Source organism: Flavobacterium sp. W21_SRS_FM3 (assembly GCF_052113625.1).
Taxonomy (GTDB): Bacteria; Bacteroidota; Bacteroidia; order Flavobacteriales; family Flavobacteriaceae; genus Flavobacterium.
In genome coordinates this window covers 1-48,612 of sequence record NZ_JBGQOD010000014.1, presented here as the reverse complement: position 1 = coordinate 48,612, position 48,612 = coordinate 1, and the positions used below count along the sequence as shown (strand labels likewise).

Below are 48,612 nucleotides of genomic sequence, written 5' to 3'. Positions count from 1 at the left end.
GTTATTTCGGAATTTGGTTTTACAATGGCGTCTTTTTAAAAGATGACTCTAAAGAATTGGTGAACGCGCAAGAAGGAGTCACGAAGTCCTTACGACAATGGCGTTTCAATACTATTGAAGAGGTGAATGAAAAAAAAGTGTTAGCGTATATTGTAGAAGCCATTGAAAATGAGAAAGCAGGTAAAATCAGTAAACCGACTACTAAAAAGACTGTAATCTCAGTAGAACTGCAAGAAGAATTAAATAACAATGACACTTTGGCGAAAGCCATGACACAATTCTCATTAGCCAAACAACGTGAGTTTCACGAATACATTGAAGAAGCAAAAAGAGAGGCCACCAAGTTGACACGAATTGAAAAAATTAAACCGATGATTCTTGACGGCATCGGTTTGAATGATAGGTACAAATAAAAAAATCCCAATCAGAAAGTAATCTGATTGGGATTTTTTATAACAGCTTACTGTTATTATTTTTTAGCTAAAGCAGCACTCATTTCCATTGAAATTGCAGAACGCTCCATTTTTAATTTTCCAGCCATTGTTTCAAGAACTACAGTAGTATCAGCAAGTTCAGAAACTTTACCATGCAAACCACTTTTTGTAATAACCTTGTCGCCTACTTTTAGACTGCTTTCAAATTCTTTTTCGTTTTTAGCTCTTTTTTGTTGTGGTCTAATCATAAAGAAATAGATTACTACAAACATTAATAAAAACGGTGCAAATTGAGTTAATTGTTCCATAATTTTGAATTCTTTTTTTATTTATTATTATTACATTAAACCGCGACCGGCTTTAACCATTTTCTTGTTGGCTTCCAGTTCTTTAACTAAATTATCTAAAATACCGTTGATAAAAATACTACTTTTTGGAGTAGAATACTCTTTGGCAAGCTCTAAATATTCGTTTAAAGTAACTTTAACTGGAATCGAAGGGAATTTTAAAAATTCGCAAATTGCCATTTTTAAAATAATAGTATCTACTTCTGCTATTCTTTCACTATCCCAATTTGGTGTTTTATCCACAAATTCTTTAGCTAGTTCAGATTCATTTAGAATTGTTTTTCTAAACAAGTCTTTTACAAAAGCTTTATCATCACTGTCCTTGTACACTTTAGGAACAATGAAATTATCATCCATTATAGGCTTCATCGCTTTCAATTGTTTTAATATCTGCGTATTAACCAATGGAATATCATCTATCCAAGTCAATTTATCATCTTCTAAGAACTCATACAACTTCTCATTAGGGACTATAACTTCTCCAAATAAATCAACAATAAGTTGTCTGTCTTCTTCAAAAGAAGTTTCAGACTTACTCATATAGTCTGTATAAAATGAACTGGCTTTAATAGCATTTAACAACAATGAGATATAATCATCATGCAGCGTCCAAGCATCAATTTTACGATTCTCTAAGGCAATACTTAATGAATTGTTTTCTGCAAGGATTTGAAAAATACTGTTCTTAATAAATTTTTCGTTGGGTTTACGTTCTTCAGGAGTTGCAAGATGCTTTAGACTTGACTTATGCAAGAACTCCGATTCTTTTTTACAGATTTCCAATAAGGAAGAAATCATGGTAAGGTATAAATCTTGAATATTATCGATACTGTAAAAAAGGAACTTTTCTTCCTTCTCTAAATTATCAGAACCGTTTTGATGCATCGCATAAATGGATTGCATAACTTTGACGCGTATGTGTCTTCTATTTACCACCTTGTAAGAACTTTAATTAAATTAGTCTGCAAAAATAAGAATTTCCTCTTTTAAAAGGAAATTAAAATGCTTTTTTTTAAAACAGTCCCAGTATCCAGTCTAGTGTTACACTAGGATCTGAAAGCTGGGACTGCTAATAATGTAAAGAAAAACTTATCCTTTACTATTCTCAATTTTTCTTTGGTCAATACGATTTTGAGCAATTCGTAATGCTGCATGATGCGTAGTAATAGCGTTAGCAACAGCATAATCAAAGATCTCTAAAGTAGTATTGTAAATATTTTCTGTTTTACTCATGATTTCCTCTTTTCCATAATGAGCTAACTCAGCATAAACATTGATGATTCCACCTGCGTTAATTAAGAAATCTGGTGCATATAAAATACCACGTTCTTGTAAAATAGCACCATGAATGTCTTCATTTGCTAACTGATTATTTGCAGCTCCAGCAATCACCTTTGCATTTATTTTATGAACTGTATTGTCATTAATGGTAGCTCCCATCGCACAAGGGGCATAAATATCCACATCAGCAGTATACAAATCTGCACCTGTATATATAGTCGCATTGTATTTAGATCCTACTTCATAAAGCTTCTCTTCATTAATGTCTGCGATAGTTACAATAGCACCTTCTTTAGTTAAATATTCTACTAAAGTTTCACCTACGTGACCAATTCCTTGCACTAAAACTTTTTTACCAGCAAGAGATTCAGAACCGAATTTATGTTTTGCAGCTGCCTTCATTCCCATGTAAACACCAAAAGCAGTTACAGGTGATGGATTCCCAGCTCCTCCTCTTTCTTCAGATATTCCAGTAACATAAGGTGTAACATCTCTTACAATGTCCATATCTCTTGTTTCCATTCCTACATCTTCAGCGGTAATATATCTTCCACTTAATCCGTGTACGAATTCACCAAACTTACGCATCAATTCAGGCGTTTTTTTTGTTTTGGCATCACCCATAATAACGGCCTTACCTCCACCAATATTTAATCCTGTGATTGCTGCTTTATACGTCATACCACGAGACAGACGCAGTACATCATTTAACGCTTCCCATTCGTTAGCATAATCAAACATACGAGTTCCACCTAAAGCTGGCCCCATAACCGAATTATGAATACCAATTATTGCTTTTAAACCTGTATCTTTGTCATTGCAAAATACAATTTGTTCGTGATCGTCAAACGAAAATTGACCAAAAACAGGGTCCATTTTTTGAAGTTCCTTTCCTGTTGTGAAAGCTGCATCCATAGTATTAATTTTTATAGTGGTATAATTATGAATTTGTCAAAAAGACGAATCAAAATTAAACAAAAAATACATATATTTCATTTATTTATAAAGAAAATGTTTATTTGGCAAATTTAACATCAAAATAATATTTTCTAAATTATCGATTTATCAACGTTACCCTATAGAATAGACACATTTCAATATAGAATATCATAAAACAATGAAAGAATTAAGCTATTTAAACAAATATTTTATTAAATACAAATACAGGTTCTCGCTAGGTATTTTATTCACAATTATCGCACAAATATTCATGCTGTTCACTCCAAAATTGATCAGCAAATCTTTCAAAGTAATTGAAGCATTTTCAAAGGATAAAACGGTAGCATCTACTGTAATTAGAGAAGAGTTAATTTCTAACGTTTTACTGATTATTGCCACCACGATTATTGCTGGTTTTCTGACATTCTTAATGAGACAAACCTTAATTGTGATGTCACGTCATATTGAGTTTGATTTAAAAAATGAGGTTTTTAGACAATACGAAAATTTATCGCAAAATTTTTACAAACAAAATCGGACTGGTGATTTAATGAACCGCATTAGTGAAGACGTTTCTAAAGTGAGAATGTATGTGGGACCTGCAGTAATGTACACAATCAATACATGTATTCGTTTCACCATTGTTATCGTCTATATGTATAATGTATCTCCCCGTCTAACATTGTATACGCTAGTGCCATTACCGCTATTGTCGTACGGAATCTTCAAGCTAAGTTCAGAGATCAATAAACGCAGTACTATTTTCCAACAATACCTGTCTAAAGTATCCAGTTTTACTCAGGAAATTTTTTCAGGTGTTCGGGTGATTAAAGCATACTCATTAGAAGATCAGCACCAAGCAAACATGGTACTTCTAGCCAATGAAAGCAAAAGTAAGAGTTTGAATTTAGCAAAAGTACAGTCGCTTTTCGGGCCCCTCATGTTAGCACTTATTGGAATTAGTAATTTAGTGGTAATCTACTTTGGAGGTTTAATGTATATTGAAGGAACAATAAAAAGCATTGGTACCATTGCCGAATTTATTTTATATGTCAATATGTTAACTTGGCCTGTAGCCTCTCTAGGATGGGTTTCTTCTATGGTTCAGGAAGCCGAAGCTTCTCAAAAACGTTTAAATGAATTTTTAAAAACAGAGCCTGAAATAAAAAATACTACTACTGAAAAATCAGTTATTGAAGGCGCTATTGCTTTTGAAAATGTGAGTTTCACTTATGAGGATACTAATATCAATGCATTAAAAAACATCTCTTTTACGGTTAATAAAGGAGAGACGCTTGCCATTTTAGGTAAAACTGGTTCTGGAAAATCAACTATTTTATCGCTTATTTCTAGGCTGTATGACACGACAGCTGGTAAAATAACGATTGATAATAAGGAAATTAGCAGTCTTAATTTATTTGATTTACGCAACAGTATTGGGATTGTTCCGCAAGACGCTTTCTTATTTTCTGACTCTATAAAGAACAACATCAAATTTGGTAAAGAAGATGCCACAGACGAAGAAGTGATAGCTGCAGCAAAAAGCGCAGTAGTTCACAAGAACATTATGGGTTTTAATAAAAAATATGAAACTGTCCTGGGCGAAAGAGGAATTACACTTTCGGGAGGTCAAAAACAGCGCGTTTCTATTGCCCGAGCTATTATTAAAAAACCACCTATCTTACTTTTTGATGATTGCTTATCTGCAGTAGATACAGAAACTGAAGAAACCATTTTGAACAACTTATTTGAAATCTGCAAGGACAAAACAACCATAATTGTAAGTCATCGTGTATCCTCTGCAAAGAATGCCAATAAAATCATTATTCTTGAAGATGGAAAAATCATTCAACAAGGAACTCATAATCAATTAGTAAATCAAGAAGGCTATTATGCGTCACTTTATTTAAAGCAACTTTCAGAAAAAGAATTGCTTTAATTGTTGTGTAATACATAATTTTTTAAGATTTTTGAGTACTACTTAACAACCATTAATTGATAGAACGGATTATGAGAGAAAATGACATGTTAGAAAAAGAAGAGATCTTTTCTAAAGTTTTACGTGCTGGAAGAAGAACCTACTTCTTTGATGTAAGAGCAACAAAAGCGGATGATTACTATATTACAATTACTGAAAGTAAAAAATTTACCGAGGAAGACGGATCTTTCCATTTCAAAAAACATAAAATATATTTATACAAAGAAGATTTTTCTGCTTTCGCTGAAATCTTAAACGACATGACTTCTTACGTTTTAAACCATAAAGGGGAAGAAGTGATTTCTGAGAGACATCAAAAAGATTTTAAAAAAGAATATGCTACAGAGAAAGTAGCCGCTGAAGAGACTGCAGTACCACACATTTCAAGTTTTACTGACATCAGTTTTGACGATATTTAATTATAAATTAAATTCTTTTCCTACTACTTACTAAGCAAAAAGTCCAGAAATCGCATGATTTTTAGGACTTTTTACGTTAATAAAAACAACTAATTCAAAATATTAATTATAATAACATTTACATGCAAGATCTTTTTCAAAAATACTTCGAGAAATACTCTGAGTTAATTATCCCCTGGCTATTAACTAGCGGAGTAAAAGTTGTTTTCATTATTATAGCTGCCCTTGTCCTAAACAAAATTATCGTCCGTTTTATAGAGAAAGCAGTGAGAATAGCGGTGCGCCCTGACGGAATTTCCTCTAAAGAAGCTGAAGAAAAAAGAGAAAACACCTTAATCCAAATCTTTAATACAACCGCCAACATTGGAATCCTAGTTATTACGGGTTTGATGGTAATGCAAGAATTTGGAGTTGAAATTGCCCCCATATTAGCTGCAGCAGGAATTGTAGGACTAGCCTTTGGTTTTGGAGGTCAATACCTGATTAGAGATATCATTTCGGGCCTTTTCATTATACTGGAAAATCAGTACCGTGTGGGCGATGTAGTTAGTTTTGACAATGCCAGCGGAACCGTACAAGAAATAAGTTTAAGAAAGACAACCCTACGAGATTTAGATGGAACAGTGCACCATATTCCGCATGGAGAGATTAAAAAAGTATCTAATTTATCCAAAGACTTTTCTCGTATCAATCTGGACATGGGTGTGGGTTATAGTTCGAATCTAGAACATGTGATTAGCGTAATCAATAAGGTAGGTACTGAACTGGCAAATGATCCTAACTGGAAAGACAGCGTAACCTCAGCTCCTCAATTTTTAAGAGTGAATGATTTTGCTGATTCAGCTATTATGTTGAAAATTTTAGGAGAAACCCTTCCTAGTAAACAATGGGAAGTGACTGGAGAGCTGCGTAAGAGGCTAAAAGTAGCTTTTGATAATGAAGGAATTGAAATCCCCTTCCCTCAGATGGTACTGCATCATATTAAAGAAGCAGCAGTCGCAGAGGATAGTAAAGAAGTCAACAATCAATCTACTACGCAAGAATAATTAAATATCGCTTAAGACAACCTATTATGAGTCTGAAAATCAATTGATTTTCAGACTTTTTTTTTACATTTATACGATTCAACGTTCAATCTCTTTCCTTTTGAAAAATATTAGTCGTACCGTCTGGATTTTGTCTTTGATTAGTTTGTTTACAGATACAGCTAGTGAAATGTTGTATCCCATTATGCCTATTTACTTAAAAACAATTGGTTTTTCAATTGTTCTAATTGGGATTCTCGAGGGTGTGGCTGAGGCTACTGCAGGGTTTAGTAAAGGCTATTTTGGAAAACGGTCCGATGTGACAGGGAAGCGTGTTCCTTTTGTTCAATTAGGTTATGCTTTTAGCGCAGTATCAAAACCCATGATGGCGGTTTTTATCTTCCCATTGTGGATATTCTTTGCGCGAACTATTGATCGCATAGGTAAAGGTCTAAGAACTGGAGCCAGAGATGCTATTCTATCTGACGAAGCCACTCCAGAGACTAAGGGCTCCATTTTTGGATTCCACCGTTCTATGGATACCTTTGGAGCTGTACTCGGACCTTCGCTAGCGTTGCTATATTTGTACTATTATCCTGCAGAGTATAAACCATTATTCTTCATCGCCTTTATTCCAGGATTATTAGCAGTCACAGCTTCACTGTTTTTAAAAGAAAAAAAGAAGCCTGCCAATGATGTACAAGCTTCTCCTTCTTTTTTCTCCTTTGTTGGGTATTTTAAAAGTAGTCCGCTATTGTATCGAAAGCTCGTTGTTGGCCTTCTGGCTTTTACGCTATTCAATAGCTCGGATGTTTTTCTTTTGCTTAAAGCGAAAGAATCTGGACTGAGTGACAGCATGGTCATAGGCATCTATATCTTTTACAATTTAGTCTATGCTTTATTTGCTTTTCCAATAGGCATACTGGCGGATAAAATAGGATTACGAAAAATGTTACTTTTTGGTTTGGTAATTTTTGCATTAGTATACTTCGGAATGGGACTCAACAGTAATAGAATTATTTTCATTGGTTTATTTGCACTTTATGGAATTTATGCTGCAGCCACAGAAGGAATCGCCAAAGCCTGGATTAGCAATATTTCAGACAAAAAAGATACCGCTACTGCTATTGGAACTTTTTCTGCTTTTCAAAGTATTTGCACGATGATGGCCAGTTCCTTGGCAGGGCTTGTTTGGTATCAATTTGGACCCAATGTCACTTTTTTAATAACAGGGTTTGCTACTGTTGTCATCTTAATTTACTTTATTCTGGTAACAAAAGAAGTAACCTAATTATTAAAAACTGTTTTATATTACAAAAAGTAATAAAAGCCTGATAACTATCATTTTTGTTTTAACACAAATCACTTATTTTTGAGTAATTTACCTCAACTTCAATATTATGTCAAAAGAAATCAATATTCCTCAAAACATCACTGGACTCACAGATATTGAAGTAACTACTTCTAGAAATGAATTTGGCACTAACGAACAAATCCACAAACAACAGTACAAATGGTGGCTCGCGCTTTTTGACTTACTAAAAGAGCCCATGTTATTGCTTTTAATCGCTGTTGCCATTATCTATTTTATATTAGGAGAAAATAGTGAAGCCTTTTTTATGCTTGCTGCAATAGTTGCTGTTTCGGGCATTTCTTTTTATCAGGACAACCGTAGTAGAAAAGCATTGGAGGCTTTGGAAAAACTCAACGAGCCTTTAAGCACCGTTTTAAGAAATGGTCTAAGTCATAAGATCCCCACAAAAGATATTGTTATAGGTGATTTAGTTATAGCTGAGGAAGGCAATACAATTAATGCTGATGGAGAAATTGTTCATAGCAACGATTTTTCAGTAAATGAATCTTCACTCACCGGTGAAGCCTACGCCGTTTTTAAATCTGAAAAAACGAGTAACAAATCCATATACAGTGGCACTTTAGTAGCTTCTGGGCTAGCGGTTTATAAAGTCACTAAAATTGGATTAAATACAGAGATCGGTAAGTTAGGTAGCTCTATTTTGAACATCAAGGACCAACCTACTCCTTTACAAGTACAAATTGAAAAGTTTGTAAAAGGCATGGCCATAATTGGAATTGTGATTTTCTTATTAGTGTGGGCTGTTTATTATTGGAAAACGCAAGATATATTAAACAGTTTATTAAAAGGATTAACGCTGGCGATGTCTATTCTTCCTGAAGAAATCCCTGTCGCTTTCACAACCTTCATGGCTTTAGGATCGTGGCGCTTGATGCAGGAAGGTGTGATTGTCAAAAAAATTAGAACTGTAGAAACTCTTGGTAGTGCAACGGTTATTTGTAGTGATAAAACTGGAACAATTACAGAGAATAAAATGAGTTTACAATCCGTGTATGCTTTCCAGTCAAATAAAATATACGAAAAAGAGAATTGGAATACCCCAGAAGCCTTACAAGTTATCACCACAGCCATGTGGGCAAGCGAACCAGTGCCTTTTGATCCAATGGAAAAAACCATTCATCAGGTGTATGAGAAGAGCGCACTTAATGATATACGTAGAGAATATAGTATGGCACATGAGTATCCTTTAGACGGAAAACCGCCGATGATGACCCATGTTTTTAAAAATAAAGATGGTAAACGAATAATAGCAGCTAAGGGTAGTCCTGAAATGTTACTAAAAATTTCGAACCTCAGCACTGAAGAAAAAAACGCGATTGAACTAGTCATTGAGAACCTAGCAACTAAAGGCTATCGCATTTTAGGAGTTGCCAGTTCAGACTATTCTAAAGAAAGCTTTCCACTACAGCAGCAGGATTTGCCATTTCAATTTATAGGCTTAGTTGTATTTTACGATCCTCCCAAAATTAATATTCAAAAAGTTATTACGCAATTTTATGATGCTGGCATACAATTCAAAGTGATTACCGGTGATAATAGTCTCACAACTAAAGCCATAGCTGAAATGGCAGGAATTAAAAATCCTGAACGACTGATGGAAGGAAAAGAAATTATGCAGCTTGATGAAAGTCATAGACTGCAAGCTATACACAATAGTACACTGATGACTCGAATGTTTCCCGAAGCCAAACTGGAGGTTGTAAATGCCCTTAAGAAAGACAATCAAGTAGTAGCAATGATTGGTGACGGCGTAAACGACGGTCCTGCCCTGAAGTCAGCACATATAGGAATTGCTATGGGTAAAAAAGGAACTGAAATAGCTAAAACAGCTGCTGATTTAATTTTGGTCGATGATGATTTATCAAAAATGATTGTGGCTGTTGCCGCAGGACGCCGTATTTATACTAATTTAAAAAAAGCAGTACAATACATAGTTTCCATTCACATCCCAATAATATTAACGGTTTCTTTACCTCTCTTTTTAGGCTGGGTTTATACAGATATTTTCACCCCCGTCCATGTTATTTTTCTGGAGTTGGTAATGGGCCCTATGTGTTCTATTGTATATGAAAACGAACCCGCTGAGAAGAACAGCATGATTCAAAAACCGCGGCAAATGGGCAGTACTTTTTTAAGCTTGAGAGAAATGGGAATCAGTATTGTACAAGGTATAGCTATCACTATAGGAATTTTATTTGTATACCAACTCACGGTACATCAAGGTGGAACAGAAAATTTAACCCGTACCATGGTTTTTACTACCTTAGTTTTCTCAAATATTATCCTATCACTAGTCAACCGTTCTTTTTATTATTCAGTATTCACATCGTTAAAAAATAAAAATAACATGATGGTTTTTGTCAATTCACTGACCTTGCTACTACTTGCTATTATAGTATACGTTACACCTATCGCAACCTTTTTTCAAGTAGAGCCATTAACATTGCAGCAAATTGCAATTTGTGTAGGCATCAGTGCAGTAGCTGTACTATGGATTGAAATATGGAAATGGAATAAACGCAAAAGTAGCATCACTAAGAATTAAGCTAATATGAAAAATTTAACTATATCAGTCCAAGATTTACAAAATCAATTACAAGATCCTAATTTAATAATATTGGATGCTAGCCAGCAAGTTAATCAAGAGAAGGTTGAAAAACATTTGCAAGGAATTCAAATAAAGGGAGCACGCTATTTTGATATAATAAATGACTTTAGCGACAGTACAAATCCTTTACCTAATACCATTCCTACTCCAGAAGCATTTACTACTGCCGCTAGAAAACTAGGTATTAACAAAAATAGTAAAATTGTCGTTTACGACAGTCTTGGTATTTATTCTAGTCCGCGAGCTTGGTGGCTGTTCACCATTATGGGACATTCAAGCGTATGGGTTCTTGATGGGGGATTAGCTGCTTGGGTAAAAGAAAACTATCCTGTAGAAAAAATTAAAAAAAAGGAATATAAATTAGGGAGTTTTGTATCCAAGTTCCATCCTGAGATGCTTAAAAATAAAGAGCAAATATTAACCAACATCCATTCTCAAAAAGCTGTATTAATTGATGCGAGATCCAGTGATCGTTTCTCAGGCGAAACTGAAGAACCAAGAGCTGGATTACGCAGTGGACATATTCCTGGTTCTGTCAACATACCGTTTTCTAAACTCTTAGCTGATGGTAAATTTTTATCCAAAGAGGAATTGCTTAAAATTTTACCTCAATACAATGATCCACTGATTTTTAGTTGTGGTAGTGGTGTGACTGCCTGTATTAACTTGATGGCATACGAACTCATTGGGAGCAACAGCCCAAAAGCAATCTATGACGGCTCATGGACTGAATGGGGGCAAGATGATAGTTTACCTATTGAGTGATTAGGTACTAACCTCTACTTTTTAAAAATATCATTATTTTATAAATAACATTTTTCCATGAACGAAGAATACAAACTAGACAATCCTGTTTGGTACGCTTTGGCAGAAAGCCATAAAAAATTAGCTATCCTCCAAAAAGATAGTTGTTTTTACAATCCAGACTATTGTGCTTTTGGAGCTTTCAACAATTTTCCAAACAATAGTGAGAACTTAGTAGCTTATGCCAATTTAGTTTCTTCGTTCTTTATTTTTGGCACAAAGCCAAAACTGCCTTCATCCTTAAAGCTAGTACACGAATTACTGTGTTTACAAATGATTATTCACAATCCTATCGAGTTGAAATACACAGAAGAAATCGTAAAGTTGGATGACAGTCATCGAGAGTCTCTGTTAAATCTAGTCAAAATAGTATATCCTGAATACTTCAAATCAAAAACTGCTGATTTAGGAAATTATTACGGAATTTTCAAAGACAGCCAGCTCGTTGCCATTACAGGGGAACGCATGCAAATGGACGATTTTATTGAAGTAAGCGCTGTGATAACACATCCTGATCATACTGGAAAAGGCTATGCAAAACAACTTGTTGCGCATACCGCAAATGCTATACTCAGTAGAGTTAAAATTCCTTTTTTACATGTGGCCCAAGCCAATGTAGGAGCAATTAAACTCTATGAAAAATTAGGATTTATTACCAGAAAAAAAATTAGTATTTGGCAAATTGCAAAAGTATAAGCAATTATGCTTGTTGTCCATTTAAATGTTCTTGAATCATAGTCGCACATTTACGACAGGCTTCTGCACATTTTTGACAGTGCTCCATAGTATCGTGTTTCTCACATTCTTCGGCGCAAAGTTGGCACATTTCTAAACAGGCTTTCAAAAAGAGTGTCGTATTCTCTGATTTTCGTTCAAAAACTTGAGCTGTCAATCGACAAATATCAGCGCAGTCTTGATCATTCATCATACAGCTGCTCATATCCATTTCTTTTTCTAAGCGGCAGGCGTCATAACAGTGTGTACATTGGGCTGCACAAAACTGTAACATTTCAATCATTTTTTGATTTTCCATTTTTATAATTATTTAATTTATAGTAAGAATAAGTTAAACTCCAAAAGGGAATGTTTCGGGCATTTGATGACCATCTGGTTTAATATGCAGTGGATGTAAAGCCGAAGTTTCGTCGAGATAAATGAAAGCATTGTATCTCAGAGGCATTTTACTGGGAACATAATTAGCATAATGTTCTGTTTTGGGGCGATATACTACGCCAATGGCGCGATGATTAATAGCAATCGTACCTATTTGTTTCTTCACTTCATCGTTCATAAAAACTATTCTGTCTTTTCCATCAAGTTTATGCAATTCATTTTCCCAACTGTGCTTTGTTGCTTCAGGAACTTGCATGACTTGCATGACGTCACCCCATTCTCTACCAGCAATAACACTTCCTTGAAAAGATCCAAATCCTATAGAAAAAACTTCGTCGTCTGCATGCTCCTCGTTTAGTATCTGCCCCAAGTTCTCAATTCCTTCATCTACCATATCTGTAGCGCGGGCATCTCCAATATGTGTATTGTGTTCCCAAATTATTCCTTTGGCATGAGCCCCATGAAACTGCATAAGATTGTTCAAGGTGTCAACCATATGACGATCCCTTATGTTCCAGGATTTATTTCCGGCAGCTAACATCGCACGATAATAACGCTCAGCATTGACGATAACTTTAGCATTTTGTTCCACATTCATTAAAGTCTCAGGATCCCCGATATACGTAGACATGCGTCTTTTTATTTTAGTCAACAAATCAATTACCTCATCCTCACATGACAAAGAGACCATTCGTGTTGCTCTGGCATACTCTTGTCCTTCGCCTCTATTATAAGGTTCAAAACATCGGAATGCATGTAGCGCCACCTCCTTAGTTAATGGATCTTGTTTATCTAAATACTGTATAATTTCATCAAAAGATTCCCAAAGGCTATACACATCTAAACCATAAAATCCCACCTTATAATTTTGATTTGTATTATAAGACCTTAGCCACTCAGCTAAAGCAACTGTTTCCCAGTTAGCCCACATCCACGTAGGCCAGCGATTAAAAGTTTTTAAAACGTCAAGAGCAGAATCACCCGCATCCTTGTAATTCTTAACATAGCGATTTATTTTATAGCAATCTGGCCAATCCCCTTCGACAGCTATAAAAGAAAAACCTTTTTCCTCAATAAGTCTTTTACTAATTTTCATTCGCCATGTATAGTATTCATGAGTCCCATGAGAAGCTTCCCCAAGTAATACATATTTAGCATCTGCAATTTTAGCGATGAGAAAGTCCAGATCTTTCTCATTATTTAACTCTATTGAATTCTCTAAGATTACTGTACTTAAATCAACGATTGATGTGGATTTAAAATGTGATTCAGATGTTTTCATAATCTAGTTTTTAAATACTTAAGAGCACTAGTATTATATGAATCAAGTAAGATAACTCACTGTAAAACTGCGCCTATGGTACAACATTTTAATATTACTCCAATTAAAATGACGTATTTATTAAGAGATAAAATATTGAATAAATTGATTTTAATTGCAAGTAAATTTACCTTAAAATAAACTATAAAAAGCTAAAAAATAGACAGTTAACTTTTTAATAACAAGTATATAAGAAAATTATAGTAATTTTTAGAACCAATAGTGCTATCCAATACGAAGGCCATTTTCAATCTTAAAATCAGGTGCTAATAATATTACATCGCCCGACTCTCCTACAGCACCTAAAACAAGACATTCACTCATGAACTTGCCAATTTGCTTTCTTGGAAAATTTACGACCGCAACAATCTGGCGTTGTAATAGCTCTTCTTTTGCATATCGTTTTGTTATTTGTGCGGAGGTTTTACGTATTCCAATCACTTCTCCAAAGTCTATTGTAAGTTGGTAAGCCGGTTTTCTTGCCTCAGGAAAATCATTGACTTCTAAAACTGTTCCTACCCGCATTTCTGTTTTTTCAAATTCTTCCCAAGTTAAATTTTGTTCCATTTTATTTTTTTTTTAATGCTTTTATTTAGAGACTTCCAAAATCTAAAAATAAGGAATTCACACCAAAAGCAATCCTTTTTTCTTAACTTTAAACCTAAAACTTAAAACAAAACAACAATGTCTCGAACGCCCTCTACGATGCTTGCTCTAGGAACTAAAGCACCCGAATTTTACTTGGAAGACAGAAAATCAACGACAGAGTGGTTTTCATTTGCCGATTTAAAAGGCGAAAAAGGAACATTAGTCGTTTTCATTTGTAATCACTGTCCCTTTGTACTTCATGTGATTGAGGAACTCGTTATGATTGCAAACGATTATAGGGTTCAAGGCCTGGGCATTATTGCCATTTCCAGCAATGACATTGTAAACTATCCTCAGGATGCGCCAGAATTAATGACCGAATTTGCTTTCGAAAATAATTTTGAATTCCCATACTTATATGACAAAACGCAAGAGGTAGCCAAAGCGTATCATGCAGCTTGTACTCCCGATTTCTTTTTATTTGACAATCAAGATAAACTCATTTATCGCGGGCAATTAGACGACAGTCGCCCTGGAAACGGAATTCCACTTAGCGGAAGTGACTTGCGTGGCGCTATTGATGGTGTTATTTATAATAGAACCATCAATCCTGAACAAAAACCCAGTATTGGCTGCAATATTAAGTGGAAAAGTGAATAGTGAGCATAAAAAAAACCAAAGCTTTCACTTTGGTTTTTTCATCTATATTAACTGATCGCTAAAAGCTGATCAATGACTACTATTTAACGTCCATCAATTCTACGTCAAAAATCAAAGTAGCGTTTGGTGGAATTGCTCCCCCAGCACCACGAGATCCGTATCCTAAATGAGAAGGAATAACAAAGCGAGCTTTATCTCCAACACGCAATAAAGCGATACCTTCATCCCAGCCTTCAATTACATTTCCTTGACCTAAAGGAAATTCAATTGGTTTTTTTCTTGGGTAAGAACTATCAAAAACTTTTCCATCAGGAAGTTGTCCTGTATAGTGTACTGAAACTGTTTTACCATTTTCTGCTTTTTTACCTTCTCCTTTTTGGATGAATTGGTAACGTAAACCGCTTTCCGTTTTTTCAAAACCAGCTGCTAATTTATCCATTGCTGCTTCTGCTTCTGCTTTCAATGCAATATCACGTTTGTTACGAGCACCTTTGAAAGTAATGAAAGCTTCTACTGCGTTCCATTTTTGTGCTTCCTCACCTACTCTTACAATTTCTAATGTTTCTAATACGTCACCTTGAGCAACAGCATCGACAACATCTTGTCCTTCTACAACATGTCCAAAAACAGTGTGTTTCCCATCTAACCAAGAAGTAGGAACATGAGTAATATAAAATTGAGAACCATTAGTTCCAGGTCCCGCATTGGCCATAGCCAAAATTCCTGGACGGTCATGTTTTAAACTTGGGTGAAATTCATCATCAAATTTGTACCCTGCATCTCCAGTTCCAGTTCCTTGTGGACATCCACCTTGAATCATAAAATCAGGAATAACTCTATGAAATTTTAATCCGTCGTAATATTTAGTTCCTTGTGGTTTTACTTTATTTTCCATATTCCCTTCTGCTAAAGCTACGAAGTTCCCTACCGTTCCAGGAGTTAATTCATGCTCTAGTTTTACTAAAATACTACCTTTAGCAGTATTAAATTTAGCATATATTCCGTTTTCCATTTTATTTATTTTTTATTGAAAGGCAAATTTACAAATTAATTTTTTATTCGTTTCTATTTTCTAAAGTTTAGATTTGGATCGATAGGTTAACGCATAAACTACTAGAGAAACTAAAGATAAAATCATACAACCTAGTGTTACTGCCTCCCAGGAGCCCCATTTCCATAAGATCAAACCATAAGCTGAACCTGCAGCTGTTCCTAAAAAACTGAAAGACATAAAGACCGTGTTCATTCTATTTCTAGCTTCAGGCATGATGGCATACACCCTTGTTTGATTAGATATATGGACTCCTTGTAATCCAATGTCAACAAATACAATTCCTATGATTATTCCTAGAACACTAGTAGAAGAGAAGTAAAATATAATAAAACTCAACAACATCAGCAGGCAACCGTAACCTACTGCCACTCTAGAGCTTCCCTTATCTCCTATCTTACCAACCAAAGGAGCAGCAAGAGCACCTGAGGCTCCAACTATTCCAAATAAACCAATCGTGGCACTATTAAAGTTAAATGGAGAAGCAGATAACAGTAAAACCATTGTGGTCCAGAAAGCGCCAAACTGAGCAAAACTAAAGACATTGATTAGTGTCGCTTCGCGTAATAATGGTTGTGTTTTAATTAGCGTAAATAAGGACTCCAGTAATTTGCCATAACTCCCCTCAAAAACGGGTTTGCTATAAGGAAACTGTTTTTTCATGACGAAAAATAATGCTAGACCTATTCCCGATGCAATCCAGAACATACTACGCCACCCCCATACTTCGCCTATAAAACCACTTAGCGTTCTAGACAAAAGTATCCCTACTAGTAATCCACTCATGATGGTTCCTACAACCTTACCTCTTTCTTCGGCGGCACTTAGGGACGCGGCTAATGGCAAAATTAACTGCGGTACTATAGAAGTAATCCCGATCAGTAAAGAAGCGATCTCTAAAACTAAATAACTCTGTGCAGTCGCTGCTACTATTAAGGCGATTACAGATGCAAAAGTGGTGATAAGGATTTGCTTTTTTCTTTCAATCTTATCACCTAAGGGTACCATAAAAAACAACCCAATAGCATAGCCTGCTTGAGTTAAATAGGTTATCGTTCCAGCATCGGCTTCAGGGATTCCAAATTCCCTTGCAATTAAAACTATTAGTGGCTGGCAATAATAGAGGTTTGCAACAATAAGGCCCGTACAAGTGGCCATAAATAACACATTCTTTTTTGATAAATTCATAACTGTTGTATTCGAAACTACTTAATACATTATTTGTGACAACCATCTGTATAAAGCGAAATTTCATATCTATTATTTTAGAAATGAGACTAATGGGGTGATGAAGTCATCAAAACTTTCTATATGTGGCATATGTCCTATATTAGGAATTTCAACTAGTTTTGAATTAGGTATTCTCTTTTGTGTTTCTTTTCCTAAAACACCATACAGTCCCATCGTTTTTCTAACTTCTTCCATAGCCAATGGTTTTCCCAAAGCGGTTCTATCTCTAGTCCCAATAATTAATAACGTAGGTGCTTTTATGTTTTGGAACTCATAAACTACGGGTTGTGTGAATATCATATCATAAGTCAAAGCTGAGTTCCAAGCTATTTTCTTAAAATCAGAGTTTAAAGTCCAGCCCGCCAAAAGATTTACCCATTCATCATATTCTGATTTCCATTTTCCGTCGTAATAACTCTCAAGTTGGTATTTTTTAATTTTTTCATAACTCTGTTTTAATTCGTTTTGGTACCACCAATCTACATTTTGATAGGGAACTTTAAGCTTCCAGTCTTCTAACCCTATTGGGTTTTCTAAAATTAACTTCTCCGTAATCTCAGGATACATTAAGGCAAAACGAGTCGCTACCATACCGCCCATAGAATGCCCTAAAATGGCTGTTTTACTGACACCTAAACTATCTAAAATTTGCTTTGTATTTTGTGCCAACTGCTGAAATGAATACTGAAAATTATCTGGTTTTGATGATTTCCCAAAACCTATCTGGTCTGGTACGATAACTCGGTACCCTTTTTTGCTTAAGGCTTCAATTGTTGTTTTCCAATACGCACCATTAAAATTTTTTCCGTGAAGCAGGACGATGTTTTTTCCGTTGTAATTGTCTGGTTTCACATCCATGTATTCCATTTGCAGTTCTTGCTGCTGTATATTTAATGTGATAAAATGTACTGGATAAGGATATTCATAATTACTTAAATTAATATCCAACCATTTTAATTGCTCTTGTTGCGCAAAAGAGGCTAGTGATATAAAAAATAGTAGCGATAAGTATTTGAATTTCATATGTAACGATTTTTAAGATTTTATTTACGTAAGGTAAATTTAGGCAGAAAGGTTTCTATTGAAAAACTATTAGGAAAACTTTACAATTTGACAACAACATCTAGTTTTAAACCATGAGTCTAGCCCAGATTGAAACGGCATCCTTTTCTTGCTTTCTTTAAGCAAGGAAAGATAGAGTGTAAAGCTGGAAAATGCTCCATAACCAACTTCTCAAAGAACTGAATTTTTCAATCTTAAAATCTTTGTACCTTTGCAACTTTAAAACTTAGAGCTAAAAATTATGCGCATTGATATTGTTACCGTTTTACCTGAATTATTACGTAGCCCTTTTGAGGCTTCCATTATGAAACGTGCGATAGATAAAGGCTTAGTCGAAGTGCATTTTCATAATTTAAGAGACTACACAACTAACAAACAAAAAAGCGTTGACGATTATCCTTATGGTGGTGGCGCAGGAATGGTCATGACGGTACAACCTATTGACGCTTGTATCACGCATTTAAAAAGCGAAAGAGAATACGATGAAATCATCTATATGTCTCCCGATGGAGAAACCTTGAATCAAAAAATGGCCAATACCATGTCGATGTATGAAAACATCATTATTTTATGTGGACATTATAAAGGGGTAGACCAGCGTGTACGCGACCATTTTATCACTAAAGAAATTTCTATAGGAGATTATGTTTTATCTGGGGGAGAGCTAGGCGCTTTAGTACTGTCTGATGCTTTAATAAGGTTGATTCCTGGCGTATTAAGTGATGAAACCTCGGCTTTAACAGATAGTTTTCAGGACAACTTACTCTCACCTCCTATCTATACCAGACCCGCAGATTATAAAGGATGGAAAGTTCCCGAGGTCTTGACCAGCGGAAATTTTGCTAAAATTGACAAATGGCGCGAAGATATGGCGTATGAACATACGAAAACTAGACGACCAGATTTACTAGAAGAAGAATAAAATTAGTTTAAAGTTTCAGGTTTAAAGTTGAAAACACTGAACGTTTGAACTTTAAACAAAATAAACTTTAAACTTTAAACATTTTTATTTACTTTTGCACCCACTTTAGACTAACCTCTGGCGAAATCCGTGTATGTTGCTCTATAACAAACCATAATTAAAATTATCATGGCAGATTTAATGAAATTCGTTAAAGACGAATTTGTAACAAGAAAAGATTTCCCTGAATTCGGAGCTGGAGACACAATCACAGTTTACTACGAAATTAAAGAGGGTGAAAAAACTAGAACACAGTTTTTCAAAGGAGTTGTTATCCAAAGAAGAGGTTCTGGTAACACAGAAACTTTTACAATTCGTAAAATGTCAGGTTCTGTAGGTGTTGAGCGTATCTTCCCTATTAACTTGCCAGCTTTACAAAAAGTTGAAATCAACAAAAAAGGTGCAGTTCGTAGAGCTAGAATTTTCTACTTCAGAGAACTTACTGGTAAAAAAGCAAAAATTAAAGACAAAAGAAGATAGTTTACTATTTCTTTATCATAAAAATCCCAACAGTGTTGGGATTTTTTTTGCTCTAGACTGAAATTTTGTTAAGAATACTTATTTTAAATTCTTTCTGCTATTAAAATAACAAATTAGTGATTCACAGCACATAAATGCTATAAATCCATTAATTCTACTAAAAACTGAGTCAAATTTCAGTCTGATTTCATTATATTTGCATCGCTTAATTTTTAAGCATATCATAACATTTAACATCCTTTTTTCAAGGATACGATTATAAAAATAAAAAAATGACACAAAAACCAAAGATCGTTTACACATTGACTGACGAAGCTCCTTTGTTAGCAACTTATTCTTTTTTACCAATTGTTAAAGCATTTACTGCGACTTCAGGAATTGAAATAGAAACCGAAGACATCTCCTTAGCAGGAAGAATTTTAGCTAATTTTCCAGAATTTTTAAATGCAGACCAAAAGGTTAATGACGCCTTGACTGAGCTAGGAAAACTGGCGACTTCACCAGAAGCAAATATTATCAAGTTGCCCAATATCTCTGCGTCAGTTCCTCAATTAAAAGAAGCAATTGCAGAATTACAAGCACACGGTTATAAAGTACCTAACTTCCCAGAAGAACCAAAAGATAAGGAAGAAAACGAAATCAAGAAAAAATATTCTAAAATATTAGGGTCAGCAGTTAACCCTGTTCTACGCGAAGGTAATTCAGATCGTAGAGCACCAAGAGCTGTAAAAAATTACGCAAAAGTAAAACCACACTCTATGGGAGCCTGGTCAGCTGATTCAAAAACAGCAGTAGCTTCAATGGAAAAAGGTGATTTTTACGGAAGTGAAAAATCAGTTACTCTAGAAGATGCAGCCGATGTGAAAATCGAATTTGTTGCTGAAGACGGAAAAACTACAGTTCTTAAAGAAAGTACTCCATTAAAAGTGGGTGAGATTATAGACAGCTCTGTAATGAGTTTAAAAGCATTAAAAGAATTTGTTACCAAAGCTATCGCTGAAGCAAAAGAGAAAAACATCTTATTATCTGTACACTTGAAAGCAACAATGATGAAGGTTTCTGACCCAATTATCTTTGGTGCAATTGTAGAGGTTTTCTTCAAAGACGTTTTTGCAAAATACGCTACTTTATTTGATGAATTAAATATTGATACCCGAAATGGTTTAGGGGATGTTTATGCAAAAATCGCTGGACAACCTCAACAAGCAGAAGTTGAAGCAGCCATCAATCAAGCAATTGAAAATGGACCTGCTCTTGCAATGGTAAATTCTGATAAAGGAATTACTAATCTTCATGTGCCTTCAGATGTAATTGTAGATGCTTCTATGCCAGCTATGATTCGTACTTCTGGTCAAATGTGGAACAAAGAAGGAAAGTCACAAGATACACTAGCGATTATTCCAGATAGATCTTATGCTGGTATTTATACAGCAACAATTGATTTTTGTAAAAAGAACGGTGCTTTTGACCCAACAACAATGGGAAGTGTTCCAAACGTAGGTTTGATGGCACAAAAAGCAGAAGAATATGGTTCTCATGACAAAACATTCCAAATGACTGCAAACGGCGTTGTACGTGTGGTAGATACTAAAGGAAATGTTTTAATGGAACAAGCTGTTGAAGCTAAAGACATTTTTAGAATGTGCCAAGCTAAAGATGCTCCTATTCAAGACTGGGTAAAACTTGCCGTAAATAGAGCCCGTTTATCTAATACTCCAGCTGTTTTTTGGTTGGATGAAAATAGAGCTCATGACAGACAACTTATCCTAAAAGTAAAAACATATTTAAAAGATCACGATACAACAGGACTTGACATTCGTATCTTAAACCCAATAGAAGCAACTAATTTCACATTAGGAAGAATCAAAGAAGGTTTAGACACTATTTCAGTAACAGGAAATGTATTGCGTGATTATTTAACTGATTTGTTCCCAATTTTAGAATTAGGAACTTCGGCAAAAATGTTATCTATCGTTCCGTTAATGAACGGTGGTGGATTGTTTGAAACTGGAGCTGGTGGATCAGCACCAAAACATGTAGAGCAATTTACACAAGAAGGTTATTTACGTTGGGATTCATTAGGTGAATTTTTAGCATTAGGTGCTTCATTAGAACATTTAGGACAATCACTAAACAATCCAAAAGCGATAATTTTATCAGAAACTTTAGACGAAGCGAATGATGCTTTCTTGAAAAACGATAAATCTCCAAGCAGAAAAATTGGACAAATTGATAATCGTGGGTCTCACTTTTATTTGGCTTTATACTGGGCAGAAGCACTTGCTGCACAAACTAAAGATGCTGAATTGAAAGCCATTTTCACTCCTATTGCAGAAGAGTTAAGAGCGAACGAGGATACAATTAATGCTGAGTTAATAGGTGCTCAAGGGAAACCTCAAGAAATTGGTGGTTACTACCAACCAAATCCTGAATTGACTAGTAAAGCAATGCGTCCTAGCGCAACTTTTAATAGTATATTAGCAAAAATCGCTTAATTCGATTACACCTACTTACTATACTTAAACTGAGGCAGCTGGAAACAGTTGCCTTTTTTATTAACGTATATTTAATTATTGTTTAGTCCTCTTTTACTTATCTTTTAACCAAATTTGTAATTCTAAAAAAAGAACATGTTTTTAAAAAAAATCAGTGGTTTAGTTATTCTATTATTCTTTACTATCACCTCTTATTCACAAGAAAAATATACCGTAAGTGGTACTATAACAGATAGTAAAAGCAACGAAACACTGATAGGTGTTAATGTATATATTCCTGAATTAAAAGCGGCCGTCAGTACGAATCAATATGGTTTTTACTCTATTACTTTACCGCAAGGAAACTACACTATTCTGGTGAGCTACATTGGTTTTGAAACGACTACAGACCAAATAAAATTAACAGAAAGTATAAAACGGAATCTAAGCTTAACTGCAAGTGGAGAACTTCTACAAGAAGTAGTTATAAAAGATAAAAATAAGAGCAGCAATATTCGCTCTCCTGAAATGAGTATTAACCGACTTTCTATTTCTTCAATTAAGAAAATGCCTGTAGTACTAGGTGAAGTCGATGTAATAAAATCATTGCTACTACTTCCAGGTGTTACTAATGCTGGTGAAGGAGCATCGGGCTTTAATGTACGCGGTGGAGGAGCTGATCAAAACTTAATATTACTAGACGAAGCTACGATTTTTAATTCTTCGCATGTATTTGGTTTCTTCTCTGTGTTTAACCCTGATGCTATCAAAGATTTAAAATTATACAAAGGAGGCATTCCAGCAAATTTTGGAGGAAGAGTATCTTCTGTTTTAGATATTTATCAAAAAGATGGCAATAGTAAAGAGTTCCATGTTAATGGAGGAATTGGACTGATTTCTAGTCGCATTTTGGCCGAAGGACCACTCGTAAAAAATAAAGGATCTTTTCTAATAGGTGGACGCAGTTCTTATGCTCACTTATTTTTAAAGCTTTCTGAAGAACAAAAAAATAATGCTGCCTATTTCTATGACTTGAATGCTAAATTGAGTTATAAAATCAATGAAAACAACAACCTGTTTTTATCGGGATATTTTGGAAGAGATGTTTTCTCATTAAATAAAAGTTTTACCAATATTTATGGAAATTCCACTTTAAATCTGAGATGGAATCACCTTTTTTCGGACAAGCTGTTTTCTAATTTATCGGTAATATACAGTGATTATTATTATGGTTTGGATTTAGATTTTGTGGGATTCAAATGGGATTCTGGAATTAAAAATTACAACATCAAGTATGATTTTAAAAATTATATTTCGGATAATTTTAAACTTAGTTACGGAGTAAATAGCATTTATTATGCTTTTAATCCCGGAACGATAAAGCCTTCAGATACTGATTCGGGAATAAATTTTGAGCAGTTAGATAAAAAATATGCTTTTGAGCCATCAATTTACATCAGTGCTGAGCAAGACATCAATAAAAAACTAGCGGTATCTTATGGTTTACGTTACAGTCTTTTTTATAGACTAGGAGCATCAACTGTCAATTTATATGAAAATGACAATCCTTTAATCTTCAACTCTGAGTTGCAGATTTATGAAAAAGCAACTCCTACAGACACTCAATTTTATAAAAAGAATAGTGTAATTGAAAGTTATAATTATTTAGAACCCCGCTTTTCACTATCCTATCAACTTAACGACAACCAAGCGTTAAAAGGAAGTTACAACCGTATGGTGCAATACCTACAGCTAATTTCAAACACTTCCTCTCCTACTCCATTAGATGTATGGATGCCCAGCGACAATTATATAAAACCACAACTCGCTGACCAAGTAGCTGTAGGGTATTTTAGAAATTTTAACGACAACAATTATTCTCTTGAAGTGGAAGCCTATTACAAAGAAGTAAAAAATCGCTTAGACTATATTGATGGAGCTGATTTGATTGCTAATAAAGCCATTGAACAAGTAATCTTAAATGGACAGCTAAGATCCTATGGTTTAGAGTTAATGCTGCGAAAAAACGAAGGAAAACTGAATGGATGGATCTCTTATACTCTGTCAAAATCAGAACAACAGACAGCAGGAAGAACACCAGAAGAATCAGGAATAAATAATGGCAGATGGTATAATTCAGCATACGATAAAACGCATAATTTAGCGGTAACTACTGCCTATAACTTGAGTAACAAATGGTCTTTTGGAGCTAATTTTGCGTTGCAAACGGGACAACCTGTAAGCTACCCGAATGGACAATACCAATACCTAGGTATAACTATTCCCAGCTATGGCTTGAGAAACGAAAACCGTTTACCCACGTATCACCATTTGGATATTTCAGCAACATTGACTCCAAGAAAAAATATCGATCGAAATTGGAAAGGAGAATGGGTATTCAGTATTTACAATCTGTACAATCGTAAAAATGCAGCCTCAATCAACTTTAGACAAAATAGTGATACCGGAAATAACGAAGCAGTAAAAACCTCCATATTTGGCATAGTCCCAGCAGTTAGCTATAACTTTAAATTTTAATAAGATGAAAAAAATATATTCCCTTATAACCTTATTTGCAGTAACACTTGTTTTCACAAGTTGTGAAGATGTTGTCGATGTGGATTTAAAAACCGAAGCTCCTAGATTGGTTATTGAGGCTTCCATTAACTGGTTTAAAAACACTACTGGTGCAAAACAAAAAATAAGACTAACCACCACTACTGATTATTATAATCCAAAGGTACCCGTAGTATCTGGCGCTACCATATTTATCAAAAACAGTTCAAATGTGACTTTTAATTTTATCGAAATCCCAAAAACGGGTGAATATATTTGCACTAATTTTGTTCCAAAACTTAATGAAAGTTACAGCTTAACCGTTATTTACAATGGCGCTACCTATACCGCCACAGAACAATTAAAATCAGTAGCGCCAATTACCGAAATTATTCAAAATAATGAAGGAGGTTTTACGGGAAAGGACATTGAGATTAAAACCTATTATAATGACCCGGCAAATGAATCTAATTTTTATTTGTATAAATATGGTTACTCCAATCAAATAACACAAAATTATTATGCTGACGAAGATACCTTTTTTCAAGGCAACCAATTTTTTAGCTTATCGCAAAGCGATGAATTAAAAGTAGGAGATGAAATTAATGTCACTCACTATGGTATTTCAAAATCGTATTACAATTATATGAATGTTTTGATAAGCATTGCTGGCGGTGGTGGTGGCGGTCCTTTTCAATCCCCTCCAGCAACTGTAAGAGGAAACATTATTAACACAACAAATGCTAACAAATATCCTTTAGGATATTTCTCAGTAAGTGAAGCAGACACCAAAACTTTTATCATCAAATAAGTTTAAGCTTTTATGAAATACAGCATTACGTAAAGAACTACCGTATTGAAAACTATTTTCTATCTTTACAGCCGTATTCGAGTATAAACTCCTGAATTTTAATATCTATAATCTACAATGTCCTCACATCATATCGTCAGAGACGACCAAGAACCAGCACTAATTATTGCAAATGGTGCTGCCTGTAACCCTGAATTACTCGGACAATTATTAGAGTGGTCTCCTTTAGTTATCGTTTTAGATTCGGCCATGGAAAGAGTAATGGAACTCGATATCAAAGTAGATGTCTTGCTAGGAGATTTTGATCGAAATTTCGACGCAAATTATTACAGAGAAAAGCAGTATCCTATAGAAATCGTTCATACCCCAGATCAAAATAAAACCGACTTAGAGAAAGCATTTGATTACCTATTTGAACGAAAAATACCCGCAGTAAATGTAGTTTGGGCTACTGGAAGACGTACAGATCACACTATAACTAATTTGACTAATATTGTACGCTACAGAGAGAAATTAAAAATTGTGATCCTAGATGATCATTCAAAAGTTTTCCTTTTACCTAAACGCTTTGAAAAATGGTATACTGCTAACACTCCTATATCACTAATCCCCATTGGTCATGTAGCTGGAATTCATTCAGAGAATCTGTTTTACCCTTTAAGTAATGATAGTTTAACGATAGGTTATAGAACAGGGAGCAGCAACCATGTTGTAAAAGATGGTATGGTAGTTATTGAACACAGTGAAGGTGATTTATTAATGATGGAATGTATGGATTAAATCCAAAATAAAAACAAATAACTAATAAAGTACTTAAGCCGTACTTTTTTATATAACTTGCTACAGATTCTGATGGAGAAATAAATTTTCATCTCATTCTAGAAATACAAAAGAGATGCCCAAGACAATTACTGAGAAGACAAACCTACACCCAAGAAATCAACACCGCCTTCGATATGATTTTAAACTATTAATTGAAAAGTCGCCTGAACTTAGAACTTTTGTCGCTATCAATGAACATGATATTGAAACAATTGATTTTAGTAATCCTGAAGCTGTAAAAGCATTAAACAGTGCTTTGTTAGTGACCTATTACGGTATTCAAAAATGGGATATTCCTAAAAATTACTTATGTCCTCCCATTCCTGGAAGAGCTGATTACATTCATTATATAGCCGATTTATTAGCTACAAGTAATGGAGGGCTAATTCCTAAAGGGGATGGTGTGATCGGATTAGATATTGGAGTTGGTGCCAACTGCATCTACCCTATTTTAGGAAATGCGATATATGGTTGGAGCTTTGTAGGAACAGATATTGACGAGAAAGCAATTGAAAATTGTAGTGCCATTATAGAAAACAACCCTAAATTAATTGACGCGATAAGTTTACAGCAGCAAACTTCTTCCCGTTTTATTTTCAAAAATATTATAACTCCAGAAGATAAATTTGCTTTTACAATTTGCAATCCCCCTTTCCATGCTTCCGAAAAAGAGGCTACAAAAGGATCATTACGTAAAGTAAATAATTTAGAAAAAACTAAATCAACAAGCGCTGTATTAAATTTTGGAGGTCACAATGCTGAGCTGTGGTGTGAAGGAGGAGAATTAGGTTTTATTACACAGATGATTTATGAAAGTGCTAAGTACCCTATGCAATGCCTTTGGTTTACAACTTTAGTTTCTAAACAATCCCATTTGAATAGTATATACAAAACATTAAACAAAGTCAATGTTGTAGAGATTAAAACGATTGATATGGCTCAAGGCCAAAAAAACAGTCGTATCGTCGCTTGGACTTTCCTAAGTGAAGAACAACAGAAAGAATGGAAGTTTGAGTAAAATAGAGGAAGTTTTTCCTTCTATTATTAAATGCCAACAAACAACAGCAGTTTTACAAGACGTGAAACTGCTTTTTTGTTTTCTAAAAATAGAGTTTCAAAAAGCAACATCTCAACTAATTCAATAGTAATTTTTTGTACAATTTGAGCAGCCATATAAGTACAAATTCGTTTATCAAATAAACAGAACTACATATCAAATAAGTTCACTATTACTATTAAGAGTGAATTTTGACAATTCAGCAGCAAAAACAAGCTTTTAATATGAAAAACACTGAGATTTTTATTTTTTAACAAATAAATAACATTTTGATTTTAAAGTTGTATTTTTGAGTACAAACCAAAAAAACAAAACTCATGAAAAAACTTTTACTCTTATTAACTCTAATTTTTAGTGTGACACTAACAGCACAAGAAATTAAAGTTTCAGGTGTTGTAACTGATGACACTAACGGCCTTTTGCCAGGAACATCTGTTCTTGTAAAAGGAACTAACAAAGGAACGACTACAGATGCAGATGGAAGATATTCTATTACTGCAAAAGCAGGAGAAATGCTGCAATTTTCTTATGTAGGGTTAGAAACCAAAACCATTAAAGTAACGGGTAGTACGTTAAATGTATCTTTAGTAGGAAGTGGAGAAACACTACAAGATGTAGTAGTACTAGGGTCGCGCAGTGCTGCTAGAACGGTTACTGAATCTGCAGTACCTATAGATGTTATTAGTATGAAAGACATTGCATCACAAGGTCCACAGGCGAATTTAAATCAAATTTTAAATATGGTGGCGCCTTCATTTACTTCAAATACGACAACCGTGGCTGATGGTACTGACCATATCGACCCAGCACAATTAAGAGGACTAGGTCCTGATCAAGTATTAGTATTGGTAAACGGAAAAAGGCGACATACTTCTTCTCTTGTCAATATTAACGGATCTCCGGGAAGAGGATCTGTAGGAACAGATTTAAATGCTATACCGGCATTTGCCATTGAAAGAATAGAGGTACTTAGAGATGGTGCCTCCGCTCAATATGGTTCTGATGCTATTGCTGGTGTTATAAATATCAATGTTAAAAAAGCAACTAATAAGTTAGACATTAACATTCTAGGAGGAACTCATTTATCTAGTGGCGCTAATGATCACAGAGGTGGTACAGATGGTAATAATCTACAAATCGATTTGAATTATGGAACTAGCCTTGGAAAAGAGAAGAGTTTCATCAATGCGACAGGAAGCTTTCAACTAAGGGGGCAAACCAGTAGAGCGAAAGATGTAACAGGGACTTTGTTTAGCGCTTTTAATGCAATTGAGCAAAGAGCTGCAGAAGCAGGTACAAACATTAATTCACTGTGGGGGAACATAGGAACACAATCAGCGCCTACCGCTAATGAAGCACAAATTGTGGCTGCCATTAAAACATATGCTCCTCAAGTAGGATATTTTACGGCGGCACAACAATCGTCTATTGCTGGTGCAACTTCATTGTATGGTACAACGGGACTTCAAACAGTATTAAATTTTGACGCTACTGAAGGTGAGTTAGCATACAGAAAACTAGAAAGAAGAAATTTCAATATGAAAGTAGGGCAATCTTCTTTAGAAAGCGCTCAATTTTTCCTAAATGCAGCCTACCCAATCAACGATAATCTTGAAGTTTATGCTTTTGGGGGAACTAGTCATAGAACAGGTCAAGCGGAAGGATTTTATAGAAAGCCTAATCAATCTAGAGCCTATACTGCAATATATCCTAATGGTTTTTTACCTGAAATTCATTCAACTATTAACGATATCTCAGCTGCAGCTGGTCTTAGAGGTTTAATTTTTAAAACTTGGAATTTTGATTTGAGTAACACCTATGGTAGAAACTCTTTCGATTATAATATTGAAAACACTTTAAATGCTACCTTAAGAGAAGCTTCCCCTACTGAATTTGATGCTGGTGGACTAGCTTTTTCTCAAAACACAACTAACTTTGATACATCTAGAAAATTCGACAAATTAAATGTAGCTTTTGGAGCTGAATATAGAAACGAAAACTATCAAATTACTGCAGGAGTTCCAGATTCTTACAATCAATATGATATAAATGGTGGTATTGTAACAGGTACAACTCCTTCCCAGATAAAAGTAACCGACTTTTACGGATCTGGAAGACCTGGTGCAGCGCAAGTATTTCCAGGTTTTAAGCCTGCAAACACTGTAGATAAAGGACGTAATAGTGTCGCTGTATACACTGATTTAGAATATGATGTTACTGAGAAATGGTTGTTAAACGGAGCACTTCGTTTTGAAAACTATTCTGATTTTGGTAACACAACTAATTATAAATTAGCAACTCGCTACAAATTAACTGACAATATCAATTTAAGAGGTGCTGTTTCTACAGGATTTAGAGCACCTTCTTTACACCAAATCTATTTTAACTCAACGGCTACACAATTTGTGGGTGGTGTACCTTTCGAAGTAGGTACCTTTAGCAATGATTCGCCAGCTGCAAAATTGTTAGGAATACCACAATTAAAACAAGAGGAATCTCAAAGCGCTAGCATTGGTTTTACTGCAAAAATTCCAGAAGCTAAACTTACTTTGACTGCAGATGCATACATAGTAAAAATTGACGACAGAGTAGTTCTAACAGATCAATTTTCAAGACCAGGGGGAACTCCTACAGCTGGAAGTCCTGCAGCCCAATTAAATGGGTTGTTTGATAATGCAAATGCTACAGCTGCTACCTTTTTTGCTAATGCAATCGACACCGAATCTAAAGGGATTGATATTGTAATTAGCCATAAGGCCAATGTAGGCGATGGGTTGACATTGAAAACTGATTTATCGGGAACTTTTTCAAGTACTAAAAGAGTAGGAAACATACATGCTTCACAAATTTTAGTAGACAATGGACAAATAAATCGTTATTATTCAGAGTCAAGCAGAGTATATCTTCAAGAAGCTGTGCCAAGAGTTAAAGCTAATTTAACGAACTCTATTACGGTAAATAAATTCGATTTCTTTTTAAGAAATGTTTATTTTGGTCAAGTTACCGATCCTAATACTGCGGATGCAAATGGAGATGGAGTAATCGACTCCGCTATAGTTAACGGTCAATCTGTTGCTGTAGAACACCCCGTTTGGGGAGCAAGAGTGATAACTGATTTATCTGTTGGTTATAAATTTAATGAAAGCCTAAAATTAGTAGTTGGTGCAAATAATCTTTTTGATGTTTACCCTGATGAAAATTTAGAATCATTGAAAAGTTCTAACCAGTTTACTTACTCAAGAAATGTTTCTCAATTTGGACAAAACGGTAGATTTGTTTTTGCTAGAATCAGTTTAAGTTTCTAATAATATAAATTTATATCCTAAACCATCATGTTCGCATGGTGGTTTTTTTTTGGATTTTTCTTAAGATAACTTTGATTTTAAACTTCGTAACTTTGTACTTCTAAAACTTTGCCCCTTAACACCTATGAATTTTCAAGTAGTATCAGATTATCAGCCTAAAGGAGACCAGCCGCAAGCCATTGAAAAATTAACCCAAGGGATAATTGATGGCGAAAAATTCCAAACCTTACTTGGAGTTACGGGTTCTGGTAAAACATTTACGATGGCTAATGTTATTCAAGAAGTACAAAGGCCAACTTTAGTTTTAGCACATAACAAAACATTGGCTGCACAATTGTATTCAGAGTTCAAGCAGTTTTTCCCTAATAATGCTGTTGAATATTTTGTTTCTTATTACGATTATTATCAGCCAGAAGCTTTTATGCCAGTCACAGGAGTATTTATAGAGAAAGACTTATCTATCAATGAAGAACTAGAAAAAATGCGCTTAAGCACTACTTCTTCCCTACTTTCTGGCCGAAGAGACATATTAGTGGTTGCCTCTGTTTCTTGTTTATACGGTATTGGAAATCCCGTTGAATTCCAAAAAAACGTTATTGAAATAGAAGCCGATCAAGTTATCTCCCGCACTAAATTATTACACAAACTAGTTCAAAGTTTGTACTCTCGAACGGAAGCTGACTTCAACCCAGGGAATTTCAGAATTAAAGGAGACACGGTGGAGATTTATCCCAGCTATGCTGATGATGCCTTCCGAATCCATTTCTTTGGCGATGAAATTGAAGAAATTGAATCTTTTGATATAAAAACGTCTTTGGTAATTGAAAAATTTAAAAAATTAACTATTTACCCCGCAAACATGTTTGTAACTTCTCCGGATGTGCTACAAGGTGCAATATGGGAAATACAACAGGATTTAGTCAAACAAGTGGACTATTTTAAAGAGATTGGTAAACATTTAGAAGCAAAAAGATTAGAAGAACGTACTAATTTTGACCTTGAGATGATACGAGAATTAGGGTATTGCTCTGGAATAGAAAACTACTCCCGCTATCTAGACGGAAGGTTACCAGGAACCAGACCTTTTTGCTTACTTGATTACTTTCCGAAAGATTATTTAATGGTTGTTGACGAAAGTCACGTGACGCTTTCACAGGTTCATGCCATGTATGGTGGTGACCGTAGCCGAAAAGAAAACTTAGTAGAATACGGTTTTAGACTTCCCGCCGCTATGGATAATCGCCCTTTGAAATTTGACGAATTTGAAGCGATGCAAAATCAGGTAGTTTATGTTTCTGCCACGCCAGCTGATTATGAATTACAAAAAACAGAAGGCGTTGTAGTGGAACAAGTCATTAGACCAACAGGTTTACTAGACCCAGTGATTGAAATAAGACCTAGTTTAAATCAAATAGACGATTTAATTGAGGAAATTCAAGTGAGATGCGAGCTAGACGAACGTGTTTTAGTAACTACATTAACTAAAAGGATGGCTGAAGAGCTTACAAAATACTTAACCAAGGTAAATATTCGTTGTAGGTACATCCATTCTGATGTGGATACTTTAGAGCGTATTGAGATTATGCAAGATCTTAGAAAAGGATTATTTGATGTACTAATTGGGGTAAACTTACTTCGTGAAGGATTAGACCTTCCAGAAGTATCGTTAGTCGCTATATTAGATGCTGACAAAGAGGGTTTCTTGCGTAGCCACCGCTCTTTAACACAAACCATTGGTCGAGCTGCTAGAAATTTAAATGGAAAAGCGATTATGTATGCTGATAAAATTACTGCCAGTATGCAGAAGACTATAGATGAGACAGAATATCGCAGAACGAAACAAATAAATTTTAATACCAAGAACAATATTGTTCCTCAAGCATTAAATAAAAAGATAGAGAGCGCCTTTACTAAAAATCCATTAGTAGAATACGAATTAGGACATACATTAGAAGCTGCTGCTGAACCTGAAACAGCTTACTTACCGAAAGCTGAATTAGAGAAGCTAATTCGTGAGAAAAGAAAATCGATGGAAAAAGCAGCCAAAGAACTTGACTTTATGCAAGCAGCAAAATTGCGTGATGACATTAAAATATTACAGTCTCAAATTCCTTAATTCTGCTGTTCTTTTAAAATTTTAACAAGCACCTCTGGTGCAAGGACTCCATTAGTGGATTTTTCCATTGTTTCCAATACGCTTTTTGTTGTATCTGGATTTAACCCCATTCCTAGAGAAATATGATGAATGGCATTAGTTTCTTTTTTATGCAAAACACCTTCACTTCGCATTAACAGTGCTAATCGATAAAATTGCTGCACTCTTTTAAATTCCGATCTGATAATTTGTTTGGGCAATTCTTGTTGAAATAAATCTAGAAATCCACCTTTTTTAATATCTAGTGTGTTAGCAATTATAAATAGAAAATCATATTCTTTCTTCTGTAATTTACCTTCTACTGTTGAAAATGCAATCATCTCTAAAAGTAAGCTCTTTTTTTCGTCGTATGTATTCATCAAATTCTTATTTTTAGCTAAAATATCCATTTTAAAATCAAAACACAAGATCTAACGATGATTAAACAATTTTGTCTGATTCTAACATTTTTTTTGTTCATTGCAAATAGCACAGCTCAAGCTATTGAAAATCAAACTAATTCGAACACTCAAAGCACTGCTTCGCAGCAAGTAACCACATTTTCTATAGCAGCACCTCAATTAAATACGACTAAGAAAATATGGTTATACCTTCCAAAAGATTATAACAACTCTACCAAAACTTACTCCGTAATTTACATGCATGATGCTCAAAATCTTTTTGATGCCACCACTTCCTATGCCGGAGAATGGAATGTTGATGAAAAATTAGATAGCTTACACGCGCAAGTTATTGTTGTAGGAATAGAGCATGGCAACGACAAACGCATTGACGAATTAACGCCCTATAAAAATGAAAAATATGGTGGCGGAAATGCAGATGCTTATTTGAAATTCATAGTGGAGACACTAAAGCCACATATAGACCAAACATACCGTACTAAAACCAAAAAGAAAAATACAGTTATTATGGGAAGCTCCCTTGGTGGTTTAGTCTCATTTTATGCTGCATTGAAATACCCAACTGTTTTTGGTAAAGCAGCAGTTTTCTCACCCTCTTTTTGGTATTCAGAAAAAATCTACGATTTAGCAGAAAACACAAAGAAAATCAAGACTAAAATTTATTTTCTCTGTGGTGACAATGAGGATGATAAAATGGTATCTGATCTAAACAAAATGGAGCGAATAATTAATACAAAAAGATGCTACTGCCTTAATTTAAACGACAAAAGAATTATAAAAGGTGGTCAACATAATGAAAAATTATGGAGAGATGGCTTTACCCAAGCGGTACTATGGCTAGGGTATTAACTTATTGACTATATTTAATCTTCCAGACGATCACATAGATAAAACAACATAGCAACCAACTAATTATGGAACTAATATTAAGAGCCTATAACCTTAAATTAAAACATACGTTTACCATTTCAAGAGAATCGATTGATGTACAACCTTCATTGATAGTAGAATTAAAAAGCGAAGGCTTCTCTGGTTTTGGAGAAGCAACCTCTAACCCATATTACAACACTACAGTTCCAGTAATGATGGAGGACCTTAATAAAATAAGATCCATTATTGAGGCCTGCAACGATGAAACTCCTGAAGATTTTTGGGCAAAAATTCATCCTTATTTAAAAGAGGATATGTTTGCACTATGTGCACTGGACATGGCTTATACTGATTTATATGCGCGTAAAAAAGGTAAGAAGTTATACGAATATTGGAACTATTCTATAGATAGGAATCCTTTAACTGATTATACTATTGGCATTGCTTCAATTGAGAAAATGGTCGCTAAGATGAAAGAATTGCCTTGGCCTATTTATAAAATAAAACTAGGAACTGAAGAGGATATCGCCATTGTAAAGGAACTTAGAAAGCATACTGATGCCATATTTAGGATTGATGCTAATTGTGGATGGGGAGTTGATGAAACCATCAAAAATGCCATTGAATTAAAAAAACTTGGTGTAGAATTTTTAGAACAACCAATGAAAGCAGACAATTGGGAAGCACATAAAGAGGTCTTCAAACACTCCGTTCTACCAATTATTGCTGACGAAAGTTGCATCATTGAGGAAGACGTGGCCAAATGCTTTAATCACTTTCATGGTGTGAATGTCAAATTAGTAAAATGTGGCGGATTAACTCCTGGTAGAAGAATGATTCAAGAAGCAAAAAAATTAGGCTTAAAAACAATGGTAGGATGTATGACAGAATCTTCAGTGGGAATTTCAGCCATAGCCCACTTACTACCCCAGTTAGATTATGTTGACATGGATGGTGCCTTACTTTTAGCCGAAGATATTGCTGACGGAGTAACCATCAATGAAGGTAAAATCAGCTATGCCGACCGAGATGGTACTGGAGTTATTTTAAAATAACAGAGAATGATAGTCAATCAGTTTCCAGACAGAATAATTGAAGTTGATCAACAACCCTATTTGTATTTTGGTGGGACAGCTTATTTAGGAATGCCCACTAATAGCAAATTCCAAGAACTGATTATAAAAAATATTCAGCGCTGGGGCACTGCATATGGAAGTTCGCGAAATGCAAATATAAAATTAGGAGCTTACGAAAGTGGAGAAGCATTTCTAAGCAACTATATCAATGCCGAAGCAGCAGTCACGGTATCTTCTGGTATGCTTGCCGCAAAATTAGCAATAGCCGTGTTGCGTCAAGAGACTGATGTTTTTGTTCATTTCCCAAACTGCCACACTGCCTTAAAAGTTGAAGATAGTATTCCATTTTTTATTGGAAACGAAATTAACCCACGGTTATTAAATAATACTAAAGAACACATAACGCTTCTGACTGATGCTGTTGCTAGTATTACTATAGCAGCGGTGGATTTATCACTTGTTCAACAAATTCATCCAATCAAAGAGATAAGCCTGCTTATAGACGAATCACATTCTTTAGGCATTTTAGGAAATAATGGCTGTGGGATTTATGCTTCCATTGAATGTAAAAATATCAAAAGAAAAATTATGGTTGCCTCTCTGGGCAAAGCAATGGGGGTTACTGGTGGCGTTATAGCATCAGATGATGAATTTATCAAAAAAATCAATTTACATCCAGTATTTGTGTCTAGTGCCGGAATGAATCCCGCTTTTATAGCCGCTATGGCTGAAGCCAAGGAAATATACCAAGAACAACATCTGAAACTAAAAAGCAATCTTCATTACGTCAATAGTCTTTTAAATAACAATGAAAAGCTTCCATTCAATCAAGATTACCCGATAATCTATCCAGAAATACATGACATTAATAAAATTCTAAAAAATAATAGAATAATAGTTACTAATTTTAGGTATGCAACTTTAGGTACAGATTTAAACCGGATCGTATTTACGGCAAATCATACTAAGGAGGATTTAGAAAAAATTAGTACCGTTTTAAACCAAGCCTAATTCTGAATCTAATTATAGCGCCCACTTACTTTTTAAATGTACCTTTGTAAAAAATTAATACAATGACAAATAACGATATTTTTAAAAAATTGCGTGTAGCCTTAATGCTACGTGACGATCAAATAGTTGAAATTTTAGAATTAGTAGACTTTAGAATTACTAAGTCAGAATTAGGTGCATTTTTCCGTGATGAGAAACATGAAAATTATATGGAATGTGGTGATCAGGTATTACGTAATTTCCTAAATGGTCTAGTTATACACCTACGTGGCACCAAAGAAAATCCAAAAAATCCAAATGATGTCTTAGCGAAGCATAAAGCACAGATACCAGCTAAAGATACTACTAAGGAAAGAAAAGAATTTAAGGCAAAACCTAGAGATGAAGAAAAAGATAGAGGAGATCAAAGTCCTTCTAAATCTAGTTCTGCAGCTAAGAGTTCGTCTAAAAAGCAATTCCCGAAAGGAAATAAAAAAGTACAAGTAGTCGAAAAGGTTAAATTCAATTTCGGTAAAACTAAAAAATAGCAAATCTTTGAAAACGGCTTTAATTATAGGCAGTACAGGATTAGTGGGCTCCCATTTGGTCCAGATTCTTTTAGAAAGCAAGGACTATGATAAAGTTGTTACTTTTGGAAAGACAGCGTCTGGTATGCAGCACTCTAAGTTAACAGAGCATATCATTGATTTTGACAAAGTTGACTCTTATTCAGAGTTAATTAAAGGTGATGATTTTTTCTGTACAATAGGTACAACTATAAAGAAAGCAGGAAGTAAAGAAGCATTCCGAAAAGTTGATTTTGAGTACCCAATGCAATTCGCTACTATTGCCTTAAAAAATGGCATTAAGCAATTTTTATTAATTTCTTCAGTAGGTGCAGACCCGAGTTCAGGAAATTTTTACTTAAGAACAAAAGGCGAAATTGAATTATTTCTAAAAAATGCTGGATTCGAAAGCGTTTCCATAGTTCAACCTTCTCTCTTATTAGGAGATCGCAAAGAATTTAGATTTGGAGAAAAGCTAGGTGCGGTATTTATGAAAGCATTCTCTTTTCTATTTATTGGCGGTTTAAAAAAATACAAACCCATTCAAGCAAGTATTGTAGCTAAAGCACTTTATGTAATAGCTCAAAAAAACATTTTTGGATTTCAAATTTACAAATCAGATGCTCTGCAGAAATTGGGGAACTAATGCACTATAGGATGGCGATATAATATTTGCTTACAGTGTTCCTTTAATCATAAAGCATAAAAAAATCCTGTTTGCCAAGGCAAACAGGATTTTTTAATATATAACTATTTTGAAATTAAGAAAGAGCCGCTTTTACTTGATCAGCTGCTTCTTGAAATTCAACAGCAGATAAAATTGGCATTCCTGAATTATCAATTAATTCTTTTGCAATGGCTGCATTAGTACCTTGTAAACGAACAATAATTGGCACTTTGATAGCATCTCCCATATTTTTGTAAGCATCAACAACTCCTTGTGCCACACGGTCACAACGAACGATACCACCAAAAATATTAATTAAAATCGCTTTTACGTTAGGATCTTTTAAGATAATACGGAAAGCAGTTTCAACACGCTTTGCATCCGCTGTTCCACCTACGTCTAAGAAGTTTGCAGGCTCAAAACCAGCATACTTAATTAAATCCATAGTTGCCATTGCTAAACCAGCACCGTTAACCATACATCCTACAGTTCCGTCAAGATCAACATAGTTTAATCCTACTTCTTTTGCTTCTACTTCGATAGGATTTTCTTCAAGAATATCACGCATCTCAGCATATGCTTTTTGTCTGTATAAAGCATTATCATCAATATTTACTTTAGCATCAACAGCTAAAATTTTATTATCAGAAGTTTTTAAAACTGGATTGATTTCAAACATTGAAGCATCAGATCCAATATATGCATTGTATAAAGAGTCAATGAATTTAACCATTTCTTTAAATGCATTTCCAGAAAGACCTAAGTTAAAAGCAATTCTTCTTGCTTGAAAACCTTGTAATCCTACAGCTGGATCAATTTCTTCAGTAAAAATTAAATGAGGTGTATGCTCAGCAACTTCTTCAATATCCATTCCACCTTCTGTAGAATACATAATCATATTACGACCTGTCGCTCTATTTAATAATACAGACACATAAAATTCTGAAGTTTCACTTTCACCAGGATAATAAACATCTTCAGCAATTAAAACTTTGTGAACTTTTTTTCCTTCTGCAGAAGTTTGAGGTGTTACTAATTGCATTCCAATAATTTGTCCTGCAATATCTTCAACTTGAGCTAAATTCTTAGCAAGTTTTACTCCACCACCTTTTCCACGTCCACCTGCATGAACTTGTGCTTTTACAACGTACCAACTCGTTCCCGTTTCAGTAGTTAATTGTTTTGCAGCAGCAATCGCTTCAACTGCATTATTAGCAACGATTCCACGTTGAATGCGAACTCCGTAGCTAGCTAAAATCTCTTTTCCTTGATATTCGTGTATGTTCATAATATAGAATTTGTCTGGATCCTGAATTTATTTCAGAATATAAGTGGCACAAAAATAGCAAAATTCATCTAAACAGAGAAATCTTTTTGTCTATTTAAAATTTCTAAACTGTTAATCTAAAAAAAACGATTAATTCAGTTCCAATTTTTTCAATTTGAACAAAAATAGTACCGACGTAAAAATGAGAGCGAAACTACTATATCGTTTGAAATTTATTTAGTAAAACGAGCTAAATCACGCATTTATACTTTTATGAACGCTATAAAAAGGAAACACATTGTTAATTTCACATTTCATCCATACCTAAATGAAATTATTATCATTAATCAATCAAAATTCTATTATTACTATAAAAATAAGCCGTTTTACCCTGTTTTAATAAATTATATTTAATGAAATCTTTATTTTTGTGTAAAAAAATTATAAAGCATGAAAGTTAAAGAACAAGGCCTTTATTTGCCAGAATTTGAGCATGACAATTGCGGCGCAGGATTTATTTGTAATTTAAACGGAATTAAATCTAATGACATTATTCATAAAGCACTCGATATTCTAATTAAACTAGAACATAGAGGCGCAGTAAGTGCAGATGGAAGAACAGGAGATGGTGCAGGAATACTTTTTGATATTCCCCATGATTTTTTTAAAAAAGTATGCGACTTTGAAATCCCAGAAACGAGAGAATATGCAGTTGGAATGGTTTTCTTACCTAAAAAGAAAAATCAAGTCGATTTTTGTATGACCACATTCGAAAAAGCGATAACTGACCAAAATTTAAAAGTTTTAGGTTGGAGAGATGTTCCTGTGGATGTAACAAATCTAGGTCAGATTGCCGCTGAAAAAGAACCAACAGTAAAACAAGTATTTATTAGCAAGAACGGATTTGATTTAACTGAGCAAGAATTCAATGCCAAATTGTTTGCCGCTAGAAAAATTGGAGAACATGCCATAAGAGATTCTAAAACCTCTGAAAGTCATATGTTTTACTTCTCTAGTTTATCAACTACAACTATAATATATAAAGGTCTCTTAATGCCTGAAGATATCAGCAGGTATTACACAGATCTAAAAGATACCGATTTAGTGACTCGTCTTGCACTTGTGCACCAACGATTTTCTACGAATACTTTTCCTTCTTGGGAATTAGCACAACCGTTTAGATATATGTGCCATAATGGGGAAATTAATACGCTACGAGGAAACATAAGTAGAATGCGTGCTCGTGAAGAATTAATGCAGAGTCCTATTTTTGGCGATGACATTAAAAAAATGTTTCCTATCATTTTAGAAGGAAAATCAGATTCGGCTTCTATGGATATGGTTATCGAATTATTATTGATGACTGGTCGTACATTACCTGAAGCAATGATGATGGTTGTTCCTGAAGCGTGGGAAAAACACCAAACAATGTCTGATGAGAAAAAAGCATTTTATGAGTTTAATGCCTGTATCATGGAACCTTGGGATGGCCCTGCTTCTATTCCCTTTACGGATGGGAATGTTATTGGTGCACTATTAGATAGAAATGGACTACGTCCTTCGCGCTATACGTTGACAAAAAGTGGTTTTGTAATCATGTCTTCAGAAATTGGCGTATTGGATGTTAATCCGGAAGATGTTATTCTGCACGGTCGTTTAGAGCCTGGTAAGATGTTCCTAGTCGATATGAATGAAGGTCGAATTATTGAAGACGAAGAAATAAAAAACCTAGTTGTTACAAAACGTCCTTACAGACAATGGTTGAACGAAAATTTACTTCCATTAGCAAAAGTACCCTACACTAATAATGAAAATCCAACAGAAAAACTGGATTTTGAAACAAGGTTGCGTCTGTTTGGATATACTATCGAAGATATAAAGACGACTATTAACCCAATGGGTACAAAAGGTACTGAAGTCATTAGTTCGATGGGGAATGATACACCATTGGCAATTCTATCAGAGAAGCCTCAACTACTGTACAATTATTTCAAGCAATTATTTGCTCAAGTTACTAACCCGCCTTTAGATGGTATTCGTGAAGAAATAATCACGGATATTAGTTTAGCAATTGGCGGTGATTATAATATTTTTGAAATTGAATCAAAACACTGTAAAAAATTAAAAATTCAAAATCCTGTTATTTCTAAAGAGGATTTAGATAAGATAAAAAATATTGATCACCCCGATTTCAAATCGGCTTCTATTTCTACTTTATATAAAATTGAAAAAGGAGTAAATGGATTAGAACGTGCTCTAGAGAAATGTGTACAAGCAACTTATAAAGCAGTAAACGAAGGATATAATGTCATTATCCTATCGGATAGAGGCGTTAGTGAAGAAATGGCACCGATACCTATGCTATTGGCTTGTTCTTACATTCACCATTCCTTAAACAAATTACAAGTTCGCTCTAAATTCGGAATTATAATTGAGTCTGCTGAACCCCGTGAACCACATCATTTTGCTTTATTATTTGGATACGGAGCCAGTGCAATTAATCCTTACTTGGTAAACGAAATTATACGTAATCAGGTTGCTGAAGGTTTTATTTCAAATACTGATGCTGATTATGCTATTACCAATTATAATAAAGCTATTGCAAAAGGAATCCTGAAAATAATGAACAAAATTGGAATCTCTACGTTGCATTCGTACAGAGCTGCCCAAATATTTGAAATCCTAGGATTAAACAAAACATTCTCTTCTAAATACTTCCCGTACACGCCTTCTCGAATTGAAGGAATTGGTCTGATCGAAATAGAAAAAGAAGTTAAACTTAGGTATCAAAAAGCATTTCCTAATTCTAAAATAGCGAGTTTATTACCATTAGAGATTGGTGGAATCTACCGCTGGAGAAGAAATGGGGAGAAACACATGTTTAACCCTACCACCATCGCTAAATTACAGCAGGCAGTTCGTTTAAATAGTCCGGAGAGCTACAAAGAATATGCAAATATGGTCAATGAGCAAAGCTCAAATTTAATGACCATACGCGGAATGTTTGAGTTCAATAATCTAGACCCAATTTCGATTGACGAAGTAGAACCTTGGACAGAAATAGTGAAGAAATTCAAAACTGGAGCCATGTCCTATGGATCTATCAGTCAAGAAGCGCATGAAAATTTGGCTATAGCCATGAACAGAATTGGCGGAAAAAGTAATTCTGGTGAAGGAGGTGAAAACCCAAAACGTTTTCAAAAAGAAGTTAACGGAGACTCAAAAAATAGCGCGATCAAGCAAGTTGCTTCCGGACGTTTTGGAGTATCTATTAACTACTTAACCAGTGCTAAAGAGATTCAAATTAAAATGGCACAAGGAGCTAAGCCAGGAGAAGGTGGACAATTACCTGGTGAAAAAGTAGTGCCATGGATTGCTGAGACTAGAAATTCTACACCTTATGTAGGACTGATTTCTCCGCCACCCCACCACGATATTTATTCTATTGAGGATTTATCTCAATTAATATTCGATTTAAAAAATGCCAACCGTGAAGCACGTGTAAACGTAAAATTAGTTTCAGAAGTTGGTGTAGGAACAATTGCTGCTGGTGTTGCTAAAGCAAAAGCAGATGTCATTTTAATCTCTGGTTATGATGGAGGAACAGGAGCTGCTCCACTTACCTCACTACAACATACTGGTATACCTTGGGAACTTGGTTTAGCCGAAGCACAACAAACTTTAATCCTAAATGATTTAAGAAGCCGCGTCGTTCTAGAATGTGACGGACAATTGAAAACAGGTCGCGATGTCGCTATTGCAGCATTACTAGGGGCAGAAGAATTTGGTTTTGCAACAGCACCATTAGTAGCTTCAGGTTGTATCATGATGAGAGCATGTCACTTAAACACTTGCCCAGTTGGTATTGCAACTCAGGATCCTGAATTAAGAAAAAACTTCAAAGGAACACCAGAACACATCATCAACTTCATGTATTTCATTGCAGAGGAATTAAGAGAAATTATGGCACAACTGGGTTTTAGAACCTTGAAAGAAATGGTTGGACAGTCACAAAAATTGAATGTAAATAAAGCAATTAAGCATTATAAAGCAAATGGCTTAGATTTATCTACAATTTTATACAAACCAGAAAAAGCTAAAACGGTTCCAAACCACAATACCACTACTCAAGACCATGCTTTAGAAAACGTATTAGATTTTGCGATTATTAAAGAAGCTATTCCTTCAATATATAGAAAAGAAAAAACAAGAGTTAATTTTAAAATAAAAAATACTGACCGTTCTGTAGGAGCGATTTTAAGTAATGAAATTTCTAAAATTTATGGGGCGCAAGGATTACCTGAAGACACTATATTAGTTGATTTTGAAGGTTCTGCAGGTCAAAGTTTTGGCGCATTTGCTACAAATGGTTTGTCCTTTAAAATTCATGGGAACTGTAATGATTATTTAGGTAAAGGACTTTCTGGAGGGAAATTAATTATCAAAGTTCCGCCAACAGCTACTTTCAAACCAGAGGAGAATATCATCATTGGTAATGTAGCTCTTTATGGAGCCATAACGGGAGAAGCCTATATTAATGGTATGGCTGGAGAACGTTTTTGCGTTAGAAATTCAGGAGCAACTGCTGTTGTTGAAGGAATTGGAGATCATGGTTGTGAATATATGACGGGGGGTACAGTTGCCATTCTTGGAAGAACAGGGAGGAATTTTGCTGCTGGAATGAGTGGTGGAGTTGCCTATGTATTTGATGAGAAAAAGCAGTTCGAAAATGGCTTATGCAATATGGAAATGGTTGCCTTAGAAACATTGGAACAAGAGGATTTAAGCAAACTGAAACGTTTAATTAAAAATCATTCCATGTACACTAATAGTCCTTTAGCAAAAAGGCTTTTGGAAGATTGGGAAAACCAAAGCAAACATTTCATCAAAGTAATGCCTAGAGATTATAAAATAGCATTACAACGATTAGCAGAAGAAAAGAAAATTGAAGAACTAATAGCAACAGCATAGTTATGGGAAAGATAGGTGGATTTAAAGAATACGATAGAACAGACGAAAGTAATCTAGCAGTACAAGAACGTGTAGCAAATTATAATGAATTTACTATTCCTTTATCTGCAGAAAAAATAAAAGAACAAGGATCAAGATGCATGGATTGCGGAATCCCTTTTTGCCACAGTGCTTGTCCATTAGGAAACTTGATTCCTGATTTTAACGACATGGTACATCAAAATGAATGGCAAAGTGCATTAGAGATTTTGCAGTCAACCAATAACTTCCCTGAATTTACGGGACGTTTATGTCCTGCTCCATGTGAAAAATCATGTGTATTAGGAATCATAGAAGAACCAGTGGCTATTGAAAATATTGAAAAAAATATTATAGAAAGAGGTTTTGCTGAAGGTTGGATTAAACCACAAACACCGGAAACAAGAACGGGAAAAACAGTGGCCGTAATAGGATCTGGACCTGCAGGTTTAGCTGCAGCACAACAATTAAATCGTGCGGGCCATACGGTTACTGTTTTCGAAAGAGACAATGCAATAGGTGGTTTATTACGTTACGGAATTCCGAATTTCAAATTAGAAAAAGGCATTATCGACCGACGCGTAAAAATTCTAGAATTAGAAGGAATTACCTTCAAAACTAATGTAAATGTTGGCGTAAATTATAGTATTGATCAACTAAACGAATTTGATTCCATCGTTTTGTGTGGTGGCGCAACTGAAAGAAGAAGTTTACCTACTAAAGGAATTGAAACCAAAGGAGTTGTTCAGGCAATGGATTTTTTAACTCAGCAAACTAAAGTATTTTATGGTGAAGACATTCCTAACCAAATCAAAGCTACTGGTAAAGACGTTATCGTAATTGGTGGTGGAGATACCGGCTCTGACTGTGTCGGAACTTCAAATAGACAGGGCGCTAAATCTGTTACAAATTTTGAAATCATGCCCAAACCACCCGTAGGAAGAAGTGAAAGTACGCCTTGGCCATTTTGGCCTTTGCAACTTAAAACATCATCTTCTCACGAAGAAGGATGTGATAGAAACTGGTTGATAAATACTAAAGAATTTATTGCAAATGATAAAGGAGAATTAGTAGGATTAAAAACCGTTGAAGTAGCTTGGAAAATAACTCCTGGCCAAAGACCGGAATTAATTGAAAAAGAAGGATCCGAAAAAACATGGCCTTGTGATTTAGCTTTGCTTGCATTAGGTTTTACAGGACCAGAAAAAACATTAAGTGAACAATTAGGATTAGATACAGATGTAAGAAGTAATTATAAAGCGACGAACTATCAAACGAATGTTCCCAATATTTTTACAGCAGGAGACATGCGACGTGGTCAGTCGTTGATTGTTTGGGCAATATCAGAGGGTCGAGAAGCAGCACGTGAAGTTGACTTGTATTTGATGGGATCTACTAATTTACCAACAAAGGGGTCTGGTGATTTACCAAGTCTATAATCTATAAAAATACTTGAAATTGGCTGTCAAAACATTTGTTTTGGTGGCCAATTTAGATTTTGGAGGTACCCATGAATCCACTAGCGTTCCTTCATGGTCGGGCTGTACGCAACAAGTCCTCGCCACTTCCGTAAAAACTACAGCGACTGTGGGCTATCCGCTACCATCCCTCACCCAAAAAAAAAGCAATTGCACAAAAATACAAGCTATTTGTGTTATTTATAACTTTTTGTTATAATTTGTTAGAAATCATTTATTAGCTTGCGGGAACAAATAAAGTATAATAAATTTGCTTAAAAATAATAACGATGCAATCAAAAGACTTACTTCAACTAGCAGAACAATTTGGCAGTCCATTATATGTATACGATGCCGATAAAATTAAATCACAATACAATAGATTAACTAAAGCTTTTTCTAAGGTTGAGAAGTTGCGTATCAATTACGCTATGAAAGCATTGTCCAATGTAGCCATCTTACAACTATTAAAAGAAATGGGTTCAGGACTGGATACCGTTTCAATCCAAGAAGTACAATTAGGTCTTCATGCTGGATATGATCCCGAAAAAATATTTTACACACCAAACGGCGTATCTCTTGAAGAAATTGAAGAGGTTAATGCTATGGGAGTTCAAATTAACATTGATAATCTATCTATTTTAGAACAATTTGGAGCTAAACATCCTAATGTTCCTGTATGTATTCGCATCAATCCACATGTAATGGCGGGTGGTAACACTAACATATCCGTAGGACATATTGATAGTAAATTTGGAATCTCTATTCACCAATTGCCACACTTGGTAAGAATTGTAGAAAACACTAAAATGAATATTGTGGGTATTCACATGCACACTGGTTCAGATATTCTGGATATTGAAGTATTTTTATACGCTGCAGAAATATTATTTGATGCTGCTAGAAACTTCAAAAATCTTGAATTCCTAGATTTCGGTAGTGGATTTAAAGTGCCTTACAAAAAAGACGATATAGAAACTGATATTGAAGAATTAGGTAAAAAACTATCAAAAAGATTCAACGCCTTTTGTGCTGAATATGGTAAAGATTTAACTTTAATTTTTGAACCTGGAAAATTTCTTGTTAGTGAAGCTGGATCATTTCTGGTTAAAGTTAATGTAATCAAACAAACAACGTCAACTGTATTTGCAGGAGTAGACAGCGGTTTCAACCATTTAATCCGCCCAATGTTATATGGTTCACAACACCATATTGACAACATATCGAATCCAAAAGGGAAAGAGCGCTTTTACTCTGTTGTTGGTTATATTTGTGAAACAGATACTTTTGCAAACAACCGTAGAATTCAAGAAATAAAAGAAGGTGATATTTTAAGCTTTAGAAATGCTGGAGCGTATTGCTATTCTATGGCTTCTAACTATAACTCACGATATAGACCAGCTGAAGTATTATGGATGAACGGTCAAGGTCACTTAATACGTGCTCATGAAACTTTTGAAGATTTAATAAAAAATCAAATTCCGTTGCCAGTAGAAGCTACTGTATAATAATAAAAAAAAGGTGTAATTTTAAATTACACCTTTTTTTATTCCTATTATATTTACTAATCCTTCAATACCTCCTCAAGTACATTAGCTTCTGTGCCATTAGGGAAAGAAACTTTTATCTTTTGCGCAATTGTCGGTGCAATTTGAGTGATTTCTTTCTTATTAAACGATTCACCTTTTTTGATATGCCATCCGTAAAAAATAGCAGGTACATGGGTGTCATAAGTATATGTAGTACCATGTGATGTTCCTGTTCCTTGATACTCAATATATCCTGGTTTATCAAGAATGACTAAATCTCCATTTTGAGTGACGTCATAACCTTTGGCGATAAAATTCAAGAAATAATCATTTCCTGTAGAATTCAAAACTTCCTCTTCAGTATAGACTCTTTTTACATAATCTTGAGTCATTAAGTAATCTTTAAATGCATCTTTAACTACATTTAAATCAAGGTTTTTAGATTTAATAGTTTCTTTATTAAAAAATAAATTGAAGCTAGAATAATTCAAAACTAAATCACTACCAAAAGTTTTCATCGAAAAATCCTTCAAATTATTCCTAATAGCTGTAGGACTAATACTGTTCACATTATATTTATGATCTTTTAAATAATTTACATTTTCAGCACCTGCGTGATCAGCAGTTAAAAACAAAAGGTAGTTATCCTTTCCAACTGTTTTGTCTAAATAGTTCAAAAACTCAGCAATTGTTTGATCCAATCTTAAGTAGGTATCTTGCAGTTCCATAGATCGAGGCCCCAACAAATGCCCAACATAATCTGTAGAAGAAAAACTAACAGTTAAAAAGTCAGTAATATTATCTTTACCTAAGTCTTCCTTTTCAATTGTTCGCATTGCAAACTCAGCTAACAAATTATTTCCAAATGGAGTAGAACGTAAAACACCTGCATCATTAGTAGCATACATAGCTTTTAAATCATAAGGAAAGACAGCTGCTTTACTGTTGTACAACTTCCCTTCGTACGGATTATTATCCTCTAAGCTTTCATTGTAAATAGCTTTGGGCTTTAATAAGTCCCAGCCTTGATTGATATAAGGCATATAATGTTTTTCATTGTTAAATTTCTCAACCCATTCCGGTAGCTTTTGACCGTAAAAAGAACTAGATATAAAAGAACCGGTTTTACTATACCAAAAAGCCCAGTTAGCAAAGTGACCTGCAGGTAAGATCGCACCACGGTCTTTAAGGCTTAAACCAAAAACTTTTCCTTTAAAGTTAGTCCCCATTCGCAACTCATCAGTAATTGTAGTCGTTAATAAGTTCTTAGGAGACATTTCACCCTCTTCTTTTGTTCCATCTCCTACAGTGCTCACACTTGCATCATCAGTACAATACATTTCAGTTCCTAATTTTCTACTGAACCATTCATTACTAACAATTCCATGGACGGCTGGAGTGGTACCTGTATAAATTGAAGCATGGCCTGGGGCAGTGTAGGTTGGCATATAATTATAATGCATATTTTGAAAAGTATACCCATTTGTCATCAACCTTTTAAAACCATCATTAGTAAAATCACTGGAAAAACGGTATAAATATTCCATTTTCATTTGATCGACAACAATTCCTACAACCAATTTAGGTCGCTCTTGAGCTTGTAAATTTGACATAATAACTACTGCCAAAAGTAAAACTAGTTTTTTCATCTTAAAATTTATTTTAGATGACAAAAATACACATTAAAGCTCTAAATGTTTTAAACGAACGTTAAGAATGAGCACAACGGTAATTGATTTAACATTAAATACACATTTGATTAAAAAGCATTAGCAGTTACTCTAAAAAAATACACAAAAAAACCCCTATCGGATTAGATAGGGGTTTAAGAATCTCAAACCAGTTCAGATTAAAGAAAGTCCAAGAACCGAGCGCGTGAGCTCGTGGTTCTAGTAAAAAAAAGAACCCCAGTCTTTTCAGACTGGGGTTTTAGAATCTGAAACT

Annotated in this window: 39 protein-coding genes; 26 read left to right on the top strand and 13 right to left on the bottom strand. The window is 34.7% G+C overall.

Going from position 1 to position 48,612, the window contains the following annotated elements:
• Positions 1 to 413: YdeI/OmpD-associated family protein (locus ACEN2K_RS15040; RefSeq protein ID WP_441760150.1), on the top strand; the 413-nt coding region annotated here is incomplete at its 5' end.
• Between the two features lie 56 nt (positions 414 to 469).
• On the opposite strand, the gene yajC is transcribed toward ACEN2K_RS15040, so the two are convergent.
• The 3 genes from yajC to ACEN2K_RS15025 all read right to left on the bottom strand — a co-directional run bounded on the left by yajC (position 470) and on the right by ACEN2K_RS15025 (position 2,977).
• On the bottom strand, positions 470 to 742 hold the full coding sequence (yajC, locus tag ACEN2K_RS15035) for a preprotein translocase subunit YajC (RefSeq protein ID WP_441760149.1): 273 nt from the start codon (positions 740 to 742) through the stop codon (positions 470 to 472).
• 30 nt (positions 743 to 772) lie between these two features.
• A complete protein-coding gene (nusB, locus tag ACEN2K_RS15030; RefSeq protein ID WP_441760151.1) occupies positions 773 to 1,684 on the bottom strand; it encodes a transcription antitermination factor NusB in 912 nt (303 codons plus the stop codon).
• A gap of 186 nt (positions 1,685 to 1,870) precedes the next feature.
• A complete protein-coding gene (locus tag ACEN2K_RS15025) occupies positions 1,871 to 2,977 on the bottom strand; it encodes a Glu/Leu/Phe/Val family dehydrogenase (protein ID WP_441760148.1) in 1,107 nt (368 codons plus the stop codon).
• Between the two features lie 202 nt (positions 2,978 to 3,179).
• Here ACEN2K_RS15025 and ACEN2K_RS15020 point away from each other — a divergent pair, with 202 nt between their 5' ends.
• The 7 genes from ACEN2K_RS15020 (at position 3,180) to ACEN2K_RS14990 (ending at position 11,906) form a co-directional block, all read left to right on the top strand.
• On the top strand, positions 3,180 to 4,940 hold the full coding sequence (locus tag ACEN2K_RS15020) for an ABC transporter ATP-binding protein (RefSeq protein ID WP_441760147.1): 1,761 nt from the start codon (positions 3,180 to 3,182) through the stop codon (positions 4,938 to 4,940).
• Between the two features lie 71 nt (positions 4,941 to 5,011).
• Complete coding sequence (locus ACEN2K_RS15015; protein ID WP_441760146.1) at positions 5,012 to 5,398, top strand: PUR family DNA/RNA-binding protein; 387 nt, start codon at positions 5,012 to 5,014, stop codon at positions 5,396 to 5,398.
• A gap of 122 nt (positions 5,399 to 5,520) precedes the next feature.
• Complete coding sequence (locus tag ACEN2K_RS15010; protein ID WP_441760145.1) at positions 5,521 to 6,444, top strand: mechanosensitive ion channel family protein; 924 nt, start codon at positions 5,521 to 5,523, stop codon at positions 6,442 to 6,444.
• Between the two features lie 100 nt (positions 6,445 to 6,544).
• Positions 6,545 to 7,714 (top strand): MFS transporter, encoded by a 1,170-nt coding sequence (locus tag ACEN2K_RS15005; RefSeq protein WP_441760144.1) that lies wholly within the window; start codon positions 6,545 to 6,547, stop codon positions 7,712 to 7,714.
• Between the two features lie 109 nt (positions 7,715 to 7,823).
• Positions 7,824 to 10,343, top strand: coding sequence for a cation-translocating P-type ATPase (locus ACEN2K_RS15000; RefSeq protein WP_441760143.1), 2,520 nt, complete (start codon positions 7,824 to 7,826; stop codon positions 10,341 to 10,343).
• Between the two features lie 6 nt (positions 10,344 to 10,349).
• On the top strand, positions 10,350 to 11,171 hold the full coding sequence (locus tag ACEN2K_RS14995) for a sulfurtransferase (protein ID WP_441760142.1): 822 nt from the start codon (positions 10,350 to 10,352) through the stop codon (positions 11,169 to 11,171).
• Between the two features lie 57 nt (positions 11,172 to 11,228).
• Positions 11,229 to 11,906, top strand: coding sequence for a GNAT family N-acetyltransferase (locus tag ACEN2K_RS14990; protein WP_441760141.1), 678 nt, complete (start codon positions 11,229 to 11,231; stop codon positions 11,904 to 11,906).
• A 4-nt stretch (positions 11,907 to 11,910) separates the two neighbouring features.
• On the opposite strand, the gene ACEN2K_RS14985 is transcribed toward ACEN2K_RS14990, so the two are convergent.
• The 3 genes from ACEN2K_RS14985 to ACEN2K_RS14975 all read right to left on the bottom strand — a co-directional run bounded on the left by ACEN2K_RS14985 (position 11,911) and on the right by ACEN2K_RS14975 (position 14,211).
• Positions 11,911 to 12,219: a four-helix bundle copper-binding protein gene (locus ACEN2K_RS14985; protein ID WP_441760140.1), complete on the bottom strand. Its 309-nt coding sequence runs from the start codon at positions 12,217 to 12,219 to the stop codon at positions 11,911 to 11,913.
• Between the two features lie 57 nt (positions 12,220 to 12,276).
• Positions 12,277 to 13,605 carry an erythromycin esterase family protein gene (locus ACEN2K_RS14980; protein WP_441760139.1) on the bottom strand — a complete coding sequence of 443 codons (1,329 nt, stop codon included), beginning with the start codon at positions 13,603 to 13,605 and terminating at the stop codon, positions 12,277 to 12,279.
• 264 nt (positions 13,606 to 13,869) lie between these two features.
• Complete coding sequence (locus ACEN2K_RS14975) at positions 13,870 to 14,211, bottom strand: tRNA-binding protein (RefSeq protein ID WP_441760138.1); 342 nt, start codon at positions 14,209 to 14,211, stop codon at positions 13,870 to 13,872.
• A 117-nt stretch (positions 14,212 to 14,328) separates the two neighbouring features.
• Here ACEN2K_RS14975 and ACEN2K_RS14970 point away from each other — a divergent pair, with 117 nt between their 5' ends.
• Positions 14,329 to 14,892: a thioredoxin family protein gene (locus tag ACEN2K_RS14970; protein ID WP_441760137.1), complete on the top strand. Its 564-nt coding sequence runs from the start codon at positions 14,329 to 14,331 to the stop codon at positions 14,890 to 14,892.
• Positions 14,893 to 14,971: 79 nt separating this feature from the next.
• Here the strand turns inward: ACEN2K_RS14970 and ACEN2K_RS14965 are convergent, their stop codons facing one another.
• The 3 genes from ACEN2K_RS14965 to ACEN2K_RS14955 form a co-directional block, all read right to left on the bottom strand.
• Positions 14,972 to 15,904, bottom strand: coding sequence for a peptidylprolyl isomerase (locus ACEN2K_RS14965; protein ID WP_441760136.1), 933 nt, complete (start codon positions 15,902 to 15,904; stop codon positions 14,972 to 14,974).
• A 60-nt stretch (positions 15,905 to 15,964) separates the two neighbouring features.
• The gene (locus tag ACEN2K_RS14960; RefSeq protein WP_441760135.1) at positions 15,965 to 17,131 is read right to left on the bottom strand and encodes an MFS transporter; all 1,167 of its coding nucleotides are present in this window, start codon (positions 17,129 to 17,131) and stop codon (positions 15,965 to 15,967) included.
• Between the two features lie 72 nt (positions 17,132 to 17,203).
• Positions 17,204 to 18,196 (bottom strand): alpha/beta fold hydrolase, encoded by a 993-nt coding sequence (locus ACEN2K_RS14955; protein ID WP_441760134.1) that lies wholly within the window; start codon positions 18,194 to 18,196, stop codon positions 17,204 to 17,206.
• 280 nt (positions 18,197 to 18,476) lie between these two features.
• Between ACEN2K_RS14955 and trmD the strand changes: the two genes are divergently transcribed.
• From trmD to rlmF, 7 genes are all read left to right on the top strand, one after another.
• Complete coding sequence (gene trmD / locus ACEN2K_RS14950) at positions 18,477 to 19,157, top strand: tRNA (guanosine(37)-N1)-methyltransferase TrmD (protein ID WP_441760133.1); 681 nt, start codon at positions 18,477 to 18,479, stop codon at positions 19,155 to 19,157.
• Between the two features lie 168 nt (positions 19,158 to 19,325).
• Positions 19,326 to 19,676: a 50S ribosomal protein L19 gene (gene rplS, locus ACEN2K_RS14945; RefSeq protein WP_441760132.1), complete on the top strand. Its 351-nt coding sequence runs from the start codon at positions 19,326 to 19,328 to the stop codon at positions 19,674 to 19,676.
• Between the two features lie 272 nt (positions 19,677 to 19,948).
• Positions 19,949 to 22,171, top strand: coding sequence for an NADP-dependent isocitrate dehydrogenase (locus ACEN2K_RS14940; RefSeq protein ID WP_441760131.1), 2,223 nt, complete (start codon positions 19,949 to 19,951; stop codon positions 22,169 to 22,171).
• Between the two features lie 135 nt (positions 22,172 to 22,306).
• Positions 22,307 to 24,688: a TonB-dependent receptor gene (locus ACEN2K_RS14935; protein WP_441760130.1), complete on the top strand. Its 2,382-nt coding sequence runs from the start codon at positions 22,307 to 22,309 to the stop codon at positions 24,686 to 24,688.
• A 4-nt stretch (positions 24,689 to 24,692) separates the two neighbouring features.
• Positions 24,693 to 25,517 (top strand): DUF4249 family protein, encoded by an 825-nt coding sequence (locus tag ACEN2K_RS14930; RefSeq protein ID WP_441760129.1) that lies wholly within the window; start codon positions 24,693 to 24,695, stop codon positions 25,515 to 25,517.
• 117 nt (positions 25,518 to 25,634) lie between these two features.
• Complete coding sequence (locus ACEN2K_RS14925) at positions 25,635 to 26,297, top strand: thiamine diphosphokinase (RefSeq protein ID WP_441760128.1); 663 nt, start codon at positions 25,635 to 25,637, stop codon at positions 26,295 to 26,297.
• A gap of 115 nt (positions 26,298 to 26,412) precedes the next feature.
• Positions 26,413 to 27,357, top strand: a complete 945-nt coding sequence (gene rlmF / locus ACEN2K_RS14920; protein WP_441760127.1) for a 23S rRNA (adenine(1618)-N(6))-methyltransferase RlmF — start codon at positions 26,413 to 26,415, stop codon at positions 27,355 to 27,357.
• Between the two features lie 26 nt (positions 27,358 to 27,383).
• On the opposite strand, the gene ACEN2K_RS14915 is transcribed toward rlmF, so the two are convergent.
• Positions 27,384 to 27,512 carry a hypothetical protein gene (locus ACEN2K_RS14915; protein ID WP_441760126.1) on the bottom strand — a complete coding sequence of 43 codons (129 nt, stop codon included), beginning with the start codon at positions 27,510 to 27,512 and terminating at the stop codon, positions 27,384 to 27,386.
• A gap of 201 nt (positions 27,513 to 27,713) precedes the next feature.
• Between ACEN2K_RS14915 and ACEN2K_RS14910 the strand changes: the two genes are divergently transcribed.
• The gene (locus ACEN2K_RS14910; protein WP_441760125.1) at positions 27,714 to 30,701 is read left to right on the top strand and encodes a TonB-dependent receptor; all 2,988 of its coding nucleotides are present in this window, start codon (positions 27,714 to 27,716) and stop codon (positions 30,699 to 30,701) included.
• Between the two features lie 124 nt (positions 30,702 to 30,825).
• Positions 30,826 to 32,817 (top strand): excinuclease ABC subunit UvrB, encoded by a 1,992-nt coding sequence (gene uvrB, locus ACEN2K_RS14905; protein ID WP_441760124.1) that lies wholly within the window; start codon positions 30,826 to 30,828, stop codon positions 32,815 to 32,817.
• Here uvrB and ACEN2K_RS14900 read toward each other — a convergent pair.
• Entirely contained in the window at positions 32,814 to 33,215 is a 402-nt protein-coding gene (locus ACEN2K_RS14900; RefSeq protein WP_441760123.1) for an excinuclease ABC subunit B, read from the bottom strand. The genes uvrB and ACEN2K_RS14900 overlap by 4 nt on opposite strands.
• 57 nt (positions 33,216 to 33,272) lie before the next feature.
• On the opposite strand from ACEN2K_RS14900, the gene ACEN2K_RS14895 reads away from it, so the two are divergent.
• The 5 genes from ACEN2K_RS14895 to ACEN2K_RS14875 all read left to right on the top strand — a co-directional run bounded on the left by ACEN2K_RS14895 (position 33,273) and on the right by ACEN2K_RS14875 (position 37,405).
• Positions 33,273 to 34,106, top strand: a complete 834-nt coding sequence (locus tag ACEN2K_RS14895; protein WP_441760122.1) for an alpha/beta hydrolase — start codon at positions 33,273 to 33,275, stop codon at positions 34,104 to 34,106.
• Positions 34,107 to 34,171: 65 nt separating this feature from the next.
• A complete protein-coding gene (locus tag ACEN2K_RS14890; RefSeq protein WP_441760121.1) occupies positions 34,172 to 35,182 on the top strand; it encodes a dipeptide epimerase in 1,011 nt (336 codons plus the stop codon).
• 6 nt (positions 35,183 to 35,188) lie between these two features.
• A complete protein-coding gene (locus ACEN2K_RS14885) occupies positions 35,189 to 36,214 on the top strand; it encodes an aminotransferase class I/II-fold pyridoxal phosphate-dependent enzyme (protein WP_441760120.1) in 1,026 nt (341 codons plus the stop codon).
• Between the two features lie 62 nt (positions 36,215 to 36,276).
• The gene (locus ACEN2K_RS14880) at positions 36,277 to 36,741 is read left to right on the top strand and encodes a DUF1456 family protein (RefSeq protein ID WP_441760119.1); all 465 of its coding nucleotides are present in this window, start codon (positions 36,277 to 36,279) and stop codon (positions 36,739 to 36,741) included.
• A 7-nt stretch (positions 36,742 to 36,748) separates the two neighbouring features.
• Entirely contained in the window at positions 36,749 to 37,405 is a 657-nt protein-coding gene (locus tag ACEN2K_RS14875) for an NAD(P)H-binding protein (protein ID WP_441760118.1), read from the top strand.
• A gap of 115 nt (positions 37,406 to 37,520) precedes the next feature.
• Here the strand turns inward: ACEN2K_RS14875 and sucC are convergent, their stop codons facing one another.
• On the bottom strand, positions 37,521 to 38,714 hold the full coding sequence (gene sucC / locus ACEN2K_RS14870; protein ID WP_441760117.1) for an ADP-forming succinate--CoA ligase subunit beta: 1,194 nt from the start codon (positions 38,712 to 38,714) through the stop codon (positions 37,521 to 37,523).
• A gap of 429 nt (positions 38,715 to 39,143) precedes the next feature.
• Between sucC and gltB the strand changes: the two genes are divergently transcribed.
• From gltB to lysA, 3 genes are all read left to right on the top strand, one after another.
• Complete coding sequence (gltB, locus tag ACEN2K_RS14865; protein WP_441760116.1) at positions 39,144 to 43,664, top strand: glutamate synthase large subunit; 4,521 nt, start codon at positions 39,144 to 39,146, stop codon at positions 43,662 to 43,664.
• Between the two features lie 2 nt (positions 43,665 to 43,666).
• Complete coding sequence (locus ACEN2K_RS14860) at positions 43,667 to 45,121, top strand: glutamate synthase subunit beta (RefSeq protein ID WP_441760115.1); 1,455 nt, start codon at positions 43,667 to 43,669, stop codon at positions 45,119 to 45,121.
• 308 nt (positions 45,122 to 45,429) lie between these two features.
• The gene (lysA, locus tag ACEN2K_RS14855) at positions 45,430 to 46,647 is read left to right on the top strand and encodes a diaminopimelate decarboxylase (RefSeq protein WP_441760114.1); all 1,218 of its coding nucleotides are present in this window, start codon (positions 45,430 to 45,432) and stop codon (positions 46,645 to 46,647) included.
• 56 nt (positions 46,648 to 46,703) lie between these two features.
• Here the strand turns inward: lysA and pafA are convergent, their stop codons facing one another.
• On the bottom strand, positions 46,704 to 48,317 hold the full coding sequence (pafA, locus tag ACEN2K_RS14850; RefSeq protein ID WP_441760113.1) for an alkaline phosphatase PafA: 1,614 nt from the start codon (positions 48,315 to 48,317) through the stop codon (positions 46,704 to 46,706).
• Positions 48,318 to 48,612 lie beyond the last annotated feature (295 nt).

Bases quoted from the DNA above. Each gene is read 5' to 3' on its own strand.
- yajC (WP_441760149.1), bottom strand. From the start codon at position 742: ATGGAACAATTAACTCAATTTGCACCGTTTTTATTAATGTTTGTAGTA.
- nusB (WP_441760151.1), bottom strand. From the start codon at position 1,684: ATGCAATCCATTTATGCGATGCATCAAAACGGTTCTGATAATTTAGAG.
- ACEN2K_RS15025 (WP_441760148.1), bottom strand. From the start codon at position 2,977: ATGGATGCAGCTTTCACAACAGGAAAGGAACTTCAAAAAATGGACCCT.
- ACEN2K_RS15020 (WP_441760147.1), top strand. From the start codon at position 3,180: ATGAAAGAATTAAGCTATTTAAACAAATATTTTATTAAATACAAATAC.
- ACEN2K_RS15015 (WP_441760146.1), top strand. From the start codon at position 5,012: ATGAGAGAAAATGACATGTTAGAAAAAGAAGAGATCTTTTCTAAAGTT.
- ACEN2K_RS15010 (WP_441760145.1), top strand. From the start codon at position 5,521: ATGCAAGATCTTTTTCAAAAATACTTCGAGAAATACTCTGAGTTAATT.
- ACEN2K_RS15000 (WP_441760143.1), top strand. From the start codon at position 7,824: ATGTCAAAAGAAATCAATATTCCTCAAAACATCACTGGACTCACAGAT.
- ACEN2K_RS14995 (WP_441760142.1), top strand. From the start codon at position 10,350: ATGAAAAATTTAACTATATCAGTCCAAGATTTACAAAATCAATTACAA.
- ACEN2K_RS14990 (WP_441760141.1), top strand. From the start codon at position 11,229: ATGAACGAAGAATACAAACTAGACAATCCTGTTTGGTACGCTTTGGCA.
- ACEN2K_RS14985 (WP_441760140.1), bottom strand. From the start codon at position 12,219: ATGTTACAGTTTTGTGCAGCCCAATGTACACACTGTTATGACGCCTGC.
- ACEN2K_RS14980 (WP_441760139.1), bottom strand. From the start codon at position 13,605: ATGAAAACATCTGAATCACATTTTAAATCCACATCAATCGTTGATTTA.
- ACEN2K_RS14975 (WP_441760138.1), bottom strand. From the start codon at position 14,211: ATGGAACAAAATTTAACTTGGGAAGAATTTGAAAAAACAGAAATGCGG.
- ACEN2K_RS14970 (WP_441760137.1), top strand. From the start codon at position 14,329: ATGTCTCGAACGCCCTCTACGATGCTTGCTCTAGGAACTAAAGCACCC.
- ACEN2K_RS14965 (WP_441760136.1), bottom strand. From the start codon at position 15,904: ATGGAAAACGGAATATATGCTAAATTTAATACTGCTAAAGGTAGTATT.
- ACEN2K_RS14960 (WP_441760135.1), bottom strand. From the start codon at position 17,131: ATGAATTTATCAAAAAAGAATGTGTTATTTATGGCCACTTGTACGGGC.
- ACEN2K_RS14955 (WP_441760134.1), bottom strand. From the start codon at position 18,196: ATGAAATTCAAATACTTATCGCTACTATTTTTTATATCACTAGCCTCT.
- trmD (WP_441760133.1), top strand. From the start codon at position 18,477: ATGCGCATTGATATTGTTACCGTTTTACCTGAATTATTACGTAGCCCT.
- rplS (WP_441760132.1), top strand. From the start codon at position 19,326: ATGGCAGATTTAATGAAATTCGTTAAAGACGAATTTGTAACAAGAAAA.
- ACEN2K_RS14940 (WP_441760131.1), top strand. From the start codon at position 19,949: ATGACACAAAAACCAAAGATCGTTTACACATTGACTGACGAAGCTCCT.
- ACEN2K_RS14935 (WP_441760130.1), top strand. From the start codon at position 22,307: ATGTTTTTAAAAAAAATCAGTGGTTTAGTTATTCTATTATTCTTTACT.
- ACEN2K_RS14930 (WP_441760129.1), top strand. From the start codon at position 24,693: ATGAAAAAAATATATTCCCTTATAACCTTATTTGCAGTAACACTTGTT.
- ACEN2K_RS14925 (WP_441760128.1), top strand. From the start codon at position 25,635: ATGTCCTCACATCATATCGTCAGAGACGACCAAGAACCAGCACTAATT.
- rlmF (WP_441760127.1), top strand. From the start codon at position 26,413: ATGCCCAAGACAATTACTGAGAAGACAAACCTACACCCAAGAAATCAA.
- ACEN2K_RS14915 (WP_441760126.1), bottom strand. From the start codon at position 27,512: ATGGCTGCTCAAATTGTACAAAAAATTACTATTGAATTAGTTGAGATG.
- ACEN2K_RS14910 (WP_441760125.1), top strand. From the start codon at position 27,714: ATGAAAAAACTTTTACTCTTATTAACTCTAATTTTTAGTGTGACACTA.
- uvrB (WP_441760124.1), top strand. From the start codon at position 30,826: ATGAATTTTCAAGTAGTATCAGATTATCAGCCTAAAGGAGACCAGCCG.
- ACEN2K_RS14900 (WP_441760123.1), bottom strand. From the start codon at position 33,215: ATGAATACATACGACGAAAAAAAGAGCTTACTTTTAGAGATGATTGCA.
- ACEN2K_RS14895 (WP_441760122.1), top strand. From the start codon at position 33,273: ATGATTAAACAATTTTGTCTGATTCTAACATTTTTTTTGTTCATTGCA.
- ACEN2K_RS14890 (WP_441760121.1), top strand. From the start codon at position 34,172: ATGGAACTAATATTAAGAGCCTATAACCTTAAATTAAAACATACGTTT.
- ACEN2K_RS14885 (WP_441760120.1), top strand. From the start codon at position 35,189: ATGATAGTCAATCAGTTTCCAGACAGAATAATTGAAGTTGATCAACAA.
- ACEN2K_RS14880 (WP_441760119.1), top strand. From the start codon at position 36,277: ATGACAAATAACGATATTTTTAAAAAATTGCGTGTAGCCTTAATGCTA.
- sucC (WP_441760117.1), bottom strand. From the start codon at position 38,714: ATGAACATACACGAATATCAAGGAAAAGAGATTTTAGCTAGCTACGGA.
- gltB (WP_441760116.1), top strand. From the start codon at position 39,144: ATGAAAGTTAAAGAACAAGGCCTTTATTTGCCAGAATTTGAGCATGAC.
- ACEN2K_RS14860 (WP_441760115.1), top strand. From the start codon at position 43,667: ATGGGAAAGATAGGTGGATTTAAAGAATACGATAGAACAGACGAAAGT.
- lysA (WP_441760114.1), top strand. From the start codon at position 45,430: ATGCAATCAAAAGACTTACTTCAACTAGCAGAACAATTTGGCAGTCCA.
- pafA (WP_441760113.1), bottom strand. From the start codon at position 48,317: ATGAAAAAACTAGTTTTACTTTTGGCAGTAGTTATTATGTCAAATTTA.